Raw genomic sequence first — 52,881 nt, 5'->3', positions numbered from 1 at the left:
CTTCTTGAGCGTCTCGACGTTGTCGATGGACGGTGCGTAATTGGGCGCCGGGCCGGCGCAGCCGGCAAGGATGGCGGACACGGCAATACCCACGCACGCGGCTGCGCGCCTGAAATCTTGAAACATGAAAATCCCCTCTGTCTATTGGTTGTTGGAATACACGCCATCCCATTGCAAGCGGCGCTGTTACGAATATTAACGCCTCCTTGCGATTCGCAACAGTCCGTCCCCCAGGGGTGTCGTGTACCTGCAACCTAGCGGGGTGCCTTGGCCGGCCGCTTCCAGTTCGGCAGGCTGACCTGCTTGCCTCGCGCCACGCTGAGCGCCCCGGGCGGGGTGCTCTTGGTGATGGTGGAGCCGCCGCCCACCGTGCCGCCCGCGCCTATGGTGACGGGCGCTACCAGCACGCAGTTGCTGCCGATGTGCACGTCGGCCTCGATCACGGTGCGGTGCTTGTTGGCGCCGTCGTAATTCGCGGTGATGCTGCCGGCGCCGTAGTTGACGCGTTCGCCCACGGTGGCGTCGCCCAGGTAGGCCAGGTGGTTGGCCTTGGCGCCTTTGGCCAGGGTGGAGTTCTTGACCTCGACAAAATTGCCGATGTGCACCTCGGCGCCCAGCTGCGCGCCGGGGCGCAGGCGCGCGAAGGGGCCGATCAGCGCGCCCTCGCCCACCTTCACGCCGAGTTTTTCGCCGTCGATGTGGGTGAAGGGGTGGATGACGGCGCCGGCGGCGATGCTGCAGTTGGCGATCACGCAGTTGGCGCCTATGCGTACGCCCTGGCCCAGGGTGACCGCGCCTTCAAAGACGCAGTTCACGTCGATCTCGACATCCTGGCCGCAGGCCAGCGGGCCGCGCACGTCCAGGCGCGCCGGGTCGGCCAGGCGAACGCCCTGCTCCATCAGGGCGACGGCCAGCCGGCCTTGGTGGACGCGCTCGAGCTCGGCCAGCTGCACCGGGCTGTTGACGCCGGCCACCTGGGCCGCGTCCGTGATCTGGTGGGCCACCACGGCCACGCCGTCGGCCACGGCGAACTTCACGATGTCGGTGAGGTAAAACTCGCCCTGGGCGTTCTTGTTGTCGAGCCGGGCCAGCCAGGCGCGCAGGAGACGTGTGGGCACGGCCATGATGCCGCTGTAGATCTCGCGGATCTCGCGCTGGGCGGCGCTGGCGTCCTTGTGCTCGACGATGGCGCGCACCTGCGCGGAGGCTTCGGCACCGGCTCGCACGATGCGGCCGTAACCCGTCGGCTCGGCCATGCTGAGCGTGAGCAGCGCCAGGCGCTGGCCATCGCACTGGTCAATCAGTGCCTGCAAGGTGGCGGCCTGGGTCAGCGGCACGTCGCCCGAGAGCACCAGCGTGACGCCGTCGTCGGCCAGCAGGGGCAGGGCCTGCTGCACCGCGTGGCCGGTGCCGAGCTGTGGCTCCTGGCGCGCGAAGCGCAATGCCACCGGGGCAGTTGCGGCGCCCGCGGCCTCGGTAAAACGGGTGCAGGCGGCCTCGACTTCCGCCGCGCCATGGCCGGTGATGACCACTGCCTGGCGCGCCGACACCGAGGCGGCGCATTCGATGACATGCGCCAGCAAAGCTTTCCCGCCCAATCGGTGTAACACTTTAGGCAAACTGCTTTTCATCCGCGTGCCTTTGCCCGCGGCCATGATGACGACATCGATTGGGGTTGCCATGAAATTTCCTCTGGATCTTGGGGTGATGACGCACTCCCGGGCCGCCGGGGCGGGTACGGGACGCTGCACACGGATTATCGGCGGGCTGGCCATCCTGGCGCTGGCCGGGTTGCTGCAGAGCTGCAGCCTCATGAAACTCGCCTACAACCAGGCGCCCGAACTCGCCTACTGGCAGCTGGATCGCCACTTCGACTTCACCGACGCGCAAAGCCTGCAGGTCAAGGCGGACCTCGACAAACTGCAGGCCTGGCACCGCCAGACGCAGCTGCCCGGTTATATCGAGGCGCTGCAAAAACTGCAGCAGCAAATGCCTTCGGACATGGACGCCGCGGCGGCCTGCGCGATTTACACCGACGTGCGCGGCAAACTCGTGGCGCTGTCGCGGCAGGCGGAGCCGCCCATGGCGACCCTGGTGAGTTCGCTGCAGGCCGGCCAGCTGAAAACCCTGGAACGCCGCTTCGCCAAGGGCAATGACGAGTACCGCGAGGACTTCCTGGAGGCCTCGCCCAAGGCCCAGCGCGACAAGCGCTACAAGGAGGCGGTCAAGCGCGCTGAAATGCTCTACGGCGGGCTGGAGAAAAAGCAGCTGGCCGTGATCGCGCGGCGAATCGACAACTCACACTTCGATGCGACGCGCAGCTATGCCGAAAAAATCCGCCGCCAGCAGGACGCCTTGCACACGCTGCGCCCGCTGGTGGCAGGCCAGGGCACGCCCGAGAAAACCCAGGCCGCGATGCGCGGGCTGTTTGAGCGCACGCTCACCTCACCCGATGCGGCTTACCGCGACTACATGGAGAAGCTGACGCAGGACGCCTGCGCCACGCTGGCGGAGCTGCACAACAGCACGACGCCGGCGCAGCGCCACAAGGCGGTGGAGAACCTGCATCGCTACGAGCAGGATTTCAGGACTCTCAGCACGCAGAAATCCTGAGCGGGGTTTGGCGAACGGAGCTTATTGGCCAGGCGATTTGGTGTGCGAACGGCCTTCCTCTTCAGCCTTTTTCAACTCCTCCGCCTGCTGCGGCGATTCTGGCTTTGCGGCCTCGGCGTCGGACTTGACGTCGGCGTCCTTCAGGTAGGACTTGATCTTTTCCTGGTATTTGCGCGTACCTTCATAGCTGCCCTCGCCCATCTGGCCGGACGGGGCGTCGCCGGGCTTCGACTGGCGCGGCTGGAACTCGCGCGAGCCGCTGCTTTGCTGTTGCTGCCGGTCCGAGAAGCGGGGCGGTTGCTGCTGCAGCCGTGCGCCGGGGGCTTGTGCGTGGTCCATGAGCGTCTCCTGGGTGGTGTCGGGTCTCGCCAATTCACGGGCAAGGGAGCCACATTAAGACCGGGGACGGGGCGCGCCTGTCATCCGCCAAAGGGGCTTGCTGTCGGCGCCCGCCTACAGGGCTGAATCAGAGCAAGGGGACCTGCGGGGGCGGCGTATCGTAGTAATCGGCGATGCGCTCCAGCGCCCGGGTGTTCAGCAGGCGCAGCTTGCCGTCCTGGATCTCGTGCAGGCCCAGCTGGCGCAGGCGCCTGAGCGTCTTGTTGGTGTGCACCAGCGACAGCCCCAGCGCGTCGGCGATGTGCTGCTGGTTGATCGGGAATTCAATCATGCCGCCTGCGGCCATGCCCACGCGATCCAGCCGGCGGAACAAATGCATCAGCAGCATGGCCACGCGCTCGGTGGCGTTGCGCCGCCCGGCCGTCAGCAGGTGGTCGTCCACCATGCCCTCTTCGCGCGCCGCCAGCCAGGTGATGTCGTAGCCCAGGTTGGGGAAGTTGCGAAACAGCTCCCATAAACCCTCACGCGGGAACACGCAGAGGCTGGCATCGGTCACGGCCTCGATGCCGTGCATGGCGCCGTCGGCGAACTTCTGCTGCAGGCCGATGAAGTCGCCCGGCAGCAAAAAATTGAGAATCTGCCGGCGGCCGTCGCTCAAGGTCTTGTAACGAAAAGCCCAGCCCGAATACAGCGTGAAGAGTTTGCCGTTGGGTTGCTGCTCGGGAAGTATGGTGGCGCCGGCCTTCACCATCGTGGTGCCGGTGCGGAAGGTCTCGATGAACTTCAGTTCTTCGGCATTCACCGGCATGAAAGCCCGGGTCTCACGCAAACCGCAGGCATTGCAGCGCGGCGGGCAGATCGCTGAAGTTGGCGTGGGGATATTCATAAAAGACCTATCTTAGGTGCACTTGCCTGTGTCTTTTGACATTGTGCGCCCCGGCACGGGCCGCTACATTGGGCCGCAATGACAAAAATAAGCACCTCTCTGTATGAAATCCTTTACGTCAGCACCCTGGCGCCCGAAGCGCCGCTGAGCGTCGTCGGCGACATCGCCGCCAAGGCCCGCCTGGCCAATGCCGAGCGTGACATCACCGGGCTGCTGATTTTTGACGGCATGCGCTTTTGCCAGCAGTTTGAAGGCGGGCAAAAGCAGGTGCTGGCGCTGCTGGAGCGTATCCGCCAGGACAGCCGCCATATCAATATGCAGGTGCTGCACCACGGTGAACTGGCCGCGAGGCGCTTCCGGCGCTTCAGCCTGGGCTATTGCCTGGTCGAGGATGAGGATGTGCTGGAACGCATGGAGCAATTGGACGGCCAGGCCGCGCTCGACGCTTTTGTCGGGCTGCTGTCCAGCCTGGACCTGGATTCCTGACCGCGCCGGGCTTCAGCCCTGGAGCGCCTTCCACATCTCCTGGTCCCGCTCAGCCGTCCAGATGCGCGGGTTCTTGATGCCGCTGGCTTCGTCAAAGGCGCGGCTCACGTCAAACGGCAGGCAGTGCTCATAGATGAACACATGGCCGAAGACCGGGTCCATGCTTTTGCGCGTGTGGTCCATGGCGGCCTTGAGGTCCATGCCGGCGGCGGCGGCTTCCTTGCCGGCCTTGTAGAGCGTTTCGACCCAGCGTTTGGTGTAATCCAGCGCCTTGTTGACGTTGGCCGCGCCCTTCATGGCCTCGCCACGGCCCGGCACGATGGCCTCGGCCTTGAGCGCGCGCAGGGCTTCGAGTGTGGCGGGCCACTCCTCGAGTTGGGCGTCGCCGGTGTAGACGCCCGCCTCGTATTCGACCAGGTCGCCCGAGAACAGCACTTTTTCTTCTTCAATCCAGGCGATGGTGTCGCCGCGCGTATGGCCGGGGCCGGGGTGCCAGACCTGCACCTTCACGCCGCCCAGGTCCAGCACCAGCTTGCCGGGCTTTTCGCCTTTGACGGGGTTGCCGCCGTCTATCACCAGCGTCGGCCAGGTCAGGCCGGGCACGCTTTCGGCATTGCGGAACAGCCGCGGGAAGCGCTCCATCTCGCTTTGCATGTCCTGCGCACCGCGCTCGACGATGAGCTCGTAAGTGCCCCGGCTGGCGATGATCTCGGTCGCGCCCTCGGCCGCGTAGGCGCTGGCGCCGAGCACGCGCACCGCGTGGTAGTGCGTGAGCAGCACATACTTGATGGGCTTGTCGCTGACGCTGCGTATGCGCGCGATCAGGTCCTGCGCCATCGCCGGCGTGGCCGTGGCGTCGCTGACCATGATGAATTTGTCGCCGATGATGACGCCGGAATTCGGGTCGCCCTCGGCGGTATAGGCCCAGCAGTGCGCGCTGAGCTGCTCGAAGGTGATGGTCTTGTCGGTCAGGTCGGACTGGGAGGCGAAGGCTTTGGACATGGGGTTTCCTGGTGGGGCGCGGCGGAGGGCGGAACAGGGGCCGCCGCTTCTGCCGGGAATTTTACTTAAACGTAATGCATTACGAATAGTTGAATCCCAAAACCCTCACCCTTTCCCCAATGCCGGGCGCCGCTCACTCGGGTTCTATGCCCGCCGCCTTGATGATTTTTCCCCACTTGAGGGTTTCTTCCGCCTGAAACTTGCGCAGCTCTTCGGGATTGCTGGTGAAGATCTCGATGCCGCTGGACTGGTAAAAGGGCGCGGCCGAACTGCTGCGCGCGGCGCGGGCCAGCATGTCGGCGAGCTTGGCCGTCACGTCGGCCGGTGTGCCGGCGGGTGCGTAGGCGGCAAACCAGTAGGTCATCTCATAACCCTTCACGCCGGCTTCGGCGATGGTGGGCACCTCGGGCGCCAGCGGCGAGCGCTGCCGCGTGGACACACCCAGCGCCTTGAGCTTGCCGGCCTTGACCTGCGGCAGGCCGGTGGCCATGTCGGTGATCATCATGTCGATCTGGCCGCCCAGCAGGTCGGTCACGGCCGGCGGGTTGCTCTTGTAGGGAATGTTCAGGATGTAGGTGCCCGTCATCTGCTTGAACTGCTCGCCCGCGACACGGCTCGAGGAACTGCCGCTGCCGAAGGACAGCTTGCCCGGTTTGGACTTGGCGAGCTTGATGAAGTCGGCGACGCTGCTCACCGGCAGCGCCGGGTTGACCACCATGATCTGGCCGCCGCGCCCCAGGGCGGTGAGCGGCGCGAAGTCCTTGACCGGGTCATAAGGCAGCTTCTTGAACAGGTGCTCATTGGCCGACTGTGTGGTGTTGGTGGTGATGAAGACGGTATAGCCGTCGGGTTTGGCTTTCGCCGCCGCCTGGGCGCCGATAAAGCTGTTGGCGCCGGGCCGGTTGTCGACCACCACGCTGGCCTTGCTGTCGATGGTCACGGCCTGGCCCAGGGCGCGCGCCAGCTGGTCGGTGGCACTACCGGCGGCAAAAGGCACGATGAAGGTGATGGGTTTGTCGGGAAAGCCCTGGGCGAGTATCAGCCCCGGCGCGAGCGCGCTGAGCGCGGCGGCGGCGAGCACCATCGGGCGTATGCGGCTTGTGAAGTTCGGGTTTGGGGTTGAGTGGGTCATGTTGTCTCCTTTTTTAATTGAAAAACCAGTCGGTATGCGTCAGGGCCGGGCCCGCGAGCAAGGGTGCCAGGGCGGCGGGAATCGCTATCGGCAAGTCCAGCAGCCAGAAGGACAAAGCCTTGCCGTGGGTGTCCAGGTTCAGCGCATCGTTGACGCCGCCGTCGAGGACCTCGTCGAGCACAAAATTCAGCGCCGCCAGCCCCGGCAGCTCGAAGCGCTGCACGCGCGTGGGCTGTCTATGGGCAAAGCGCTGCGCCACCGCAGCCTCGGTCAGCTGCGCCAATAGCACGGGGTAAAGATCAGGGTGCCAGGCGATCACGCTGATGTTGGAGCGGTTGCCCTTGTCGCCGGTGCGGCCGTGGGCGGCGCGGTACAGCGGTACCGTGATGTGTGATTCACTCATGCGGTCACCTTCAAGGCATCCAGCATCTCAAAATGGAGCGGTACCGCCTCGCGCGGGACAAGACAGGACAGCGTATTGAGCCGCGGCGTCAGCGAGGTTCGCACGCCGCCGCCGCCGGCCGGGCCGCAGCAATACAGCGCGGTGACCTCGCGCGGCAGGCGCTCCGCCTGCGCACGGTCGGCGTGGGTGGCGGCGACACGCAGGCGCACGTCGCGCGCATCGCCGGCGGAAGATTCCGCTAGCAAATGGCCCGCGTCGTCGCCCATCACGCTGAGCGCGCCGATGAAGTCCACACGCAGCGCCAGTTCCGGCAGGCGCCGGCGCAGCACCTCGGCAGCCAGCCGGGCGCGTGCTTCAGCGCGGGGGCCGGCATAAGAAATTTCACCTTCGGCCAGCCAGCCGCCTTCATGGCAGACATTGACCTTGAGGCTGGCCGGCCGCGCATGGCCGCGCACGCCGCTCAGGGCCACGCGGTCGGGCCCGGCCAGGCTGACTTGCGCGGCGCTGATGTCGGCCACCACGTCGGGTGTCAGGTAGGCGGCCGGGTCGTGCACTTCATACAGCAGCTGCTCCTTGACGCCGGCCAGGTTGACCACGCCGCCGGTGCCCGCCGCCTTGCCGATGACACAGTGGCCCTCGCTGTCGATTTCGGCGATGGGGTAGCCCACGGCGTGAAGGTCCGGCACATTCTTGTAGCCCGGGTCGGCGAAATAGCCGCCGCAGACCTGCGCGCCGCATTCCAGCAGGTGGCCGGCCATGGTGGCGCGCGCCAGCCGGTCCCAGTCGTCGGCGCGCCAGCCGAAATGCGACATCGCCGGACCCACCGTGAGGGAAGGATCGGCCACGCGCCCGGCCACCACGATCTGCGCGCCGGCGTCCAGTGCCGCGGCGATAGCCTCGGCGCCTATGTAAGCGTTGGCGCTCACTTTGCGGATGCCGTCCATGGCGGTGCCCAGCTGCGTGCGCAGCAGCGGCTCATGCGGCGCGCCCGACAGGTCGTCGCCGGACACCACGGCGATGCGCGGCGCGGGCAAGCCCATGCCGGCGGCCATGGCCTGGATGTGGCGGGCGGCCGCCAACGGGTTGGCTGCGCCGAAGTTGCTCACGATGCGGATGTTGTGCGCCAGGCAGCGCGCCAGCACCGGCCGCAGCATGTCGTCCAGCAGCGGCTCGAAGCCGGCGTCCGGGTCGGCCCGGCGCCGCAGCTGCGCCAGCGCCAGCGTGCGTTCGGCCAGGGTTTCAAAAATCAGGAAAGCCGGCCCGCCGCGCGCGACCAGCGTGTCGACCACAGGCCCGGCGGCGTCCACACGGTCGCCGGAAAAGCCGGCGGCGCAGCCGATCAGGAGAGGAGCAGTTGTGGGTTCAGTCATGGAGCGGGCAACAGAAGCCCTGAATCTAGGCCCTGGGTATTTATTTGTAAAATCGAAACTTCTTATCCATTGATCTGGATCACAAATAAATGGCCCAGCCCAACCTTTCCCTGCGGCAGTTGCGCGCCTTCCTGGCCCTGGCCGACCAGCGCAGCTTCACGCAGGCCGCGGCCACCTGCCACCTGTCGCAGCCGGCCTTCAGCGCGCTGATCCGCACGCTGGAGGGCGAACTCAACACGCGCCTGTTCGACCGCGACACACGCAGCGTCGAATTGACGGCCGAGGGCCGCCTCTTCGCGGCCTCGGCACGCCGCCTGGTCGGCGATTTCGGCGCGGCCCTCAGCGACCTGAACGACCATGTGGAGCGCCGCAAGGGCCGCGTGCACATTGCGGCGCTGCCTTCGTTGGCGGCCGGCTGGCTGCCTGCGGTGTTCGCCGAATTCAGGAAGGCCTGGCCCGGCATAGAACTGAACCTCAGCGACCTGCTGTCGGACGCCTGCGTGGACCTGGTGCGCAGCGGCCGGGCCGACTTCGCGCTGGCCTCCACCGGCGTGAGCCACGCGGGCCTGAGCACGCGGCTGGTCTGCACCGACCGCTTCTACCTGGTGTGCCGCAAGGACCACCCGCTGGCGGCCGAGTCGGCGCCCACGCTCAAGAAATTGGCGCCCTACCCGTTCATTCATATGTCGCGCAACAGCAGCGTGCGGCAGGCGCTGGAGGCGGCGCTGCATCCGCAGCAGGCCAATACCGTGCTCGAGGTCGACCAGCTGGCGACCGCCGCGGGCATGGTCGAGGCCGGGCTGGGCATCAGCGTGGTGCCCGCGCTGACGCTGTTCCACTTTGAGCGCAAGACCCTGGTGACGCGGCCGCTGGCCGCGAGCGGCCTGACGCGCAAGATCTACCTGGTGCGCCGGCAGGAGGGCAGCCTCTCGGCGGCCGCGCAGGCTTTGCACGACCTGGTGATGGACACCATGAAGGCGCGCACGCCCTGATAACGCCAGAAGGTTGGGGCTCAGCCCGGGCGGCGCGCGCCGGACAGCCAGTCCACCGCGCTTTGCGCCAGTGATTCCAGCGGCGCATCGCCGGCCAGGGTCAGCACACCGGGCTCGGACGAGGGGTCCTGCAAGGCCTCGAACTGGCTGGCCACCAGGCTGGGCGGGTAAAAATGGTCGGCCCGCTGGCCCACACGGCGCAGTGATTCGGCCGGGCTGATGGCCAGGTGCACAAAACGCAGGCCGGCGGCGGCGGCGCGCAGGATGTCCCGGTAGCCGGCCTTGAGGGCCGAGCAGGTCAGCACCACACCCTCGGGGTGGCGCGCCAGTTCGGCGCCCAGCTGGCGCAGCCAGCCTTCGCGGTCTTCATCGGCGAGGGCGATGCCCTGCTGCATCTTGCGGATGTTGCCGGGCGGGTGGAAGTCGTCGCCCTCGACCAGCGGCAAGCCCAGCTGCGCGGCCACCAGGCGCCCGACCGCCGACTTGCCGCAGCCGGCCACCCCCATCACCACCACCCGCACGGGCGGCGCGCCGGGAAGCGTGCCGGAGGCGGGAAGCGAGCGGGTCTGGGATGCGGCGGTCATGCGCAAATTATCGCGGCGCACGGCCGCTTCGCGCGCCCATGCGTGACAGCGGACACAAAAGTGCGCTTGATCGGCCTGCCGCTGCTTTGTTATCGTCGCGGCATGGCCACACCCAAAAATGATTTTGCAAATTACTGCTGCGAGCTTTTGTCGGGCGTGGGCCCCTGCACCGCCAAACGCATGTTCGGCGGCTTCGGCATCAGCACCGGCGGCCTGACTTTCGCGCTGGTGGCCGACCTGGGTGGCGGCGAGATCCTGTGGCTCAAGGCCGATGAGGCCACGCGCGGCCTGTTCGAGGCCGAAGGCTGCGGGCGTTTCACTTACGACATGACCCGCAACGGCGTGCGTTCCGCGCACAGCCTGGGCTACTACAGCGCGCCCGAAGAGGCCATGGAGTCGGCAGGCTTGATGCTGCCCTGGGCGCGGCTGGCGCTGGACTGCGCGCTCAGGGCGCGCGCGGCCAAACCGGCCAAAAAAACCAAACCGAAAACCAAAGCCCCCGCCAAGGCCAAAACAAAACCGGCGACGAAAACCAAAGCCAAGGCGGCGCCGGCCAAAAAAAGCCGCGCATAAAAAAACCCGCAGCCTTGCGGCCGCGGGTTCAAAGCTCCCTTGCGGAAGGAGCCACTGACTAGAACGGTAAATCGAAACTAAACGAGGTTGGACATGGCCAGCACGTTGTAGTTATGCGGATGGCGGCGCTGATCGTCCTTGTAAGCGTCAAAGTCGTGGCCGGCCGCCATGGGGCGGGCGCGGGCGGTGAGAAAAACCATGGCCAGCGGCGTCAGCAGCGCTGCAACAGCGGCTGCCGCACCCAGAACCAGGCCGCGGGCCAGGCGCCCCAGGGCACCGGTGGCCAGGCCGAAGGCGGCGCGCAGGTCGCTCAGCGGTTGCAGCACGCCAACGCGCCAGCCGGCCGGCTCAGCGGCGGCTTGCGCCACGGGGGCGCAGGCTGCGCTGGGCTCCCAGCTGAAATAAGCCGATGCGGCATGGCCCGAACTGAAGGACTCCATCACCAGCGACTCACCGGCCTTGAGCGTCAGGCTCTCGCCCCGGCTCAGGAAATGGTCGCCGGCGCGCACCTGGGCGTCCTGGCTGGCGGAGTCGAAGGTGGCCCAGACCCGGCCATGCGCAATTCGCAACACACCGGCCTGGGTGGCGTGCAAGGTCAGGGCCCGTCCCGCACCCAGCTTCCAGAAGCCCGCCAACCCGTCAACCTGGCCGGTGGTGGCATCGGTAGCCTGTTGCAAAAAGCGGTCGCCTGCGTGAGAAGCTGAGTGTTCCATGATGTTCTCCAAAAAAGGCACAAAGTGAGTGATGAGGGTTGAATCATCTCGCGGCGGACTTGCGCGGTCCAATGAAATCGCGGTAAGCTATTCATTCCATAATCGCATCAATCAATCAGGCTCAAATTGCCCTGATTACCTGGAACTGTCATGCTGCATTCACAAACACACCTGCGTTCCCGGCCGATTTCCGCCGGCCAGCTGCGGGCTTTCGAGGCGGTGGCCCGCCACCTGAACTTCCGCGCCGCCTCCGAAGAACTGGCCCTGACCCAGTCGGCCGTGAGCCGCCAGATCCAGGGCCTGGAGGAGGACGTGGGCGTGAGCCTCTTTCACCGCCACACCCGGGCCGTGGAGCTGACCACCGCCGGCGGCATCCTGCTGCGGGCCGTCACGCCCTCGCTGGAGCGCATCGACAACGCTGTGCGGCAGATACGCCAGACGGCAGGGCGCAAGAGCGTGTCGCTGACCACCTTCGCCTCCTTCGCCTCGATGTGGCTGATCCCCCGGCTCGAGGGATTCCAGCGCGACAACCCCGACATCGACATCCGGATTGATGCGTCCGACGTCGCGGTGGACCTGGACATTTCGGACCTGGACCTGGCCCTGCGCTACGCCCCGGCCAGCCATATGCCGCCGAACGCGATACGGCTTTTCGGCGAGCAGATCACGCCCGTCATCAGCCCCTGGCTGCTTAAAAGCGGGCCGCGCCTGAAGAAACCCGACGACCTGGCGCAGTTCACCCTGATCGAGGCCGGCGACGCCCACCAGACCCACCTCGAATGGCTGACCTGGCGGCGCTGGCTGGACGAGCACGCCAGCCCCAAGCTGGAGGCCAAGCGCTGGCTGTACTTCAATTACGCCTACCAGATGGTGCAGGCGACGCTGACGGGCCAAGGCGTGGTGCTGGCGCGGCTGCCGCTGATCGCCGAGAGCCTGGCCTCGGGCGACCTGGTCGAGCCCCTGCCGCAGACGCGCATGGAGTCGCCCATGAGTTACTGGCTGATCGTCGGCCCGCGCAACGTGGCCAGGCCCGAGGTGGTGGCCTTCTGCGACTGGCTCAAAACCCAGGCCGCGCTGACGCGCGAAGCGATTGGGGATGTGCCGGATCCGGATACCGTCGACTCTTTGGATTGAACCCGAAATGCGCTTCCTCACCTTCCTCAAGACTGGCGTCGAGGTACTACACCTGGGCGGCCAGCATTGGCAAAGCAACGCCTGGCCAATCGATCATTGGAAGGCCAACCCTGGTCGCTGGCGCCTTTTCACCCCAGCGATCGATGCGTTCCTTAACGAAGACCTTATGCCCAGGGACTTCGGAACATCCATTGAGCAATTCCTCCTGATCCTGGAGGTTGCCGACTTCAAGGCGTGGGGCGAAGGGGTGGCCTTCACAGGGCCTGACGGATTCACTCGGTACAAGCACAAGACACGGGAAGTCTGGAGCGTAGGCCGAATAAACTGGCCTGAAGTCCAGCATCTGCCAGCCCGACTGCAACTACTTGCCTTCGGGCAAGCCTTGCAGGCCGCCATTGCGAACGTCGCGGTTGCTAAACGCAAGCCGAAGGATTTCGCTACGGAGGCATTCGGTTCGGCGGTAGCCGCCAGGCTTGCCTCGGCGAAGGTCTCACAACTTTCTCATCGAGTTCATGCGCAGCACAGCGAGACCTGACCCTTCCATCGAAAGGCCTCTCATGCCAAACCTTAAATCCTCTCGAAAGGAATCCGTGCGTGTTCAAGTCGTGTCCGCTGAAGACGAATACTGGACTGCAGTGCAGCGGCTGAAGGGAACGTTCGAGTTCTTCGAGGAGCAAGGTGATGCCCACGGGCATATTGACGGCGATTTGCAGGACGCGATCGAGGCAGTGTTGGTGCCTCTGGCCGGATCATGGGAACGCTCTGACGTGTGGTTTCACAATCAAGACTTCTACGGGAACGGCGTTCGCTCCCTCACCTTTCGTGCGGTCGACTTCCCTTGGCTCAGCGTAGTTTCATTGCAGAAGTTATTGGTGGGTGATGCAGCCCGATTCTGCATCTCCGTAGTGCTTTTCGATACGCTCGAGGTGGGCAGCAAATGGGTGAGTTCAGTGGCAATCCTGCAGGACCAACTGGTTGTCACTCCCAGCGCTCTTGAAATGCTGAGGAAGCATTTCGGAGTCGAAACTTGACTTTATCGGTAAACACGGACGCTTCGGTCTCAGTCAACAGGGAGCCGGCTTGCCAGCCCTCCGCCAAAATCTGGCACCTCAGCCTGAACGGAACCCAGCTCAGGCAGCGCCGCGTTTGAGCAAACGCCCGGCGCGCGCCTGCACCTTGGCGTTCGCCGCATCGACATCACCGGCCACATAGGCCAGCTCGCCGTTCACAAACACTTTCTCGATGCCTTCGGACACCGCAATCGGGTCCTGGTAGGTCGCCACGTCGCGCACGCGGGCCGGGTCCAGCACGACGACGTCGGCGTGCCAGCCGGGCTGCAGCTGGCCGCGCTGGTGCAGGCGGAAGTTACGCGCCGACAGGCCGGTCATCTTGTGGATCGCGGTTTCGAGTGAGAAGAGGTTTTGCTCGCGGCAGTAGCGTGCCAGCACACGCGGAAAAGCGCCCCAGAGGCGCGGGTGCGGATGCTTGTCGTGCGGCAAGCCGTCGGAGCCGATCATGGACAGGGGATGCGCCATGACGCGCTTGACGTCGTCCTCGTGCATCTGGAAATAACAGGCGCCCCCCGGCTGCAGGCGGCGGCAGGCGGCCTTCTGGTCGACGCCCCATTCCTCGGCAATCGAGGCCAGCGTACGGCCCATCATTTCGGGGTGGGGAGTGGACCAGCTCAGGAGGACATCGATCACGCCGTCCACCAGGTCTTCCCGCAGCACGGTCGAGCCGGCCACGTAGGGATAGACGTCCATCGCGATGTCCTGGCGCTGCGCAAAGGTGTCGATCAGCGGCAGCGTCTCGCGCGTGCGGCCCCAGTTGGCCGGTCCGGCGCATTTGTGGTGCGAGATCACCAGCGGCACGCCGGCCTCGAAGGCGCAATCGCCGGCCTCGTGCATGGCCTCCAGGATGTCGGCCATTTCCGAGCGCATATGCGTGGCATAGATGCCGCCGTAACGGGCCACCACCCGCGCCAGCGCGGTCACCTCGGCTGCCGGCGCCGGCATGGCTTCGGCATAGAACAGCCCTGACGAAAGACCGATCGCGCCCTGAACCATGCACGTCTCGAGCATGCCGCACATGGCCGCGACTTCATCAGCGCTGGCGGCTCGGCTGAGATCACCGACGCAGGCATAGCGCAGCGTGGTGTGGCCGATCAGCGGCGCCACGTTGACGGCCGGCTGCGCCTCGGCTACCGCCTGCGCATACGCGTCCACCGAAGGGTACTTGAACGAATTGCCCAGCAGGGTCAGGGCGCCCTGGGGCTGGTCGACGACGAAGGGCGCGACCGACAGGCCGCAGTTGCCGGTGACCACCGTGGTGATCCCCTGCGACAGCTTGGGGAACATCCCCGGTGCATTCAGCACGATGGCGTCGTCGTGCGTGTGCACGTCGATGAAGCCGGGGGCGATGGCCAGGCCGGTGCAGTCGTGCACCTGGACATCGGCGAGGGCCAGTCCGTCCGGCAGGCGGTGGCGAAGGCCCGGGCCGACGGCCGCGATGCGGTCGTCCACCAGCAGCAGGTCGCCGGCTTGGGCGGGCGCGCCGGTGCCGTTCACCAGCAGGCCGTTTTCCAGAAGGGTGGCGCGGGTCATCGCACTTTTCCGATCGCGGGCTTGGCGCTTTCGTCCCAGTCCAGCCGGGGATGGTGGTGCATGTCCACACCGCGCGTCTCCAGCGTGCGCTGGATGTTCGCCAGCCGGTCCACCGCCTTGTCGCCCAGCCGCTGCGCCACGAGCACGGTGAGGATTTCGATCACCGTCAGGTGCGCCAGGTAGGCCTCCGGGCCCACCGGCATCACCGGGTCGGGCGCGACCTCCACACCCAGCACGATGTCGGCCATCGCCGCCAGCTGGGAGCCGGGCTGCGTCAGCGCGATGATGGTGGCGCCCTGCGAGCGCGCCACGTCCACCGCCTCCAGCAAAGAGGGCATGCCGCCGACGTGGGTGACGGCCATGACCACGCCGCGCGGGCCTATGGTGGCGGCTGAGATCAGTTGCAGGTGCGGGTCCAGGTAGCTGCTGGCGGCCAGGCCCATGCGGAACAAGCGCGCCTGCAAGTCCGAGGCCATGAAGTTGGAGGTAACGCCAACACCGTAGCAGTCGACCCGGCTGCCGGCAACGATGGCGTCGGCCGCTGCCTGCGTGGCTTCCACGCTGAGCTGGGCCTGCACGCTGTTGATCACGATGGCGGCGCCGCGGGTGACCTTCGTGATCACCTGGCGGGTGTCGTCGTCGAGGCGCACGCGCCGGTTCAGCGGCGAGCCGCCCACGGCCATTTCCTGCGCCAGCGCGAGCTTGAATTCGCGCAGGCCGGGGTAGCCCAGGTCACGGCAGGTGCGCATGATGGTGGGCACCGAGCTGCCGGCGCGCTGCGCGAGCTGCTCAAAACTTTCATCCAGCACACGCTGGGGGTCCTGCAGGATCAACTCCAGCACGCTGCGCCTGGACGTAGGAGCGCTGGCGATGTTGTCGGCGATTTTGGCAAGAACTTGAGAGGTCATGAGGACTTTGGTTGCGGCGCGCGCAAAGCTGCGCGGCCCATTACAGCAAGGAGGTCGAACAGGTCAGAAACAGGTGACGAGTGCATCGCACACCGTGTAATTCTCATCGACAACCGGCATCCAGCGCCATTTGTCGAAGGTGGTACAGGGATGGGAAATGCCCAGCGCCACCAGGTCGCCGACCTTGAGCGCGGCCAGCTCCGGGCCGCTGCCGCGCAGGTAAGCATGCTGGTCGTTGAGGGCGCTGATCTTCCAGTCCGCGGGGGCAGCCACGGGCGCGGCGCCGGGTGCGCTGACCGAGGACAGCGGTATCGGCATCTCCAGGTCGTAGGACAGGTCGCGCCGGCCCACGGCCAGGATGGCCAGGCCGGGCTCCGGGCAGGACTGCACCGTGGCCCAGACTTCAATCGCCGGCTTCAGGCCGTCGCTGTCGTGCAGGCGCGCATTGACGGCGCCAACCAGGCGCTTGTAGTTGCCGTGGTCGTGCGTGATGTAGCAGCCCGACCGCAGCAGGCCGCGCACCGGGCGCGAGAGCTTGGGCGTGAGCCAGCCGCTGACCAGGTCGAAGATGGCCGAGCCGCCGGCCGTCATCAGGACTTCGTCGCCGTCGAACAGGCCCTGCTGGTCGCAGACCAGGGCGATATCGCAGGTGCGCCGCATCAGCGCATCGGCATAGGCCTTGTCCGCCGCCGAATCGCCGGTGGCGCCCTGCCCTTCATAGGTTTCGATGCCCACCAGGCGGCAGGCCAGGCTGGTGCGGATGGCGGCGGCCAGGGCCATGGCATCGGCCTCGGTGCGCACGCCGGTACGCGCGCCCATGACGCCGATCTCCAGCAGCACCTCGAAAGGTGCAACCATGGCGGCGTCGTTGGCGCGCGCCCAGGCTTCGATCAGCGCGAGCTGGGCTGTGGAATCCACCAGGAAGACGATGCGCAGGCCGGGGTATTCGCGCAGCATGCCCTGAATGCCGGCCAGGTCGATGGCGTTCACGACCTGGTTGGCGATGATGAGGCGCGTGGCGCCCGCGGTGATGCCGGCGCGCATCTGCGCGACGGTGGCGAAGGTCAGGCCCCAGGCACCTTCGTCGAGCTGGCGCTTGAGCAGTTGCGGCGACATGGTGGTCTTGCCGTGCGGCGCCATGTCCACGCCCTGACTTTTGGCAAAGCGCTGCATCCAGCCGAGGTTGTGTTTCATGGCCGACTGCTTGATGACGGCCAGCGGCAGCGGCAGGTCGCCCTTGAGCACGTTCCAGCCCTGCTTGCCCATGTCGGAGCGGCGCACCGGCCCGCTGTTGTGGGGGAAGCCCTTGAAGGAACGGTCGAGTTGCGGGTCGAGGAGGTCTTGCAATGTGCTCATGGAGTTTTTCGTGAAGGTCAGGCGGCGGCCAGTGCGGACACCATGGCCTCGGAGTTTGCCAGGTCGTCGCGTATGCAGGCCTTGAAGCGGCCGTGGCCCATGTCGCGCAGCTCGGGCCGCGTGACGGAGCAGGCGTCTATCGCATGCGGGCAGCGCGTGCGGAACACGCAGCCCGAAGGCGGGTTGACCGGGCTGGGGATGTCACCCTTGAGCGCGATGCGCTCGCTTTTGTGCTCGGGGTCGGGCTTGGGCGAGGCGGCCAGCAGGGCCTGGGTGTAAGGATGCAGCGGACGCTCGAACAGCTGGGCCGTGGGCGCGACTTCCATCACGCGGCCCAGGTAGAGCACGACCACGCGGTCGCACAGGTATTCGACCACGTCGAGGTCGTGCGAGATGAACAGCATGGTCAGCGACAACCGGTCGCGCAGGTCGCACAGCAGGTTGACCACCTGCGCCTGGATGGACACGTCGAGCGCCGACAGCGGCTCGTCGGCCACGATGAACTCGGGCTCCACCGCCAGGGCCCGCGCCACGCCTATGCGCTGGCGCTGGCCGCCGGAGAACTCATGCGGGTAGCGGCTGGCATGCTCGGCGCGCAGGCCGACCAGTTCGAGCAGCTCGGCAATGCGTTTGGCCTGAGCTTCTTTACCCTTGGCCAGCCCGTGCACTTGCAGCGCTTCACCCAAAATGTCTTTGACGCGCATCTTGGGGTTCAGGCTGGCATACGGATCCTGGAAAATCATCTGCAGCTTGCTGCGCAATGCGCGCATGCGGCTGCCGGATGCTGTGCCCAGGTCTTCGCCGCGGTACAGCACCTGGCCCGAGGTGGCCTCGATCAGGCGCAGCAAGGTGCGGCCAATCGTGCTTTTGCCTGAACCGGATTCGCCGACCAGGCCCAGGGTTTCGCCGGGCTGGATGCTGAAAGAGACGTCGTCAACCGCGCGCACCGGCTTGGCGGTCGCGCCGAAATAACGCTGGAGGTTTTTCACCTCAATTAATGGGGTGCTCATGCAGCCTCCACCGTGGCCGTGGCGGTTTCTTCCACGCGTATGCAGCGTGCGCTGCGGGTTGGGCCTGCGGCGAGCAGCGCGGGCATGGCGTCGCGGCAGGGCGGTATCGCCAGGTCGCAGCGCGGCTCGAAAGCACAGCCCGGCGGCGGCGCCAACGGGCTGGAGACCTGGCCGCGAATCGCGTAGAGCCGGCGCTTGGTGCCGGTCTGGCCGCTGGCGAGTTCACGCTTGCGCTGCTGCGCCGGCAGGCAGGCCAACAGGCCTTGGGTATACGGATGGCGCGGCTGGGCAAACAGTTCGCGCACCGGGGCGGCCTCGACGATGCGGCCGGCGTACATGACGGCCACGTCGTCGGCATGGTGCGCCACCACACCGAGGTTGTGCGTGATGAAGAGGATGCTCATGCCGGTCTCGGCCTGCAGCCGGCGCATGAGTTCGAGAATCTGCGCCTGGATGGTCACGTCGAGCGCGGTGGTGGGTTCGTCGGCGATCAGCAGCGTCGGGTTGCAGGCCATGGCCAGCGCGATCATCACGCGCTGGCGCATGCCGCCCGAAAGCTGGTGCGGGTATTCGTGCAGGCGCTGGGCGGCGGCCGGTATCTCGACCAGCTCCAGCATGCGCAGCGCGTGGGCCAGTGCGGCCTTGCCGTCCAGGCCCATGTGCAGGCGCACCGATTCGGCGATCTGCTCACCCACGGTGAAGACCGGGTTCAGGCTGGTCATGGGTTCCTGGAAGATCATCGCGATCTCATTGCCGCGTATGCGCCGCATGTCGGCTTCGGGCAAGGACAGCAGATCCAGCACCTGGCCGGCGCGGTTGGTGAACATGGCCTCGCCGCTGACTTGCGTGGAGGCGGTGCGCGACAGCAGGCGCATCAGCGTGAGGCTGGTCACCGACTTGCCGGAGCCGGACTCGCCGACCAGCGCGGTGGTCTTGCCGGGGCGGATGCTGAAGCTCACGTCGGCGACCGAGCGGATCAGGCCTTCGTCGGTGTCGAAGAAGGTGCTGAGGTGGCGCACGTCAAGGCGCGTGCCGGTTGCGCGCGTGCCGATTGGAAGAGGGGTGGGGGAATTCATGGGGTGGTTTTTATGATCGACGGGTTCACATCGATTTCCTCAGGCGCGGATCCAGCAAGTCGCGAATGCCGTCGCCCAGCAGTTGCAGCGAGAGCGCGGTGAGGATGATGGCCAGCCCCGGGAACAGCACGATCCACAGCGCCTGGTGGGCGTACTGCTGGCTGCCGGCCACCATGGTGCCCCAGGTCGGGATTTCGGGCGGCACGCCCACACCCAGGAAGGACAGCGCGGCCTCGGCCAGGATGGCGTAGGCAAAGATGAAGGAGGCCTGCACCAGAATGGGCGACATCAGGTTGGGCAGGATGTGGCGCAGCAGGATGCGCACGGTGGAGACACCGACGGCGCGCGCGGCCTCCACGAACAGCAGCTCGCGCACCACCAGGGTGGAAGCGCGCACCACGCGGGCCACGCGCGGCGTGTAGACCAGCACCAGGGCCAGCACCACATTCAGCATCGAGGGCCCAAGGATGCCGACCAGGGCGATCGCCAGCAGGATGTCGGGAAAGGACATCATGGCGTCAATCACCCGCATCACCGGTGCGTCGAGCCTGCGAAAAAACCCCGCGACCAGGCCGAACAGCGTGCCGATGACGACCGAACCCAGCGCGGTCAGCAATGCGATGGTCAGCGAGTAGCGGCCGCCGAAGGCGATACGGGCAAAGAGGTCGCGCCCCAGCTCGTCGGTGCCGAACAAATGGGAGGGCGAAGGCTGGGACAGCCGCTGGCTCACGGCGGTTTCATTCGGGTCCAGGCCGCTCAGGGGGCCGGCGAAGAGCGACACCAGGACGACCAGCGCCAGGACGATAGCCGCGGCCAACACGATGCGGCGGCGGAACAGCTTGCGGAGAATCAACGGCATCTGCATGTCAGTATTTCACCCGCGGGTCGACCACGGTGTAGAGCAGGTCAATGGCGAAGTTGATGACGACATAGATCGCGGCCACCACCAGCAGCGCACCCTGGATCACCGGGTAGTCGCGCCGTATCACCGCGCTCACCACCAGGTTGCCCACGCCCGGCAAGCCGAACACGGTCTCCGTCACCACCGCGCCGCCTATCATCAGCGCGACCGTCAAGCCGAGAACGGTGACGATGGGCACCAGCGCGTTGCGCAGCGCATGCTTGAGCACCACCACGTTTTCAGACAAACCCTTGGCCCGCGCGGTGCGCACGTAGTCCTCGCCCAGCACGTCCAGCATGGAGGCGCGCGTAAAACGAATGATGAGCGCGGAGTTCAGCACGCCCAGCACCGCGGCAGGCAGCACCAGGCAATGGATGCGGGCGGCCAGCGAGGCGCCCGGTTCGCCATAGCCCGAGACCGGGAACCAGCCCAGCGAGACCGCGAAGATCTGCATCAGCACCAGGCCGAACCAGAAACTGGGCACACTGGCGCCCAGCATCGCGAAGCCGGTAAAGGCCTGGTCGATGGCCTTGCCGCGAAATACCGCCGAGACGATGCCGCAGGGCACGCCGATCAGCGCGGCGATTGCGATCGCCATCAGCGAAAGCAAAGCGGTGGGCTCGGCCCGCTCCCAGAGCGCCTGGGTCACGGGTCGCTGCAAAAAGATCGATTCGCCCAGGTTGCCGTGGGCCAGTTCGCGGATCCACAACACGAACTGCACCGGCAGGGGCTTGTCCAGCCCGTAAACCTTCTGCACCCGGGCGATGTCCTCGGCCGTGGCCTGATCGCCCAGCAACACCGCAATCGGGTCGCCCGGGGCGGCTCGCGTGAGGATGAACACCAGCACCGCCACGATGGCCATGACAACCACCATGCCCATGAGACGCGACAACAAATAGCGGGTCATGACCTTGTTCTGTCCATAAAAGGTGAAATCTCTTTATTCATCCGAAAAGCTCCAGATCAAGCTCACACATCCGGCCAAAACCAGCGGAGTCGCGGAACCGGCTTTGCCGGGCCGCAGGCGGACGGCCCCCATACGTGAGGAAAGGGGCAGCGCGCCGCAGGCTCGAAGCGACAAGCGTGGGGGCTAGCTTTTCAGGCTGGTATTCCAGAAGAACGGATAGGTATAAGGCGTATAGCCCTGCAGCGCCGGTGCGCGCGCCGACAGGCTGGCAAATTTTCCGACCTGGATGTAGGGCACTTCGTCGTAAACCACTTGCTGTACCTTGCCCCACAGCGCGCCGCGCTTGGCCGGGTTGGATTCCTGGTTCAGCGCGGTCAGCGCCTCCTGCTTGGCCGGCGAACTCCACCAGCCCGGCGCGCCGTCGCCCAGCTGCGGCGGCGAGAGCATGGGCTCGGGGAACAGGCCGGAGTGGGTGATGTAGATGTCCCACAGCTTGGGGTCGGCGCGGCGCTGCAGCAGCGTCGCCCATTCCACCACGTTCAGCTCCGCCTTGAAGCCGGCACGCTTGAGCTGCTCGGCCATGATGAGCGCCATGTTGTAGTGGAAGTCGTACTGGCGGCTGGTCAGGATGCGCACCGGCTCGCCCTTGTAACCGGCCTGTTCAGCCTGGCTCTTGGCCTTCTTCGCATCGCGCTCGTTGTAGGCGGCGGTGCCGGCGGTCGAATAAAAAGGCGTGCCCTTGGGGAAATGGTTGCCCTCGGCGATGAAAAAGCGCGTGTCGCCAAAACCCGCCGCCAGCATCTCGCCTTCGCCGAGCGCGGTCTGCACCGCCTTGCGCACCTGCTGGTGCGCCAGCGAGCCTTCCTTGGTGTTGAACACCAAGTAGGGAAAGCCGAAAGACGGCGTCATGATGGGCACCACCTTGCCGCCGGATTTTTCCAGCCGCGGCAGGGCCTCGATCGGCAGCAGGTCGGCGTAGTGAAACTGGCCGGCCAGCGCGCCTTCCACCCGCGTGTTGGCATTGGGAACCGGCACGAAGCGCAGCTCTTCCACCACGGCCACCCGCTTGCCGCCGTAGCCGCTGGCAGCTTCCTTGCGCGCAACGTAGCCGTCAAAACGGGTGAGCAGCACGTACTGGTCGGGCTTGCGCTCCTTGAACTTGTAGGGCCCGGTGCCCACGTACTCGCGCAGCGGCTGGGCCAGCGACTCCTTGGCCATGATGGCCGCCATGCCCGAGGCCATGGCCAGCTGCGAGAGCAGCGGCGCGTAGGCGTTCTTCAGCGTGATGTCCACCGTGAGCGGTCCCTTGGCCGTCAGGTCGGCCACTTGCACGGCCACCGACTTGCCGCGTGGCGAGACGTCCATCCAGCGCTTGAGGCTGGCCACCACGTCGTCGGCGTTGAGCTCGCGGCCGCTGTGCAGCATGACGCCTTTTCGCAGCGCGATGGTGTAAAGCTTGCCGTCGGCCGAGATTTTGGGCATGGCCTCGGCCAGCATCGGCACCAACGCCGCTTTGGCATCGAAGGTGAACAGCGGCTCGTAAACGTGCTGCATGATGATGCAGACCAGGTCGGCCGGCGTGGACTGGATGTCCAGCGTCGGCGGCTCGGCCACCATGGCCAGGTTCAGGGCCGACTTGCTGCCCTGCGCGGCGGCGGGGCCGAAGCCGGCGCCAGCCGCCCCCAAGGCCAGCAGGGAAGACAAGGCGGTGCGGCGGTGCATGCGAATTCCACGGGTCATAAACAACTCCTGATTGAAGTTAAATTTCACAAACGAAGATTAATTGGTCTATAAATGGTATTTTTCAGGATAAACCCGAATAAAGGGTGATTTTCTGAAAATATTTTTCAAAATTACCGTCCATCAAGACTTTGAAAGGAGTTTTTTATGCCTCTGGAGTATTTAGGAAATCCCCCGCTGGCCTCCGACCACCAGCCCCGCCCGTTTTCACCCGCCGTGCTCGCCGGCGACTTCGTCTATGTCTCCGGCCAGGTGCCGGGCGACGAAAAAGGCGAAATCGTGCAGGGCGGCATCGAGGTGCAGACCCGCCAGGTCATGAAAAACATCCAGGCCGCGCTGGCCCTGGCCGGCTGCACGCTGGACGACGTCTGCAAGACGACGGTGTGGCTGCAGGACGCGCGCGACTTCGGCAGCTTCAACCGCGTCTATATGAGCTACTTCACGGGTGGGAAGCCGGCTCGGTCTACTACCGAGGCTCGCTTGATGGTCGATGCGAAGGTTGAGATTGATGTGGTGGCTTACAAGCCCAAGGGCTAAGCCGGTCTTGCTCCGGCGGGCGCTCCCTCTTCTGAGTTCTGCTGGCCGGGGGTAGCCCGGCGGCTACTCACTTTTCTTTTGCTTCGCCAAAAGAAAAGTAAGCAAAAGAAAAGGCGACCCTGGTTGCTGCGTCCCTTCGCTTCGCTGCGGGCAACCTGCGGTGCTCGGTTCAGGCGGGGTCTCGCTAAACTCGCTACGCTGCGCTTCGCTCAGACAACGCGATCCCTGATCCGCCTGAACCTCCGCTCCTCGGCGCATCCACAAGGGGTGGGAGCGGGGAGAAGAAATCCAGATACTGAATACCTGAAGAAACAAGGACTCGCCTTGGCGAGTCCTTGTTTGCCTTGGTTTGGTTCTTTGTCTTTTGTCCCCGATCCCGATTGCCCCGTCCTGGCTGGGCCGAGGAGCGCAGACGTAGGCGGATCAGGGATCGCGCTTGTTTGAGCGAAGCGAGTTTGCGCGAGACCCCGCCGTAGTCGAGCACCGCAGGTTGCCCGCAGCGAAGCGTAGGGACCCAGACTGCGGGTCGCCTTTTCTTTGGTGACTTTCTTTTGGCGAAGCAAAAGAAAGTTACTGGCCGCCGGGCCACTCCCGGCCAGCCGCCCTCAGCAAAGAGAACGGAGGAAACACAAGCGCAAAGGCCGGAGCAAGACCCGGCCAATCAAACCGGCCAGACCACACCCTTGTCATTCAGGATCGCATCGAGCGGAATGTCATGAGGCTCGGGCTCCATGTCGGGAAGCCACCCCTGCGCATACCCAAGCCCAACCGTAAACGGCCGCGGCTGCAAAGTCGCCAGCGTCCGGTCATAAAACCCCCCGCCATACCCCAGCCGGTACCCCCCCGGCCCATACCCCACGCAGGGCACGAACAGCAGGGTCGGAACAATCACCTCGGTGTCCTTGGGTTTGGGGATACCGTAGGCGTCTTCCTCCATCGGGCAGCCGGGGTACCAGGCATGGAAGGTCAGGGTTTTGTGCAGCTTGTTGACCACCGGCAGGCCGATCTTGCGCGGCGACCGGGCCGCGATGCTTTCGGTGGCCAGTTGGGCAGTCTCCACCTCGGCCAGCGCCGGGTTTGACGAGGAATCCTGACTCAGGATCGCGTCTTCCTGCCAGCGGTACAGCGCGGGCAGCGGGTCGAACTCCCCCTTGATGGGCCAGTAGGCGCCTATCACCTCATGGGTGGAACCGACCAGCCAGATGCGCATCACACGCTGTAGCAGGTCGGCGCGCTCCAGGCGGTCTGGCATGTTCAGTCGCGCTTCGACCAGCGCCTTGCGAGTACTTAATTTGTCCATAATGTCCCAGATGCTATACAAATTTCTTATCAGCCCCTTGCGGGCGACGGCCCTGGCGCCTGTTTTCGGCGTGCTGGCCTCTCTCTCGCTGCTGGCCCCAGCCGCGGCGCAGGCACCTGCCACCGCGGGCGACACTGTGATCGTCGAGATGAACAAGGCCTTCAAACGCGGCGACAGGAGCCGGCTGGCGCAGTTGCTGCCGCAGGCCCGCGGCCATGCGCTGGAGCCCTGGGCCGCCTACTGGGAGCTCAAGCTGCGCCTGGGCGAGGCCGGCGCTCAGGAGGTGCAGGACTTTTTCAGCCGCTACGCCGGCACCTACCAGGAAGACCGCCTGCGCAACGACTGGCTGCTGCTGCTGGGCCAGCGCCGCGACTGGGCCGGTTTTGCCGCTGAATATCCCAACTACCGGATGAACGACGACAAGGAGGTTCGTTGCTACGCACTGCTGATCGAGCACCTCAAAAACCCGGTCGCCGACGCGCGCCTGGCCGATGAAGTCAAAAAGAACTGGTATGCGCAGCGCGAGGCCGACGACGGCTGCAATTCGGCCGCCGAGCGGCTGGTAGCCACCAAAAACCTCAAGCCGCAAGACGCCTGGGTCAAGGCCAGGCTGGCCACCGAAGCCAACCGCCCGCGCGCGGCGGCGGCCGCCGTGCAGATCGTCGCGCCCGACGCCGCGGGCATGGTCAACGACCTGAACGCCAGCCCCATCAAGTTCCTGGCCGGCAAGCACCTCGCGCTAAGCAAGTCGCGGCGCGAAATCATCACCCTGGCACTGATCAAGATGGCGATCAGCGACATCGAGGGCGCGGCCTTCCAGCTGGAAAACAAATGGGGCATGCAGCTGAACACAGAGGAGCGCAACTGGGTCTGGGGCGTGATAGGCCGGCAGGCCGCCACGCGACTGGGCGCGACCCCGGCCGGCGACGCACTGCAATACTTTGCGAACGTCACCAAGGACACCGACCTCAGCGACGACATGCTGGGCTGGAAAGTCCGGGCGGCATTGCGCGCGGGCACACAGCCCAACTGGACGCTGGTGCTGGCAGCCGTCAACGCCATGAGCGAGGACGCGCGCAAGGACCCGACCTGGAGCTACTGGAAAGCGCGCGCACTGCTGGCCACCGCACCGCCCGATGCCGCGCCCAAGCCGGTCGTCGTGGCCACCACGCCCGGCGTGGCGCAGACCATCCCCACCGGCATCACGATTTCGCCGCAGCGCGCCGAGGCCCTGGCCCTGCTGCAGTCCTTCGCCTCGGCGCGCGGCTTCTATGAGCAGCTGGCGCTCGAGGAAACCGGCCAGAAGATCACCGTGCCGGCCAAACCCGCAGCACTGACGCCGGAAGAAAAAGAGGCCGCGCGGCTCAATCCGGGCCTGAACCGCGCCGCCTACGCCATCGCCATAGGCCTGCGCCCCGAAGGCACGCGCGAGTGGAACTACAGCACCAACCTGCACCAGCGCGGCGGCATGGGCGACCGCGACCTGCTGGCGGCCGCCCAGTTCGCCTGCGACCGCCAGATCTGGGACCGCTGCATCAACACCAGCGAGCGCACCAAGGGCGAGATCGATTTCGACCAGCGCTTCCCCATGCCCTTCCGTGAAACCGTGACCAAACGCGCCCAGTCCATCAGCCTGGACCCGGCTTACGTCTACGGCCTGATCCGCCAGGAAAGCCGTTTCATCATGGACGCGCGCTCCGGCGTCGGCGCCTCGGGCCTGATGCAGGTCATGCCCGCGACGGCGCGCTGGACCGCCAAAAAAATCGGCCTGGAAAGCTTCACGCAAGACCAGCTCAACGACCGCGACACCAACATCGCGATCGGCACGGCCTACCTCAAGTTCGCACTGGACGACTTCAACGGTTCCATGCCCATGGCCGCCGCCGCCTACAACGCCGGGCCCGGCCGGCCGCGCACCTGGCGCAACGGCCCGGTGCTGGACGCGGCCATCTGGGCCGAGAGCATTCCCTTCAGCGAGACGCGCGACTATGTGAAAAAAGTGCTCTCCAACACCACCAACTACGCGGCCATCCTGACGGGGCGGCCGCAATCGCTGAAAGCCAGGCTGAGCACAGTGGGGCCGCGCGATGCGGCGCAGCCCGAGCCTTACAAGGATCTTCCTTAAGCCCTAGGCGGGATAGAGCGCGCCCAGCACCCTGAGGCCGCGCGCGCCGGTCACGCTGGGCAGGTTGCCGGGCCGGCCCAGCACCAGTTGCCGCGCCAGCCATGCAAATGCCGCCGCCTCCACCTGCAAGGGCGGCAGGCCGTGCTGGTCGGAGGTGCTGACGCGCAGCGAGGGCAAACCGGCCTGCAGGCGCGCCAGCAGGTGGCTGTTGAAGGCGCCGCCGCCGCAGACGATCAGCGACCCGCTGCCTTTGCCGTAAGCCTCGACGCCCAGGATGCAGGCTCTGGCGGTGAACTCGGCCAAGGTGTTCTGGATGTCCTCGGGCCGCTCGCCGGCAAAGAGCTGGAGCTTGCTTGCCAGCCAGTCCAGGCTGAACAGGTCGCGGCCCGTGCTCTTGGGAATCGGCTGCGAAAAATAGGGCTCGGCCAACAGGCTGTCCAGCAGCGCGGGCAGCAGCTTGCCGCTGGCCGCCCAGGCGCCACCGGCGTCGTAGGGCTGGCCGGTGTGCTGCCGGCACCAGGCGTCCATCAGCGCATTGCCGGGCCCGCAGTCAAAGCCCAGCACCGGCGAAGCCGCCGCTTTCGGCAACACGCTGAGGTTGGAAATGCCGCCCAGGTTGAGCACGCACACGGTGGCGTCTTCACGGCCGAAAACGCCCTGGTGGAATGCCGGCACCAGCGGCGCGCCCTGGCCGCCCGCAGCTACGTCGCGGCTGCGGAAATCGGCGGCCACGGTAATGCCCGTGAGCTCGGCCAGCAGGGCCGGGTTGTTGAGCTGCAGCGTGTAGCCGGCGCCTGCCGGCTCGTTTGAGCTTCTTTGCGGCTGGTGCCGCACGGTCTGGCCGTGTGCGCCTATGGCCTTGATGTCCAGCGGCGAGATGTCCTGCTTCGCGGCCTGGGCCAGCAGCGCGGCGACGACCTTGGCATACACCGCGGCAATCTGGTTGCCGGCAAGGGCGGCGCGGTGCAGTTCGTTGTCGGTGGGCGTGTTCAGCGCCAGCAGCTCGGCGTGAAAGGCGTCGCTGAAAGCTTCGGTCGCGGCGGCGAGGACACGCAGCTTGTCGCCCTCAAACACCACCAGAACGCCGTCAGCGCCGTCAAGCGAGGTGCCTGACATCAGGCCAATGTAGTAATCCATCATGCGGCTATTTTGCCGCAGTGAGTTCCCCTACCAGCAGGGGCCGCGGAACCGGCTTTGCCGGGCCGCAGGCGCAGCGGCCCTTTCGTGATGAAAGGGGCAGAGAGAAGCCGCAGGTTACACGCAGTGAGCGAACGTGGGGGCCCAGTTATTCAGCGCGGGTTTGCGTGATCGTTGCTGCTGCGAGCAACTGGGTCTTCACGCCGGCTGCACGCTCCCTGAACAGCGGCATGGAGGCCGCGGCGACGGGAATGGTCTCGCTTTGCTTGGCGATCATCATCGGGTCCTGGTGCACGCCGTTGACGCGGAACTCGAAATGCAGGTGCGGGCCGGTGGCCCAGCCGGTGCTGCCGACGAGACCAATGGTCTGGCCCTGGCTCACGCTCTGGCCTTTTTGCACCATGAGCTTGCTCAGGTGGGCGTAGACGGTTTCATGGCCGTTGCGGTGCCTGACGAAGACCACGTTGCCGTAGCCGTTCTGCACACCGGAAAATTCGACCACGCCGTCGCCCACGGTGCGCGCGGGCGTGCCGGTGGGGGATGCGAAGTCGGTGCCCAGGTGGGCGCGCCACTTTTGCAGGATGGGGTGAAAGCGCATCGAAAAACCGCTGCTGATGCGCGAGAACTCGACCGGCGAGCTCAGGTAGGCGCGGCGCAGGCTCTGGCCGTCGAGGGTGTAGTAGCCGCCCTTGTTGGCGGCGCCGGCGGCGTCCACGCCCGGGGGCTGGAACCACATGGCCTGGTAGGCCTTGCCGGCATTGACGAATTCGGCCGACAGCACGCGGCCGGTGCGCAGCGGCTCGCCGTCGGCTTCCAGGGATTCATAGACCACGTTGAAGCGGTCGCCCTTGCGCAGCGCGCGGCGGAAATCGATGTCGCTGGAGAAGATTTCGGCGATCTGCACGGCCACGCCGTCGGGGATGCGGGCATCGTCGGTGGCGGCGAACAGCGAGGTCTGGATGCTGCCGCTTGAAAGGCGCGCGGTGGCGACGTAAGGCGCGGTCTCAATGCGCGACGTGAAGCCGGCGGCGCCGCGTTCGACGACCAAGCGCTTGAACAGGGTTTCGTCGTCGGTGGGCCAGCGCATGCTGAGCTTGAGCAACTGCTGGCTGTCGCTGGCTTCGACGGTCACGTTCTTGCCGGCGCGGCCGGCGAGCAGGGTGCGCGCATTGGCGTCGCTGCGCAAAAAGGCGGCGGCCGCGCTGTCGTCGATGTTCAGGCGCTTGAGCAGGGAGTCGGCGGTGTCGCTGCTGCGCGTGCTTTCGGTGCGGAACAGCTTGAAGCGGAAATCGATCAGCGAATCGGTCTGGGCCTGGGTGGGCAGGGATTCCACCGCTTCAAGCACCTGGCGTACCGGCAGGTCGGCGGCGTCGGGTGCCATGGGCGCGACGCCGAAGGCGGTGACACCGGTGCCCAGCAGCAGGACTGCAAGGGTGGCGGCAACCCGCTTGGGGTGGCGGCGCAGGCTGTGGGCGACGGGAAGCAAAATCTGGGTGGGGGCTGGCAGTCTCAAAGCGAAATTCCCAACAAAAATGCATCGGGCGCTGCGGAGCGCCGGACTGCTGTATAAAACATGGAGAGCTTTGATGGCCAGCCCTGGTTGAGGGGTGGGGCCTGAGCCATCCAGACGATGTGGTTCCTGATCAGCAATTTGCAGGCCAACTAAAATGGCCCGCTGGATGCAGGAGAGCCGCCAGTATATCTGTCGGACAATCCCCCGACATGTGAAAAACCCTTATGAATCAAGCGCTTGTTACAAAATACCCCGTCACCGACCGTGTAAAGATGGCCCTCGCGACCACCCTGCGCGGCTGCGAAGAACTCATCCCGGAAAACGATTGGATACAAAAACTGGCCAAATCCGAGGCCACCGGCGTCCCGCTGCGCATCAAGCTGGGCCTGGACCCGACCGCGCCTGACATTCATGTCGGCCACACCGTGGTGCTGAACAAAATGCGTCAGCTCCAGGATCTGGGCCATACAGTCATTTTTCTTATAGGCGATTTCACCAGCCTGATCGGCGACCCCTCGGGCCGCAACAGCACACGCCCGCCGCTCACGCCCGAGCAGATCAAGGTCAACGCCGAGACCTACCGCGCGCAGGCCGACAAAATCCTCGACCCCTCTAAAACCGAGTTGCGCTACAACAGCGAGTGGAGCGAACCGCTGGGCGCCACCGGCATGATCCAGTTGGCCTCGCGCTACACCGTGGCGCGCATGATGGAGCGCAACGACTTCAACGACCGCTTCAAGGCCGGCACGCCCATCAGCGTGCACGAGTTTCTGTACCCGCTGATGCAGGGCTACGACTCGGTGGCCCTCAAGAGCGACCTTGAACTCGGCGGCACCGACCAGAAGTTCAACCTGCTGATGGGCCGCCACCTGCAGCAGGAGTATGGACAGGAGCCGCAATGCATCCTGACCATGCCGCTGCTCGAGGGCCTGGACGGCATCGACAAGATGTCCAAGAGCAAGAACAACTACATCGGCATCAGCGAGGACGCCAACACCATGTTCGCCAAGGTGCTGTCGATTTCCGACGTGCTGATGTGGAAGTGGTACACCCTGCTGTCCTTCAAGAGCGAAGCCGACATCGCGGCCCTGAAAGCCGAGGTGGAAGGCGGGCGCAATCCCAAGGACGCCAAGGTGGCGCTGGCCAAGGAAATCACCGCGCGCTTTCACTCGGCCGCCGCGGCCGAGGCCGCCGAGCAGGATTTCATCAACCGCAGCAAGGGCGGCGTGCCGGACGAGATTCCCGAGGTGTCGCTGACCGGTGCGCCCATGGGCATAGGCGCGCTGCTCAAAGCTGCGGGCCTGGCGCCTTCGGGCAGCGAAGCCACGCGCCTGATCGACGGCGGCGGTGTGCGGGTGGACTCCAGCGTGGTGAGCGACAAGGCGCTCAAGCTGGCGGCCGGCACCTATGTGCTGCAGGTCGGCAAGCGCAAGTTCGCGCGCGTGACGCTGGGCTGATCCCCGCGCGCCCCAGCGCCTGACTTAATTAACGAACCTCGATGGTGACGCGCCGGTTGCGCGGCTCGTCGACCTCGTCGGCCGTCGGCACGGCGAGATCACGCTCACCCCGGCCGGCCGCCTCGATGCGCTCAGCCGGGAACTGGCGCCCGGCCAGCATCTGCCGCACCTGCTGCGCGCGCTCAGCCGACAAGGCGTCGTTGCTGGCGCCCGAGCCCACGGTGTCGGTATGGCCGGTGATCACCATGTCGCCGCCGCTGCGGGCCAGCGCCGCGGCCAGCACTTCCTCAAGTATCTTCTGCGACTCGGCCGTGAGCACCGTTCCGCCCGCGTCGAAATACAGCGTGTAGCGCTGCGGCCGGGGCGGCGCCATCTCGAACAGCGCGCGATGCTCGGCCTGCACCTGGGCCGGATCGGCCTGGTCCAGCTTGGGTGCGCCGGCGGCGCCCGACGCCGCGGTGGCGCGGTGGTAGGGCTGGGTCAAGGTGGTTTCGACGCCTGGGCCGGCTTTGGCGCGCACCACCACGGCGGACGGCGCGCCGCCTTCCTGCGGCAGCAGCACCACGCGCGTGCCGGGCGTGGAACAGGCCGCCAGCAGCAGGACCAGCGCGACGGGCATGAAAAGGGAAAGGCGGCTCATGGCTGCTGGTCCGCCTGCACGATGAAGTCGGTTCCGCGCACACCGACAAAGGCGAACTGCGTTTCGATGCGCACCGCTTCCGGGTGCGACTTGCCGAGCAGGCCGGTGATCATGCGCAGCGAGCCCTTGAGCAGCGAGGCCAGCAGGCTGCCGTCATGGGTGGTCGCGTCAAAGCTGAAGGCCTTGAGTTCCATGTGCGAGGACGGCCCGACCACCAGCGTGGTGCCGTCGCGCAACACCACGCTGGCGGCGGAATCAGGGCCTGTCGTGATGCGCCCGCCGGGCAGCAGCGCATCGCCGGCCTGCGCCGGGCGTACCGCGGTGCCGGCGGCTTCCTGCAGCTGAACGCTGCCCTTCAGGGTCTTGAGGAAGCCGGCCTGCCGGGTGAGGACTTCAACAGGGGTGGGGACCAAAGCCGCCGCGGCGATATTCGGGGCTTCGGGGACGGAGGGTGGCGGCGTTGTTGCCGACGGGGCCTGCGCGTGCGCGCCGACCACAGCCAGCGCCAGCACGGTGGCTGCGATCAGATGCGGATAGGTCATTGTTGTACTCCGGCGGCCATTGTCGCATTGGCGACCGGAGTTTCCCGCTGCGCGCAAAGCCCGCGTGCGGCGGGCAAGGACTCAAGGTGCGGGCGAGGCCAGCGGCTTGCCTTTTTCCACCACGTAGACGCCCACCAGCTTGATGGGCACGGCCGCGTTGTTGTGGGCGTCATGCACCACGCCGGCCGGAATGACAAAGGACTCGCCGGCCTTGACCTGGCGCGGCGGCTGGCCGTCGATCAGCAAGGTGGCCTCGCCTTCGAGCACATAGCTGATCTCATCGCCGGGATGCGTGTGGCGGCCGGCCTTGGCGCCGGGCGCCACGTCGACACGCGCCACCACGGCCTCACGCCCGGGCACGGAGACGTCGGCTTTGCCGACCAGGGTGCGCGTGAGGCCCGAGGCCTGCGCGAACAAGGCGCCGGCCGAGACGGCCAGCACGGTGCCCAGCAACAGGGCCACGCTGCGTTTCTGGATTTTCATGGGTGTTTCCTCAGGAGTTGTTCAAGCTTGGGTTGGATCGCGCGCAGGGCTGCGGCGCGCACCCATCCTAGCGGCCGTGCCCAGCGCCGGCCCTGGGAACAACCCTTGGCGCACGCGCCGCAGCGGCCCGTCGTTCACAATAGCGCCATGAGTTCGACCGCCCTCCAGGCCCTGACGCCGCAGCGCATGCTGCTTGCCTCCGTGGCCGTCGCGGTGCTCACCATCCTCCTCAAGACGGCGGCCTGGCACATCACCGGCTCGGTGGGCCTTTTGTCGGATGCCATGGAGTCTTTCGTCAACCTGGCCAGCGCGCTCTTCGGCCTGGCCATGGTCACCATCGCGCAGCGGCCCGCCGACACTGAACATCCCTACGGCCACCACAAGGCCGAGTATTTTTCCTCCGGCTTTGAAGGCGCGCTGATCATAGGCGCGGCCATGGCCATCATCTGGGCCGCGACCCATCGCCTCCTGAACCCGCAGCCGCTGGAGAAAATGGGCTGGGGCCTGGCGCTGGCGGTGGGCAGCTCGGCCCTCAACGGCCTGCTGGCCTGGGTCATGTTTGGCGTGGCCAAAGCGCACCGATCCATCGCACTCGAGGCCGACGCCAGGCACCTGGTGACCGACGTCTGGACCTCGGCGGGCGTGGTCGTTGGCATAGGCGCCGTGATCGCCACCGGCTGGCTGTGGCTGGACGCGGTAGTGGCCATCGGCGTGGCCCTCAACATCCTGTGGGAAGGCTGCCGGCTGGTGTGGCGCTCGTCGCAGGGCCTGATGGACGAGGCCGTGGAGCCCGAGGTGATGGCCGAAATCCAGAAGGCACTGGACGGCTTTGCCCATCCCACCATCCGCTTTGACCACCTCAGCACGCGCCGCGCCGGCCAGCGGCGCTTTGTCGACCTGCACATGCACATGCCGGCCAACTGGTCGCTGGGGCGAGCCGCCGCCGTGCGGGCCAGCGTCGAGCAGGCGCTGATGAGCGCCGTGCCCGGCCTGCGCGCGACCATCCAGTTGTTGCCCAGCGACGTCGAAGCGCATTCCGGCGACGAAGCCGACCTGATCTGAATACGCCCTCTCTCTCCGATAATTTCCCCGTTCCTTTATTGCCCAGGAGTCCTTCATGAAACCCATCTCGATACTTGCCCAAGCGCTAGCCGGCGCACTGCTCAGCTTGGGCGCGCAAGCCGCCGAGCTTGCCGTGCTCAGCGCCGGCGCCATCGAGCCGGGCCTGAAGGCCGCGGCAGCCGCGTTTGAAAAACAGACCGGCCACAGCGTGAAGATCAACTTCAACACCGCGCCCGAGCTGAAAAAACGCATGGGGTCCAACCCGGCGTTTGACGTGGTGATCGCGCCGCCCGCCGTGATCGGCGAATTCGCGGCGGCCAGCAAGCTCTCTGAAACACGCGCCAACGTCGGCCGCGTCGGCATGGGCGTGGCCGTGCGCGACGGCGCGGCGGCGCCCGATATTTCCAGCGCCGAGGCGCTCAAGCGCTCGGTACTCGCCGCCGACTCGCTGGTCTTCAACCGCGCGTCCACCGGCCTGTACCTCGAAGGCCTGCTCAAGAAGATGGACGTCTATGCGCAGGTCGAAGGCAAGACGACCCGCTACCCTGACGGCGCCGCCGTGATGGAACACGTCATCAAGGGCAAAGGCAACGAGATCGGCTTCGGCGCGATCACTGAAATCCTGCTCTACCAGGGCAAGGGCCTGAAGTTCGCCGGACCGGTGCCGGCCGAGGTGCAGAACTACACCTCTTACACCGCCGCGCCGCTGGCCTCGGGAAAACAGCAGGAGCTGTCCCAGCAGTTCGTGAGCTTCCTCTCGGGGCCGGTGGGCAAACCGCTGTTCGTCGCCGCCGGCGTGACCGACTGATGAAGGCGCTGCTTCAGCGCGTGGCCGAGGCCCGCGTGGTGATTGCCGGCGAGACCGCCGGCCAGATCGGCCCGGGGCTGCTGGTGCTGGTCTGCGCCGAACGCGGCGATGCCGAGGCGCAGGCCGACAAATTGCTCGCCAAGATCCTCAAGCTGCGCATCTTCTCCGACGAGGCCGGCAAGATGAACCTGTCGGTGCAGGACGTCAAAGGCGGCCTGCTCATCGTGAGCCAGTTCACGCTGGCCGCCGACGCCTCGGGCGGCAACCGGCCCAGCTTCACCGGCGCGGCGGCGCCCGAGGACGGCCGCCGGCTCTACGACCACTTTGTGGCGCAGGCGCGGGCCGCGCACCCGCAGGTGGAAACCGGCCGGTTTGCCGCCGACATGCAGGTGCACCTGGTCAACGATGGGCCGGTGACGATTCCGCTGCGGATTGACCCGGCAGCCTGAGCAAGAGAGCTGAGGTATAAACCGGCAGGTGAATGGGCGGCAAGCGGGTTCCCGCAGCCGGCCCAACACTGCCAATTTTTTAGGGTGCCCATGATCCGTTTTGTCGTCGCCACGCGCTCCAGTTTTGACAACTTCTTCACCGGTACCGCGCTGGGCCGCTCGCTGGCCCTCTACTACCCGCTGGGCGGCATACAGGTGCGGGTGTTCGAAAGCAATACCGCCGGCCTGCCCTCCGTCTACAACCAGGCCATCGAGGAGGCGCGGGAGCAGCCGGCACTGCTGGTTTTCTGCCATGACGACCTGCACCTTTGCGATTTTTTCTGGGCCGACCATTTACGCGAGGGGCTCGCGAAATACGACATCATCGGCCTGGCGGGCAACCGGCGCCGTGTGCCGCGCCAGCCGGGCTGGGCGTTTATCGATGAAAAGCTCACCTGGGACGCGCGCGAAAACCTCAGCGGCGTGGTGGGCCACGGCGACGGCTTTCCCTCCTCCAATCTCAGCGTCTTTGGCCCGTCGGGCGTGCCGGTCAAGCTGCTGGACGGCCTGCTGATGGCCTGCGAAAGCGAATTGCTGATCAAAAAAGGCCTGCGCTTTGACGAGCGTTTCAACTTCCATTTTTACGACCTCGACTTTTGCCGTGAAGCCGAACAGCTGGGACTCAGCATGGGCACCTGGCCTATTTCCGTGGTGCATCAAAGCAGCGGCGTCTTCGGCACCCCGTCCTGGCGCGCCGGTTATGCGGCCTATATGGACAAGTGGAAATCCTGAAGGCGAACCGGGCCCGGAAACTCAGCGATAAGGGTTTTTAAACCCCAGCCCCGCCAGGATGCGGATTTCCTCCGCCTCCATGGCCTCGGCATCTTCCTCGCCGGTTTCATGGTCCCAGCCCTGGGCGTGCAGCGTGCCGTGCACCAGCAAATGCGCGTAGTGGGCCTGCAACGTCTTTTTGTTGTCTTTCGCCTCTTTGGCAACCACCGGCGCGCACAGCACCAGGTCGGCGGTCACCACCGGCTCCTGCGTGTAGTCGAAGGTCAGCACGTTGGTGGCGTAATCGCGCTGGCGGTAGTCGCGGTTCAACGCCTGGCCTTCCTCGGCATCCACGATGCGCACGGTGATCTCGCCGTCCTGCGCGAGCGCGTGGCGTATCCAGCGGGCCACGCCGTGGCGCGGCAGGGCCGCGCGGTGGCGCGCGGCGTTTTTCAGGTCGCCGAACTGCAGCGACAGACTCAATTGTTTAAGAGCCATTGCGGCTCCGGGCGCTGGCGCGGCGGGCGGGCGCAGCCACGAGTTCGGCACCCTCCTCCGCGGGGGCCGGCCGGCCCGGCGATTTGTCGTAGGCATCGACGATGCGCGCCACCAGCGGGTGGCGCACCACGTCGGCGCTGGTCAGGCGGGTGATGGCGATGCCCTTGACACGCTTGAGCACGCGCTCGGCATCGACCAGGCCGCTGAGCTGCGTGCGCGGCAGGTCCACCTGGCTCACGTCGCCCGTGACCACCGCCTTGCTGCCGAAGCCGATACGCGTCAGGAACATCTTCATCTGCTCGGGCGTGGTGTTTTGCGCCTCGTCAAGGATGACAAACGCATGGTTCAGCGTGCGGCCGCGCATGAAGGCCAGCGGCGCAATCTCGATCTGCTGGCGCTCGAAGGCTTTCTGCACGCGCTCAAAGCCCATCAGCTCGTGCAGCGCGTCGTACAGCGGGCGCAGGTAAGGGTCCACCTTCTGGCTCAGGTCGCCCGGCAGGAATCCCAGGCGTTCGCCGGCTTCGACCGCCGGGCGTGTCAGCACGATGCGCTGCACCGTGCTGCGCTCCAGCGCATCAACCGCGCAGGCCACGGCCAGGTAGGTCTTGCCGGTGCCGGCCGGGCCGATGCCGAAAGTGATGTCGTGCGTGGCGATGTTTTCCAGGTAGGTACCCTGGTTGGTGGTGCGGGCGCGCAGGTCGGCGCGCCGGGTTGAGAGCGCCGCGGTGCCGTCGGGCGCGATGCTGAGAGCCGTGTCGCCGGCCAGCATCAGCTGCACGGTTTCGGGTTCTATGGGCCGCTGGGCGATTTCGTATAGGGCTTGCAGCACCTCCAGCGCCAGGGTCGCCTTCACCTTGGTGCCGTCGATCTTGAACTGCTCGAAGCGGTGCGCGATCGTGACGTCCAGCGCCGCCTCTATGGTGCGGATGTGGCTGTCCATGGGCCCGCACAGGTGGCCCATGCGGGTGTTGTTGGGCGGCGTGAAGGTGTGGCGAAGAATCAAGGCGCGGGTTTTCCTGAAAAAGGGCGAACGATGGGGCCAATGCCGGCGGCAGCGCCGGCCGGAACGCAATTGTCCGCCCAAACAGGCGCCAGCGCCTGACTGATAAGATTTGCCCATGATTGGAAGACTCTCAGGCCAGCTGGCCGAAAAAAATCCCCCGGAAATCCTGGTGGACTGCAACGGCGTCGGCTATGAAGTGCTGGTGCCCATGAGCACCTTCTACAACCTGCCCGGCCTGGGCGAAAAAGTCAGCCTGCTGACGCACTTCGTGGTGCGCGAAGACGCGCAAATCCTTTACGGCTTCGGCAGCGCCACCGAGCGCGCCGCCTTCCGCCAGCTGATCAAGATTTCCGGCGTGGGCCCGCGCACCGCGCTCAGCGTGCTCAGCGGCATGAGCGTCGAGGAACTCTCGCAGGCGGTGACCCAGCAGGAAGCCGGCCGCATCATCAAGGTGCCCGGCATCGGCAAAAAGACCGCCGAGCGCCTGCTGCTCGAATTGAAGGGCAAGCTGGGCGCCGACATCGGCGTGCAGGTCAGCGTGGCCAACGACGCCCAGTCCGACATCCTGCAGGCCCTGGTGGCGCTGGGCTACAGCGACCGCGATGCCGCGCTGGCGTTGAAAGCCCTGCCGAAAGATATTGGTGTGAGTGACGGTATCAAGCTGGCGCTGAAGGCGCTGGCGAAATGACAACCAGATGTTGACCTGGATTGTTGGCGCCCTGGGCGTTGCAGTTCTGATGTTGATGGGGGTCGAAGTGCGCCGAATCCGGCAGTTGGCGCATGTTTTGAGGAAAAAAGAATCAGCTGCGCTTGCCGAGCGGTTTGGGGCTCGCCGGCAAGGATCGACAAACGACATGCTTGCGGCAGAAGAAGCGCTCAAATGGTATCGGCCCCTTAGAGAAAAACCATCCACAGGACATCTGGGGGATGAACAAGGTGGATTGTTCTTTGTCTACAACGATATGCTGCTGGCAGACAGCGAAGGACATTACTGGCATTGCCTTGCGACTACTACGATGGATCAACACGAAAAACCGAAACTGGTCCTCACGAACCTTTCGGAACTACGAGCAAGAAGAGCGCTTTTTAATGACCCGGCCGCCTATCTGGCTGCGTTTGGCAACAGACCTGAAAAATCTGACTTGTCGACACTGAGCGATACCAGCGTAATGAACGGCATTTCTGCAGAGAATTGACATGAGCATCCAGACCGACGATTTCTCTTCCGGCGACTTCCCACCCGCCAAGCGCGTGATGTCGGCCGCGCCGGCCTCGCCTGGCGAGGAGGCCATCGAGCGCGCCTTGCGCCCCAAGCTGTTTGACGAATACGTGGGCCAGACCAAGGTGCGCGACCAGCTCGAAATTTTCATAGGCGCGGCCAAAAAGCGCAACGAGGCACTGGACCACGTACTGCTGTTCGGCCCGCCCGGCCTTGGCAAGACCACGCTGTCCCACATCATCGCGCACGAACTGGGCGTGAACCTGCGGCAGACCTCGGGCCCGGTGCTCGAAAAACCCAAGGACCTGGCGGCGCTGCTGACCAACCTCGAAAAGAACGACGTCCTGTTCATCGACGAAATCCACCGCCTGAGCCCGGTGGTGGAGGAAATCCTCTATCCCGCGCTGGAGGATTACCAGATCGACATCATGATCGGCGAAGGCCCGGCGGCGCGCAGCATCAAGCTGGACCTGCAGCCCTTCACCCTGGTGGGCGCCACCACGCGCGCCGGCATGCTGACCAACCCGCTGCGCGACCGCTTCGGCATTGTCGCGCGGCTGGAGTTCTACACGCCCGACGAACTCGCGCGCATCGTCAGGCGCAGCGCCAAGCTGCTCAACGCGCCCATGGACGAGGAAGGCGGCTTTGAGATCGCCCGCCGCTCGCGCGGCACGCCGCGCATCGCCAACCGCCTGCTGCGCCGCGTGCGCGACTACGCCGACGTCAAGGGCAGCGGCCATATCTCGCTGGACATCGCCAACAAGGCGCTGGCCATGCTGGACGTGGACCCGCAGGGCTTTGACGTGATGGACCGCAAGCTGCTCGAAGCCGTCATCCACCGCTTCGACGGCGGCCCGGTGGGCCTGGACAACATCGCCGCCAGCATCGGCGAGGAACGCGACACGATCGAAGACGTGATCGAGCCCTATTTGATCCAGCAAGGCTATCTGCAGCGCACGCCGCGCGGGCGCATCGCCACGCTGGCCGCTTACCGGCACCTGGGCGTGGCGCCGCCGGCCAGCGGAAACGACATGTTCAACGCCTGAAAATGGGACAGTGGTCAGCCTTGTCGGCGGCGGCAAACCCGGCAGCCAGCGCCGAACAGCAATTCTTCCATTCAACGGGCCTGGGCGTGGCGGTGGCCATCCTGCTGGCCTATGCCCTGAGCGGCGTGCTGTTCGGCTACCTGCCGGTGTTTGTGCTTGATGACTTCGCCATGCTGCGGGGTACGGCCGCATGGCTGGGCTCCGCCGGGACCACCCTCCTGGCGTTGGGATGGGCCACGCACCTGGTGCAGCGCCACTGGTCAAGCGCCTCGGCGGCCGCCTGCACGACGTTTCGCCAGGTCTGCTATGTCGCCGTGGCCACCTGCGTGTGTGTCATCGTCCTGACGGAGGTGTCCGGCGGCGCCCTCTCCAGGCTGCGATGGAGCGGGCTGGCGCCCGCGTCCGAGTGGCTGTTTGCGCCCCTGCCCTGGGTCTGGCAACAACTGCTGCGCTGGGATCGCCCAAAGTGACGGGAAAGCTTTTTTTCGCGGGCGGCACAGCCCTTGCGCTGTCCCTGTTCTTCGTCAAAGGTATCGAATGGCCCAAGGGTGCCATCTTTTTCCTTGGCGTTGCGGCCTGCATCGCGGGGTTTTATTTTCTCGGCGACGCCGCGCTTGACTACAGCGCGGCACGTGGCCTGCCCGGCGCGTCACCGGACTATGCCAAAGAACTGAAAACCAATCCGGGCCACTACAACGCCTGGAACTTTCTATCCTGGCTTGGCGCCCTTGCCTGTCTGGCCTATGGAACGATCATGACGTCCATGGTCTTTGTCATCCACGCCCGTGACGCCGAAGCCATGGCCGCGAAATCATGACCCTGCGGTTTTACTTCAGGCTTTTTTCCGGGCTGTTGGGCCGGATGCCTGCCGCCCTCCTGGGCCTGGCTTGCATGCTGGCGGGTTGCGCGGCCACCGGCAACCCGCCCACACCGCGCACACCCAACCCGGCCGTGCCGCTGGCGGCCGCTTCCAGCCTGCCGGAATTTCCCGAACTGTTCAAGCAGATGAGCAAGCTCTACGCCGACCACCCGCAGGCGCCGAAGATGCAGGATGGCGACGGCATGGGGCAGAAGATTTCAATCGCGCGCGTGCGCAAGCCGGGTGCGCTGGACGCGCTGCAGGCCTGGCGCGCGCAAGGCCTGCACGGCCGTGTCGTGGTGATTGCGCTGCTGGACGCCGAGGGTAAGCTGCTGGACGCGCGGGTGCTGTCGTCCACGCATGCCGAGCTCAACGAGGCGGTGCTGCGATCGGTGCGCGAGGCCGAGTACCGCGGCGGGCGCGTCAACGGCGCGGCATCACCGATGTATGCCGTCTACGGCGTGAATTTCTAGAACGAAACCGGCAACTCAGGTCAGCGCGCCGCGCGCATCGACCCGGAAGAGGCGCTGCACGGTGCCGCTGCGCAGGCCGCCCGTCACGCCTATCATCACGTCGTGCAGATTCACGGTGGGGTCGCAGTGCCCCGGGATCAGCCACAGCATGCGGCCCAGGCCGGGCAGGCGCGTGCTGTCGCCGGCGGGCCGCAGGATGCCGTGCTCGTCGCCGCCGTTGAAATACTCGAGCTCGCTTTCAGCGTCGAAGGCATGCACCAGCGGCAGGCCGGAGTCGATCGCATGGCTCTTGTGGCCGGCATCGCAGACCGCGTGGCCGCCATGCGTGCTGATGACCTGGGTCTTGATGAAAAGCGCGTGCTCGAACTGCGGCTGGGCCGCGTCGCGCTCGTTTTTCGCGTAGTCGGCGTCCATGAACATGAAGGAGCCGGCCTGCAGCTCGCCGTAGACGCCGCTGGCCGCCTCCAGCATCAGGCTGCCGGTACCGGCGCCGGTGACCAGGTCCACCGTGATGCCCTGGGCCTCGACCAGCTTGCGCGTGAGCACCACGGCCTCGACGGCCTTGGCGATGGCCTCGCGCCTTTCCTGCCCGCTGCGCATGTGCTGGGCCTTGCCGTGGTAGGCCTGCAGGCCGGCAAAGCGCAGGGCCGGGTGTTTGCGGATTTCCAGTACCAGCGTGACGGCGGCGGCGCCGGGCTCGACACCGCAGCGGCCCTGGCCGACGTCGATTTCGACGAACACGTCGATCACGGTGGCCACGCCGGTGGCGCTGCGCGCCTCGGTCATGGCCTGCGCCAGGCGGATCACGCCTTCGGTGCTGTCGACCGCGATGGCGAGTCGGCCGCCCTGGGCGGCGAGCTTCTGGGCCAGAGCAGCCACGCGCGCCAGCTTGGCGGGGGCGATGACCTCATTGCTGATGTAGATGTCCGTGACGCCGCCGGCCACCATGATTTCGGCTTCGGAGGTCTTTTGCACGCAGACGCCGACCGCGCCGGCGCGTACCTGCATCTTGGCCAGCGTGGCGCTTTTGTGCAGTTTGGCATGCGGACGCCAGCGGATGTTGTGCTTTTTGGCGAACTCGGCCATGCGCGCGAGGTTGCGCTTCATCGCGTCCATGTCGATGACCAGGGCGGGGGTGTCGATGTCGTTGACCGGCTTGCCGATCAGATCGGCCAGGCGGGTGGGCAAGGTACTCATGAGGTGCTGCGTCGTATCTCTTCGGGTCTTTATTGTGCGCTCAGCGGGTCGCGGGAGCCGCCGCCGGGAAGGGCGCCGGGGAAGGCGCTGTCGTCCAGTGTGCCATCGTCCAGGTGTTGGGTGTCGGCCCAGCCGACGAGCGTAAAGCCTTCGGGTGTCCAAAGGAGGCGGTTGATGGCCGCGTTACCGAGCTCCCAGGTGCGCGGTGCCTGGATGTCCAGCCGCGTCGCGGCGCGGTAAAGCACGTCCATCACGCCGCCGTGGCCGACCAGTGCGATCAGCTCACCCGGGTGGGCGGCCGCCAGGCGCTCGGCCGTGGCGACCACGCGGCTGCGCAGGGCAATCAGGGATTCGCCGCCGGCGGGCGCGAATTCGGGGTCGCGCTTGCGCCAGCGCATGGACTGGTCGGGCAGCAAGGCCTCGATCTCGGCAAAGGTTTTGCCCTCGAAGTCGCCGAAACCGCGCTCGCGCAGTCCTTCCTCGCGTGTCACTTCCATGCCCTGGATGCGGGCCAGGTACTGTGCGGTTTCCCAGGCGCGGGTCAGGTCGCTCGCATAGATCGCGCTGATGGGCTCATCGGCCAGCGCCAGCGCCATGCGCTCGGCCTGCCTGCGGCCGGTTTCGTTGAGCGGAATATCCAGGTGGCCCTGGATTCGGGTATCCACGTTCCACATGGTCTCGCCATGCCGTATTGCAATGATGCGCGTAGGTTCTGTCATGAGCAGATCAATTCGTTAAAGACGGGGGTTGATTCGATACCGCTGGCAAGAGAATCACCGCCGCACCATACCAGCCAGGGCCGCGGAACCGGCTTTGCCGGGCCGCAGGCGCAGCGCCCCCTCGGGGGGCAGCGCATTACACGAAGTGAAAAGCGTGGGGGCCACATTTACCGAGGAATCTCTACATTGATTCGGCGCGTGCCTGGCGGCGGTTGCGGGAAGCCGCGCAGGGCCGAATCCAGCATGGCGGGCAGTACGGCCAGGGTGTCACCCCAGACGCCGTCGTGCAGGGCGCGTGTTTCAAAAGCGACCTGGTTGGTCCGCAAATCACGCATCACGATGCTCAGGTCGCGCTTGAAATAAGGCGGCTCGGCAATCCCACCGCCAATCGGGAAGGACAGGCCAACCGAGGCGCCGCGGTTGCCGCCGCCCACAAACACACCGCTTCCAAAGCCAAAGCCGCCGTAGGGGCTGTAGCCATAAGGCCCGCGGTCGACGATCTGGGTGTTGGCCACGATTTGCACGCTGTAGCGCGCGACGGGCGGGTTGAGCTCCATCCCCACTTTGGCCAGCGCGTTGCGCGCGATGCTTTCGATGGCGTCCTGGGGCGAGCCCACCAGCTGCTGGGAAGGCAGGCGCTCAAAGCGATAAGGCGTACCTGGCGCCGGGGGCGGGCCGTTCCAGTTGTAAAAGGCGGTGACGTCGCTGTCGACCACACGAACCGTGGAACAGCCGCTCATGAAAAGCGCAAGGGCGGCGATGGAAAAAATGGTGGTAAATGTGCGCTTCATAAAACCTCCATGGTGAAAGGTATTGAGAATGATCAGCGGGATTGGATGCCGATGACGGAGGCGCCGGGCAGGCGTGGCTCCTGGAATTCCTCGGCGTCGAAGGCCTTGTCGCCGTCGGCGTCGGCCACGCCGGTGGCCTTGATGCCCTTGAAGTCGTGGCGTTTGTTGTCCATCAGGTGCGAGGGCACGATGTTCTGCAGCGAGGCGAACATGTTCTCGAGCCGGCCGGGGAATTTTTTCTCCCACTCGCGCAGCATGTTGCCGACCTGCTTGCGCTGCAGGTTTTCCTGGCTGCCGCACAGCGTGCACGGGATGATGGGGAACTCGCGCACTTGCGCCCAGCGCGTCAGGTCTTTTTCGGTGACGTAGGCCATGGGGCGTATCACCACGTTCTTGCCGTCGTCGCTGACCAGCTTGGGCGGCATGCCCTTGAGCTTGGCCGCGAAGAACATGTTCAGGAAAAAGGTCTGCAGCATGTCGTCGCGGTGGTGGCCCAGCGCGACCTTGGTGCAGCCGAGTTCGCCGGCCACGCGGTACAGGATGCCGCGGCGCAGGCGCGAACACAGCGAGCACAGCGTCTTGCCTTCGGGGATCACGCGCTTGACGATGCTGTAGGTATCCTGGTTTTCGATGTGGAAGGGCACGCCCAGCTTGCCGAGGTACTCCGGCAGGATGTGCTCGGGGAAACCGGGCTGCTTCTGGTCGAGGTTGACGGCCACCAGCTCGAAGTTGATGGGCGCGCGTTTTTGCAGCTTGAGCAGGATGTCGAGCATGGCGTAGCTGTCTTTCCCGCCCGAGACGCAGACCATGACCTTGTCGCCCTCTTCAATCATGTTGAAGTCGACGATGGCGCGGCCAACCTCGCGGCACAGGCGTTTTTCGAGCTTGTGGTCCTCGCGCTCTATCTTCATGCTGTTCTGCACGCGCGCGGAGCTTTCCTGCTGCTCGTACTCCGCCACGGCTTCTTCCCAGACTGCACTCATATCACTTGCTCCCATATCGTTCACCACTGCCCCGTCTCGACGCGAATGGCTACTTCGCAGTCGTCAAAAATTTCAAGCTTCGCGATCTTCACGCGCACGCCCAGCACGCCGGGCAGCCGCATCAGGCGGTGCGCCAGCTTGCCGATCAGGCTCTCCAGCAGGTTGCTGTGCTCCGCCGTGCATTCGCTGATGATGATCTGGCGCACCTTGCGGTAGTCCAGCACATGGTGGATGTCGTCGTCATGGGGCAGCAGCGGCTGCGTGCCCAGGTTCAGCTCGGCGTCGACCTGTATGGGCTGCGGCGCGGTTTTTTCGTGGTCCAGAATGCCCAGGTTGGCGTCGAAGCGCAAGCCGCTGAGGTTCAGGATCTGGGTGCCCCGGGTGTTGTACATGGCGACAGTCTTGGTGGATGAGGGGAGGTGGTGTGTCAGCCGGTTCCGCCGGTTCACATCAGCGAAAAATCACGTTCGAACTTCATCAGGTGCTGGCCGCCGTCCACCAGCAGCGTGGTGCCGGTGATGGAGCGGTTCTCCAGCGCGAATTTGACCGCGGCCGCAACGTCGGCGGGCGTGGACGACCGGCCCAGCGGCGACAGCTTGTGCCTGGCCTCGAACTGCGCGTCGCTCAGCAAATGGCTGGTCAGCGTGAGGCCGGGCGCGACGCCGACCACCCGTACCAGGGGCGCGAGCGCCAGCGCCAGCATGGTGCCGGCCGCTTCCAGCGCGGCTTTGGAGAGGGTGTAGCTGAAAAAATCGGGATTCTGGTTCCAGAGCTTCTGGTCCAGCAGGTTGACCACGGCGCCCTGGGCGCCTTCCGCGCTTTGCGCGCCCTCTCCGCCGCGCGCCGCGATGTGGGCATGCAGCGCCTGCGCCAGCAGCACGGCGGCACCGGTGTTGCTGTGCAGGTGCTTGTCCAGGGCCGCAAAGCCGAAGCTGGCGGCGCTGTCCTGCTCAAAGGTGGAGGCGTTGTTGACCACCGCATCGACCCGCCCCATGCGCGCGGCCACGGCCGGCAGCAGGGCGCGCACCGCGGCTTCGTCGCCCAGGTCCGCCTGGAAAGCCGCCGAGGCGCCGGCCAGCCTGGCGCAGTCGGCGACGGTGGCCATGGCTTCGGCCTCGGAGTCGCGGTAGTGCACCGCCACTTGCCAGCCGCCGGCCGCCAGCGCCAAGGCGATCTCGCGCCCCAGCCGCCGCGAGGCGCCGGTCACCAGGACCACGGGAGGAGAGGACGGAACAGGGTTCATGGGCGGGCGTCGAGGCTCAAAAAGAGGGCAAAAAAGGTGGTGGGGCGCGGGATGAGGAGGCCGTGGGGATCGCCGACAATGGCGGGTGGTGACCCATGACCCCGACGACCGATACCCCTATTTTAACGACCGGCCTCGCCGCCCATATCGCCAAGGCCATTGAGGCCGCCGGCGGCTGGCTGGGTTTTGACCAGTTCATGGCGCTGGCCCTCTATACCCCGGGTCTGGGCTACTACGCCAACGATTCGCGCAAATTCGGCCTGATGCCGGGCACCGGCAGCGATTTTGTCACTGCACCCGAGCTGTCGCCGCGTTTCGGCCAGGCCCTGGCGCGCCAGGCGGCCCAGGCCCTGGAGGCCACCGGCACGGCCGAAATCTGGGAGTTCGGCGCGGGCTCGGGCGCACTGGCGCAGCAGGTGCTGGAGGCGCTGGGCGATCGGCTGGAGCGCTACACCATCGTGGATCTATCGGGCAGCCTGCAGGCACGCCAGCGCGAACGGCTGGCCGCCTACGGCGGCAAGGTCCAATGGGCGACGGAACTGCCGGCGAAGATGCGCGGCGTGGTGCTGGGCAACGAGGTGCTGGACGCCATGCCGGTCAAGCTGCTGGCGCGCCTCAAGGGCGTCTGGCACGAACGCGGCGTGGTGGTGCATGAGGGCGGCTTTCTGTATGCCGACCAGCGCACCGCGCTGCGGCCGCCTTTCGACGTGGAAGGGGCGCATGACTACCTCACCGAAATCCATCCCCAGGCCGAAGGTTTTGTCGCCACCCTGGCCGACCGGCTGGAGGCCGGCGCCATCTTCCTGCTTGACTACGGCTTCCCGGAGCACGAGTACTACCACCCGCAGCGCAGCATGGGCACCGTGATGTGCCACCGCGGCCACCTGGCGGACGCCGATGCCTTGGCCGACGTAGGCAGCAAGGACATCACCGCACATGTCAACTTCACCGGCATCGCCCTGGCCGGCCAGGAGGCCGGGCTGGAGGTGCTGGGCTATACCAGCCAGGGGCGGTTTTTACTGAACTGCGGCCTGGTCGACGGTATGGAGGATGCACCGCTGGAGCAGCGCATCATGGTGCAAAAACTGATCGCCGAGCACGAAATGGGCGAGCTGTTCAAGGTCATCGCCTTCGGCGCCAAAGACCAGTCGGTGTGGGAGCCCATGGGCTTTGCCACGGGTGACCGCAGCCATAAGCTCTAGGCCCTAAACTGGCCATCATGATCCGCTGGTTTATTGTTATCTTCCTGGCCCTGGTGCTGATCAGTTGGTTCAGCCCGCTGCTGCAGAAGCTGGGTTTCGGCAAGCTGCCCGGCGACCTGCGTTTTCGACTGTTCGGGCGCGAATGGTTTATTCCGCTCACCACCACCATCCTGCTGAGCTTTATCGCCAGCCTGGTCGCCAAAATTCTTTAAGGAAGCACAGCCCACCATGAAAGCCTGCGTCGACCTGGGAGGCACCAAGATCGCGGTCAGCCTGATTGAAGGCGGGCAAGAACTCAGCCTGGCCCAGGCCTCGCTGGCTTTGCAATCCCGCCGCGTGGAACCCACCGAAAAAGCCGGCCCGCCCGACACCGTCGCGCGCCAGGTGCTGCGCATGCTGGACCAGGCTTGCGAGGCCGCCGGCGTCCGCGAGCAGGACATCACGGCCGTCGGCGTGTCGTCCTGCGGACCCTTTATCGCCGTAAACGGCATGCTGGAAATTTCCAATCCCAATATCTGCGGCGGCATGGCCGGCCCGGCGCGCGGCCTGCCCAACGACTGGGTCAGCGTACCGCTGGAAGCGCCGCTGCGCGGTCGTTTTGCCGAAAAACTCCGCCTCGAAAACGACGGGATCGGCGCCCTGCAGGCTGAGCGCCGCTGGGGCGCGCTGCAGGGATACAGCCACTGCGCCTACGTGACCTGGAGCACCGGCATAGGCTTCGGCCTCTGCGTGGACGGCCGCATCCTGCGCGGCAAACACGGCAACGCCGGCCACGCGGGCCACACCTTTGTCAGCGACCAGAGCGACGCGCTGTGCGGCTGCGGCAACATGGGCGACCTTGAAGGCGTGGTCGCCGGCAACGCGATCGCACGGCGCTTTGCCGGCTCGGGCTATCCCGGCGCCTCCGCACTGTTCGCCGCCGCGCAGGCCGGCGACGCGGCCGCACAAACCATCGTCGACGAACTGTGCCGCGTGCTGGGACGCGGCCTCTACAACATGGTCGCCACCCTGGACCTGGAACGCATCAGCCTGGGCGGCGGCGTGTTCTGGAATCACCGGGAGTATTTGCTGCCTCGCCTGAGTGCGCAGATCCATGGCAAGCTGCCTGCGTTGACGGATGAGTTTGAGTTGGTGGCTGCCGGCCTGGGGGAGAGGGTTGGGGATTTTGGGGCTTTGGCGTTAGTAAGCTGAGCTTGCCGGGTCTTGCGCCGGCTTGCGCGCTTCCCCTGTCCTTTGCTTGGTCCTGCTGGCCGGGGGTTGCCCGGCAGCAACTTACTTTTCTTTTGCTTCGCCAAAAGAAAAGTAAGCAAAAGAAAAGGCGACCCTGGTTGCTGCGTCCCTTCGCTTCGCTACGGGCAACCTGCGGTGCTCGGTTCAGGCGGGGTCTCGCTAAACTCGCCTTCGGCTCAAACAACGCGATCCCTGATCCGCCTGAACCTGCGCTCCTCGGCGCATCCACAAGGGGTGGGGAAGGAATACCAAATTCAAATACCGAATACCTGAAGAAACAAGGACTCGCCGTGGCGAGTCCTTGTTTGTCTTGGTTTGTTTCTTTGTCTTTTGTCCCCGCTCCCGATTGCCCCGTCCTGGCTGGGCCGAGGAGCGCAGAGACAAGCGGATCAGGGCCGGCGTTGTCTGAGCGAAGCGAGTTTAGCCGGACCCCGCTTGGCTCGAGCACCGCAGGTTGCCCCGGAGCGAAGCGCAGGGGACCCAGACTGCGGGTCGCCTTTTCTTTGGTGACTTTCTTTTGGCGAAGCAAAAGAAAGTTACTTGCTGCCGGGCAATCCCCGGCCAGCAGGTCTAAGCAAAGGACCCGCCGCCGAAACAAGCAAAACCTACCCCTGTCCCGAAGCTTCAGAAGCTTCAGCCTTCTTCACCAGCCTCACCTCCGGCGAAAGCTGCCAGAAGATCCCCGCCGAGGCCAGCGTGATCAGCCCCATCGCGGCAAACGTCGCCTGGAAGGAATGCAGCGTCTGCACCGCCTCACCGGTGCCGAAGAAACCCGTGAAGGCGGCCAGCACCGCGCCGGCGGCGGCGACGCCCATGCTCATGGCCAGCATCTGCACCATGGACAGCAGGCTGTTGCCGCTGCTGGCCATGCTGCTGTCCAGGTCGCGCAGGGTGACGGTGTTCATCGCGGTGAACTGCATGGAATTGACCGCGCCGAAACAGGCCAGTTGCACGATGTGCAGCCACAGCGGCTGTGCCGGCGTGATGAGCGCGAAGCTGGCCATGGTGAGGCCTACCAGCGCGGTGTTGGTGACCAGCACCCGGCGGTAGCCGTAGCGCGTGATCAGCGGCGTGGTGACGCGCTTGACCAGCATGCTGGCCACGGCGACGGGCACCATCATCATGCCGGCCTGCAGCGGCGAATAGTCCAGGCTGACCTGCAGCAGCAAGGGCACCAGGAAAGGCATGCATGAGCTGCCCAGGCGCGAGAACAGGTTGCCAAGCAGGCCGATGCTGAGCGTGGGAATCGAAAACAGCTTGGGTGAAAACAGCGGATCGGGCTGCTTGGCCGCGTGCAGCCAGTAGGCGGTCAGGCTGGCCATGCCGAACACCAGCAGCACCAGCACGCTGGCCTGCTTCAGGCCCAGGCCCGACAGCCCGTCGACCGCGAGCGAGACGGCCACCATGCCGAAGGCCAGGAACAGATAACCCGGCAGGTCAAAGCGCGGCACCTGCAACCGCGGGTTGTCCTGCATATAGAACACCGTCGCCACCCCGCCCAGCAGCCCCACCGGAATATTGATGAGGAAGACCCAGTGCCAGGTGGCCACCTCGACCAGCCAGCCGCCCAGGGTGGGGCCTATCAGCGGGCCGATCAGGCCCGGAATGGCGATGAAACTCATGGCCTGCAAAAAGCGTTCGCGCGGGAAGGCGCGCAGCACGGCAAGCCGGCCCACCGGCAGCAGCAGCGCCCCGCCCATGCCCTGCACCACGCGCGCGGCCACCAGCTGCATCAAATTGCCGGACAGCGCGCAGGCAATCGAGCCGATGACGAACAGGGAGATCGCGCCCACATACACGCGCCGCGTGCCGAAACGGTCGGCGATCCAGCCGGAGGCGGGGATCAGCATGGCCATGGTGAGGGAATAGGCCACCACCACCGACTGCATGCGCAAGGGGCTTTCGCCGAAACTGCGGGCCATGGCCGGGAGGGTGGTGTTGACGATGGTGGCGTCCAGGGTCTGCATGAAGAAGCCGATGGCCACCAGCCAGAGCAGCACACGCAATGATTTTTCTTCTGCCTGCATGGATGAAAGATGAGAAAAGGCGGACTTGGTTCAGCGCATTGAACAGATCGAGTGATACGGCCGGACAGCAAAAAGCCGCCTCGAGGGCGGCTTTTTTAGCAGGGGTGCGGGTTCGCCTCAGGCCGAGAAGCTGGAACCGCAGCCGCAGGTGCTGGTGGCGTTGGGGTTCTTGATGACGAACTGGGCGCCTTCAAGATCGTCCTTGTAGTCGATCTCGGCGCCCACCAGGTACTGGTAGCTCATGGCGTCGATCAGCAAGGACACGCCGTTCTTGGTCATGGTGGTGTCGTCTTCGTTGGTGATTTCATCAAAGGTGAAACCATACTGGAAGCCGGAGCAGCCGCCGCCCTGCACGAACACACGCAGCTTCAGGTCGGGATTGCCTTCTTCGGCGATCAGTTCAGCCACCTTGGACGCGGCGCTGTCGGTGAAGACAAAAGGCGCGGGCATTTCGGTCTGGATATTTTCGGCAACGGCACTCATGGGGACTCCAATACATCATCAAGCGAACATCGTCCGCGATTCGGGGCTGCAGGCTCTGGCGGCACTGATGGGCAAATAGTACAGCAATTCAATCAACCATAACGCCCATGCGTGTTAGGCCGCGCCACCTATTTGTGAGCGCTTACTCGCTCAATTCAGCCCACAGGCTCAGATATTGTTGGCCGCCAGCTTGAGCGTGGGTTTTTCTTCCAGCTCCGGGTGCGTGGTGGGGCGCAACTGTCCAAAGATGACGGCGCCCTGGTGCATTTCAAGCGCCTTGTAGGACACGTCGCCCTCGATCTTGGCCTTGGGTTGCAGCTCGAGCAGTTCGGAAGCGTGCACGGGCCCCATGACGCGGCCGTTGATGATGACGTGGTCTGCGTGGATATAGCCGGTCACGGTGGCGGATTCGCTGATCACCAGGATGCTGGAGCTGCCTTCGGCGGCGCGGATGTCGCCGATGACCTCGCCGTCTATGCGCAGGCCGTCGGTGAACTTCAGGTTGCCTTCAATACAGCTGCCCTGGGCAATCAGGCTTTTGATGGGCGGCTGTTTCTTTTTTCCAAACATACAAAGATTCCTGTGCTGGGTCGGTGTGCAATGGGCGGGATGGCTGGAGGGAAATTCAAATTCATTTCTTCAAAGCTTGAAGGTCTGGGCAGATCTGACCGCTGTTCCCTCAATGACTTTAGCTGTAACACTTTGTACCACGGCTTGGGGGGGCAAGTCGAGGACACCCTCCACACGCCGGTACTGTTTGAACTGTAAAGTTTGCGGCCCCCCGGGCAAAGTCATGCTCCAGGGCTTGCCGGCCTGGGTTCCGTGGACGGTCAGGTCGAGTTTTCCGTTGAAATTCGGGGCGGCCTTTTCGGCCTGGATGACCAGCACCTGCCATTTGAGCTGGGTGTCGGACAGTCTTTCAGCCTGCAGGCTGCGGATGGTGGCGACTTCGGCGCTGCCGGCCGGCAGCAGCTTTTCGAAAAAGCCGAGGTCGTCGCGCAGGCTGCGGTTGTCCGACTCCAGTTGCCGGATCTGGCTCATCATTTTTTCCTGGGCGGCTTTTTCGGCGGTCAGCAGGCTGCCCGATGTGTTGGCGATGGACTGGGCCTTGTCGCGGTCCGCGCGCAGGCTGGCCAACTCCTGCCGCAGCAGCACCAGTTCTTCCTTGCTGCCCGTGTCCGTGCCGGTGATGCCTTTGCCGAACTCGAAGGCCCACAAGGCGATGGCGCCGGAAAAGCCGAGCATCAGGGCGCCGGCGATCCAGCGCAAGGGCCAAGGGAGCGAGCTGCGCACCGACATGCGCGGGGAACTGATGGTCAGGCGACGGCGAAACAGGCGAAATTTCAAAAAAGGGCCCTGCTGTTTTCGGTTCGGGGAGCGTGCATTGTGCACGCAGACAAGGCCCTGACGGGGTATTAATACCCGCAAAAGGCGGTAAAGCCACAGTAAGGGTTTGCATCCGGGTTCGCCGGATGGACAGCCCATGAAAAAAGCCGCCAGGCTTGCACCAGGCGGCTTTTTTGGAGAGCGAAGCGGATTTAGCGCTTGCTGAACTGCTTGCGACGGCGAGCAGAACGGAAACCGACTTTTTTACGTTCGACTTCACGTGCATCGCGGGTCACAAAGCCGGCCTGGCTCAGGGCCGGCTTCAGCGTTGCGTCGTAATCGATCAGCGCACGGGTGATACCGTGGCGCACTGCGCCGGCCTGGCCGGACTCGCCGCCGCCGTGGACGTTGACCATGATGTCAAACGTCTCGACGTGGTTCGTCAGAAACAGGGGTTGGCGGCAGATCATGATCGAGGTTTCACGACCGAAGAACACCTGGATGTCACGATCATTGATCGTGATCTTGCCGGTGCCTTTTTTGATAAACACACGGGCGACGCTGGATTTGCGACGGCCGGTGCCATTGTTCCATTCACCAATCATCAATGGCTCCTTAGATGTCCAGCACTTTGGGCTGTTGGGCGGTATGCGGGTGCTCTGCACCACCGTACACCTTGAGTTTCTTGATCATGGCGTAGCCGAGCGGGCCCTTGGGCAGCATGCCCTTGACGGCTTTTTCCAAAGCGCGGCCGGGGTGCTTGGCTTGCATGTCGCGGAAGTTGGTGGCAGTGATGCCGCCTGGATATCCGGAATGGCGATAGTAGATCTTGTCGGTCGACTTGGCGCCGGTGACGCGCAGCTGGGCTGCGTTGATGATGACGATGAAGTCACCGGTATCGACGTGAGGCGTATAAATGGCCTTGTGTTTGCCGCGCAAACGGAGAGCAACTTCGCTGGCTACTCGTCCGAGGACCTTGTCGGTCGCGTCAATCACAAACCACTCGTGCGTCACGTCAGCGGGTTTTGCGCTGAACGTTTTCATGAGTTTT

At 65.4% G+C, this 52,881-nt stretch carries 61 protein-coding genes (1 of these 61 running past the window's edge); 23 read left to right on the top strand and 38 right to left on the bottom strand.

Annotated elements, in window-relative coordinates:
* Positions 1–126, bottom strand: the 5' end (the start) of a protein-coding gene (locus ACSQ27_RS14185; protein WP_436156125.1) for a hypothetical protein. It extends 453 nt beyond the left edge of the window; only the first 126 of its 579 coding nucleotides appear in the window; its start codon is at positions 124–126; the stop codon falls past the left edge of the window.
* 128 nt (positions 127–254) lie between these two features.
* Positions 255–1,682 (bottom strand): bifunctional UDP-N-acetylglucosamine diphosphorylase/glucosamine-1-phosphate N-acetyltransferase GlmU, encoded by a 1,428-nt coding sequence (gene glmU / locus ACSQ27_RS14180; RefSeq protein ID WP_436156124.1) that lies wholly within the window; start codon positions 1,680–1,682, stop codon positions 255–257.
* Here glmU and ACSQ27_RS14175 point away from each other — a divergent pair.
* The gene (locus ACSQ27_RS14175) at positions 1,681–2,613 is read left to right on the top strand and encodes a DUF6279 family lipoprotein (RefSeq protein ID WP_436156123.1); all 933 of its coding nucleotides are present in this window, start codon (positions 1,681–1,683) and stop codon (positions 2,611–2,613) included. The genes glmU and ACSQ27_RS14175 overlap by 2 nt on opposite strands.
* A gap of 21 nt (positions 2,614–2,634) precedes the next feature.
* Here the strand turns inward: ACSQ27_RS14175 and ACSQ27_RS14170 are convergent, their stop codons facing one another.
* Together ACSQ27_RS14170 and ACSQ27_RS14165 are read right to left on the bottom strand one after the other, a co-directional pair.
* Positions 2,635–2,952, bottom strand: coding sequence for a hypothetical protein (locus ACSQ27_RS14170; RefSeq protein WP_436156122.1), 318 nt, complete (start codon positions 2,950–2,952; stop codon positions 2,635–2,637).
* A gap of 127 nt (positions 2,953–3,079) precedes the next feature.
* A complete protein-coding gene (locus tag ACSQ27_RS14165) occupies positions 3,080–3,838 on the bottom strand; it encodes a Crp/Fnr family transcriptional regulator (protein ID WP_436156121.1) in 759 nt (252 codons plus the stop codon).
* A 78-nt stretch (positions 3,839–3,916) separates the two neighbouring features.
* Here ACSQ27_RS14165 and ACSQ27_RS14160 point away from each other — a divergent pair, with 78 nt between their 5' ends.
* Positions 3,917–4,324, top strand: coding sequence for a BLUF domain-containing protein (locus tag ACSQ27_RS14160; RefSeq protein WP_436156120.1), 408 nt, complete (start codon positions 3,917–3,919; stop codon positions 4,322–4,324).
* Positions 4,325–4,336: 12 nt separating this feature from the next.
* Here ACSQ27_RS14160 and ACSQ27_RS14155 read toward each other — a convergent pair whose 3' ends face one another.
* The 4 genes from ACSQ27_RS14155 to ACSQ27_RS14140 form a co-directional block, all read right to left on the bottom strand.
* On the bottom strand, positions 4,337–5,326 hold the full coding sequence (locus ACSQ27_RS14155; RefSeq protein WP_436156119.1) for an MBL fold metallo-hydrolase: 990 nt from the start codon (positions 5,324–5,326) through the stop codon (positions 4,337–4,339).
* A 133-nt stretch (positions 5,327–5,459) separates the two neighbouring features.
* Positions 5,460–6,458 (bottom strand): Bug family tripartite tricarboxylate transporter substrate binding protein, encoded by a 999-nt coding sequence (locus ACSQ27_RS14150; protein ID WP_436156118.1) that lies wholly within the window; start codon positions 6,456–6,458, stop codon positions 5,460–5,462.
* A 13-nt stretch (positions 6,459–6,471) separates the two neighbouring features.
* Positions 6,472–6,861 carry an AtuA-related protein gene (locus ACSQ27_RS14145; RefSeq protein ID WP_436156117.1) on the bottom strand — a complete coding sequence of 130 codons (390 nt, stop codon included), beginning with the start codon at positions 6,859–6,861 and terminating at the stop codon, positions 6,472–6,474.
* Positions 6,858–8,231, bottom strand: a complete 1,374-nt coding sequence (locus ACSQ27_RS14140; RefSeq protein WP_436156116.1) for an acyclic terpene utilization AtuA family protein — start codon at positions 8,229–8,231, stop codon at positions 6,858–6,860. Before ACSQ27_RS14140 ends, ACSQ27_RS14145 begins: the two co-directional genes overlap by 4 nt.
* An 89-nt stretch (positions 8,232–8,320) precedes the next feature.
* Here ACSQ27_RS14140 and ACSQ27_RS14135 point away from each other — a divergent pair, with 89 nt between their 5' ends.
* Positions 8,321–9,223: a LysR family transcriptional regulator gene (locus tag ACSQ27_RS14135; RefSeq protein ID WP_436156115.1), complete on the top strand. Its 903-nt coding sequence runs from the start codon at positions 8,321–8,323 to the stop codon at positions 9,221–9,223.
* Positions 9,224–9,243: 20 nt separating this feature from the next.
* Here the strand turns inward: ACSQ27_RS14135 and ACSQ27_RS14130 are convergent, their stop codons facing one another.
* Entirely contained in the window at positions 9,244–9,807 is a 564-nt protein-coding gene (locus ACSQ27_RS14130) for a gluconokinase (RefSeq protein ID WP_436156114.1), read from the bottom strand.
* A gap of 102 nt (positions 9,808–9,909) precedes the next feature.
* Between ACSQ27_RS14130 and ACSQ27_RS14125 the strand changes: the two genes are divergently transcribed.
* The gene (locus ACSQ27_RS14125) at positions 9,910–10,380 is read left to right on the top strand and encodes a TfoX/Sxy family protein (RefSeq protein WP_436156113.1); all 471 of its coding nucleotides are present in this window, start codon (positions 9,910–9,912) and stop codon (positions 10,378–10,380) included.
* A gap of 77 nt (positions 10,381–10,457) precedes the next feature.
* On the opposite strand, the gene ACSQ27_RS14120 is transcribed toward ACSQ27_RS14125, so the two are convergent.
* Positions 10,458–11,093 carry a DUF2917 domain-containing protein gene (locus tag ACSQ27_RS14120; protein ID WP_436156112.1) on the bottom strand — a complete coding sequence of 212 codons (636 nt, stop codon included), beginning with the start codon at positions 11,091–11,093 and terminating at the stop codon, positions 10,458–10,460.
* Between the two features lie 150 nt (positions 11,094–11,243).
* Between ACSQ27_RS14120 and ACSQ27_RS14115 the strand changes: the two genes are divergently transcribed.
* From ACSQ27_RS14115 to ACSQ27_RS14105, 3 genes are read left to right on the top strand one after another with little or no spacing between them, the layout of a single operon-like run.
* Complete coding sequence (locus ACSQ27_RS14115; RefSeq protein ID WP_436156111.1) at positions 11,244–12,227, top strand: LysR substrate-binding domain-containing protein; 984 nt, start codon at positions 11,244–11,246, stop codon at positions 12,225–12,227.
* Positions 12,228–12,234: 7 nt separating this feature from the next.
* Positions 12,235–12,762: a hypothetical protein gene (locus ACSQ27_RS14110; protein WP_436156110.1), complete on the top strand. Its 528-nt coding sequence runs from the start codon at positions 12,235–12,237 to the stop codon at positions 12,760–12,762.
* Positions 12,763–12,784: 22 nt separating this feature from the next.
* Positions 12,785–13,258, top strand: coding sequence for a hypothetical protein (locus tag ACSQ27_RS14105; protein WP_436156109.1), 474 nt, complete (start codon positions 12,785–12,787; stop codon positions 13,256–13,258).
* A 99-nt stretch (positions 13,259–13,357) separates the two neighbouring features.
* On the opposite strand, the gene ACSQ27_RS14100 is transcribed toward ACSQ27_RS14105, so the two are convergent.
* The 8 genes from ACSQ27_RS14100 to ACSQ27_RS14065 form a co-directional block, all read right to left on the bottom strand.
* Positions 13,358–14,830, bottom strand: a complete 1,473-nt coding sequence (locus ACSQ27_RS14100; protein ID WP_436156108.1) for an N-acyl-D-amino-acid deacylase family protein — start codon at positions 14,828–14,830, stop codon at positions 13,358–13,360.
* A complete protein-coding gene (locus ACSQ27_RS14095; RefSeq protein WP_436156107.1) occupies positions 14,827–15,738 on the bottom strand; it encodes a MurR/RpiR family transcriptional regulator in 912 nt (303 codons plus the stop codon). The genes ACSQ27_RS14100 and ACSQ27_RS14095 overlap by 4 nt, the downstream gene beginning before the upstream one ends.
* A gap of 63 nt (positions 15,739–15,801) precedes the next feature.
* Complete coding sequence (locus ACSQ27_RS14090; RefSeq protein WP_436156106.1) at positions 15,802–17,094, bottom strand: alanine racemase; 1,293 nt, start codon at positions 17,092–17,094, stop codon at positions 15,802–15,804.
* Between the two features lie 17 nt (positions 17,095–17,111).
* Positions 17,112–18,104: an ABC transporter ATP-binding protein gene (locus tag ACSQ27_RS14085; protein ID WP_436156105.1), complete on the bottom strand. Its 993-nt coding sequence runs from the start codon at positions 18,102–18,104 to the stop codon at positions 17,112–17,114.
* Complete coding sequence (locus ACSQ27_RS14080) at positions 18,101–19,180, bottom strand: ABC transporter ATP-binding protein (RefSeq protein ID WP_436156104.1); 1,080 nt, start codon at positions 19,178–19,180, stop codon at positions 18,101–18,103. Before ACSQ27_RS14080 ends, ACSQ27_RS14085 begins: the two co-directional genes overlap by 4 nt.
* A 25-nt stretch (positions 19,181–19,205) precedes the next feature.
* Entirely contained in the window at positions 19,206–20,045 is an 840-nt protein-coding gene (locus ACSQ27_RS14075) for an ABC transporter permease (RefSeq protein ID WP_436156103.1), read from the bottom strand.
* A gap of 1 nt (position 20,046) precedes the next feature.
* Complete coding sequence (locus tag ACSQ27_RS14070; RefSeq protein ID WP_436156102.1) at positions 20,047–20,988, bottom strand: ABC transporter permease; 942 nt, start codon at positions 20,986–20,988, stop codon at positions 20,047–20,049.
* A 183-nt stretch (positions 20,989–21,171) separates the two neighbouring features.
* Positions 21,172–22,728 carry an ABC transporter substrate-binding protein gene (locus ACSQ27_RS14065; RefSeq protein ID WP_436156101.1) on the bottom strand — a complete coding sequence of 519 codons (1,557 nt, stop codon included), beginning with the start codon at positions 22,726–22,728 and terminating at the stop codon, positions 21,172–21,174.
* 147 nt (positions 22,729–22,875) lie between these two features.
* Between ACSQ27_RS14065 and ACSQ27_RS14060 the strand changes: the two genes are divergently transcribed.
* A complete protein-coding gene (locus tag ACSQ27_RS14060) occupies positions 22,876–23,265 on the top strand; it encodes a RidA family protein (RefSeq protein ID WP_436156100.1) in 390 nt (129 codons plus the stop codon).
* Positions 23,266–23,926: 661 nt separating this feature from the next.
* Here ACSQ27_RS14060 and ACSQ27_RS14055 read toward each other — a convergent pair.
* Positions 23,927–24,565, bottom strand: coding sequence for a 5-formyltetrahydrofolate cyclo-ligase (locus ACSQ27_RS14055; protein ID WP_436156099.1), 639 nt, complete (start codon positions 24,563–24,565; stop codon positions 23,927–23,929).
* 10 nt (positions 24,566–24,575) lie between these two features.
* On the opposite strand from ACSQ27_RS14055, the gene ACSQ27_RS14050 reads away from it, so the two are divergent.
* A complete protein-coding gene (locus ACSQ27_RS14050; protein WP_436156098.1) occupies positions 24,576–26,690 on the top strand; it encodes a transglycosylase SLT domain-containing protein in 2,115 nt (704 codons plus the stop codon).
* A gap of 3 nt (positions 26,691–26,693) precedes the next feature.
* Here the strand turns inward: ACSQ27_RS14050 and ACSQ27_RS14045 are convergent, their stop codons facing one another.
* Positions 26,694–27,830, bottom strand: coding sequence for an anhydro-N-acetylmuramic acid kinase (locus ACSQ27_RS14045; RefSeq protein ID WP_436156097.1), 1,137 nt, complete (start codon positions 27,828–27,830; stop codon positions 26,694–26,696).
* Positions 27,831–27,975: 145 nt separating this feature from the next.
* Positions 27,976–29,340 carry a M23 family metallopeptidase gene (locus tag ACSQ27_RS14040; RefSeq protein ID WP_436156096.1) on the bottom strand — a complete coding sequence of 455 codons (1,365 nt, stop codon included), beginning with the start codon at positions 29,338–29,340 and terminating at the stop codon, positions 27,976–27,978.
* A 224-nt stretch (positions 29,341–29,564) separates the two neighbouring features.
* Between ACSQ27_RS14040 and tyrS the strand changes: the two genes are divergently transcribed.
* Positions 29,565–30,797, top strand: a complete 1,233-nt coding sequence (tyrS, locus tag ACSQ27_RS14035) for a tyrosine--tRNA ligase (RefSeq protein ID WP_436156095.1) — start codon at positions 29,565–29,567, stop codon at positions 30,795–30,797.
* Positions 30,798–30,825: 28 nt separating this feature from the next.
* Here the strand turns inward: tyrS and ACSQ27_RS14030 are convergent, their stop codons facing one another.
* From ACSQ27_RS14030 to ACSQ27_RS14020, 3 genes are all read right to left on the bottom strand, one after another.
* Entirely contained in the window at positions 30,826–31,437 is a 612-nt protein-coding gene (locus ACSQ27_RS14030; RefSeq protein ID WP_436156094.1) for an OmpA family protein, read from the bottom strand.
* Entirely contained in the window at positions 31,434–31,979 is a 546-nt protein-coding gene (locus ACSQ27_RS14025) for a FecR family protein (protein WP_436156093.1), read from the bottom strand. Before ACSQ27_RS14025 ends, ACSQ27_RS14030 begins: the two co-directional genes overlap by 4 nt.
* A gap of 81 nt (positions 31,980–32,060) precedes the next feature.
* Positions 32,061–32,462: a cupin domain-containing protein gene (locus ACSQ27_RS14020; protein ID WP_436156092.1), complete on the bottom strand. Its 402-nt coding sequence runs from the start codon at positions 32,460–32,462 to the stop codon at positions 32,061–32,063.
* A 147-nt stretch (positions 32,463–32,609) separates the two neighbouring features.
* Here ACSQ27_RS14020 and ACSQ27_RS14015 point away from each other — a divergent pair, with 147 nt between their 5' ends.
* The 4 genes from ACSQ27_RS14015 (at position 32,610) to ACSQ27_RS14000 (ending at position 35,552) form a co-directional block, all read left to right on the top strand.
* Positions 32,610–33,524, top strand: coding sequence for a cation diffusion facilitator family transporter (locus tag ACSQ27_RS14015; RefSeq protein WP_436156091.1), 915 nt, complete (start codon positions 32,610–32,612; stop codon positions 33,522–33,524).
* A 55-nt stretch (positions 33,525–33,579) separates the two neighbouring features.
* Positions 33,580–34,332 (top strand): substrate-binding domain-containing protein, encoded by a 753-nt coding sequence (locus tag ACSQ27_RS14010; protein ID WP_436156090.1) that lies wholly within the window; start codon positions 33,580–33,582, stop codon positions 34,330–34,332.
* Complete coding sequence (gene dtd, locus ACSQ27_RS14005; protein ID WP_436156089.1) at positions 34,332–34,781, top strand: D-aminoacyl-tRNA deacylase; 450 nt, start codon at positions 34,332–34,334, stop codon at positions 34,779–34,781. The genes ACSQ27_RS14010 and dtd overlap by 1 nt, the downstream gene beginning before the upstream one ends.
* A 90-nt stretch (positions 34,782–34,871) precedes the next feature.
* Positions 34,872–35,552: a glycosyltransferase gene (locus ACSQ27_RS14000; RefSeq protein WP_436156088.1), complete on the top strand. Its 681-nt coding sequence runs from the start codon at positions 34,872–34,874 to the stop codon at positions 35,550–35,552.
* A 21-nt stretch (positions 35,553–35,573) separates the two neighbouring features.
* Here the strand turns inward: ACSQ27_RS14000 and ybeY are convergent, their stop codons facing one another.
* Positions 35,574–36,029 (bottom strand): rRNA maturation RNase YbeY, encoded by a 456-nt coding sequence (ybeY, locus tag ACSQ27_RS13995; protein ID WP_436156087.1) that lies wholly within the window; start codon positions 36,027–36,029, stop codon positions 35,574–35,576.
* On the bottom strand, positions 36,019–37,032 hold the full coding sequence (locus ACSQ27_RS13990) for a PhoH family protein (RefSeq protein ID WP_436156086.1): 1,014 nt from the start codon (positions 37,030–37,032) through the stop codon (positions 36,019–36,021). Before ACSQ27_RS13990 ends, ybeY begins: the two co-directional genes overlap by 11 nt.
* Before the next feature lie 115 nt (positions 37,033–37,147).
* Here ACSQ27_RS13990 and ruvA point away from each other — a divergent pair, with 115 nt between their 5' ends.
* From ruvA to ACSQ27_RS13960, 6 genes are read left to right on the top strand one after another with little or no spacing between them, the layout of a single operon-like run.
* Entirely contained in the window at positions 37,148–37,720 is a 573-nt protein-coding gene (ruvA, locus tag ACSQ27_RS13985) for a Holliday junction branch migration protein RuvA (RefSeq protein ID WP_007867616.1), read from the top strand.
* Positions 37,721–37,727: 7 nt separating this feature from the next.
* Positions 37,728–38,228, top strand: coding sequence for a hypothetical protein (locus ACSQ27_RS13980; RefSeq protein WP_436156085.1), 501 nt, complete (start codon positions 37,728–37,730; stop codon positions 38,226–38,228).
* A 1-nt stretch (position 38,229) separates the two neighbouring features.
* The gene (gene ruvB, locus ACSQ27_RS13975; RefSeq protein ID WP_436156084.1) at positions 38,230–39,297 is read left to right on the top strand and encodes a Holliday junction branch migration DNA helicase RuvB; all 1,068 of its coding nucleotides are present in this window, start codon (positions 38,230–38,232) and stop codon (positions 39,295–39,297) included.
* A gap of 2 nt (positions 39,298–39,299) precedes the next feature.
* The gene (locus ACSQ27_RS13970) at positions 39,300–39,767 is read left to right on the top strand and encodes a hypothetical protein (RefSeq protein WP_436156083.1); all 468 of its coding nucleotides are present in this window, start codon (positions 39,300–39,302) and stop codon (positions 39,765–39,767) included.
* On the top strand, positions 39,764–40,114 hold the full coding sequence (locus tag ACSQ27_RS13965; RefSeq protein WP_436156082.1) for a hypothetical protein: 351 nt from the start codon (positions 39,764–39,766) through the stop codon (positions 40,112–40,114). The genes ACSQ27_RS13970 and ACSQ27_RS13965 overlap by 4 nt, the downstream gene beginning before the upstream one ends.
* Before the next feature lie 44 nt (positions 40,115–40,158).
* Positions 40,159–40,629: an energy transducer TonB gene (locus ACSQ27_RS13960; protein ID WP_436156081.1), complete on the top strand. Its 471-nt coding sequence runs from the start codon at positions 40,159–40,161 to the stop codon at positions 40,627–40,629.
* 15 nt (positions 40,630–40,644) lie between these two features.
* Here ACSQ27_RS13960 and ACSQ27_RS13955 read toward each other — a convergent pair whose 3' ends face one another.
* The 6 genes from ACSQ27_RS13955 to ACSQ27_RS13930 all read right to left on the bottom strand — a co-directional run bounded on the left by ACSQ27_RS13955 (position 40,645) and on the right by ACSQ27_RS13930 (position 45,562).
* On the bottom strand, positions 40,645–41,826 hold the full coding sequence (locus tag ACSQ27_RS13955) for a DSD1 family PLP-dependent enzyme (protein ID WP_436156080.1): 1,182 nt from the start codon (positions 41,824–41,826) through the stop codon (positions 40,645–40,647).
* A gap of 29 nt (positions 41,827–41,855) precedes the next feature.
* Positions 41,856–42,545, bottom strand: coding sequence for a histidine phosphatase family protein (locus tag ACSQ27_RS13950; protein WP_436156079.1), 690 nt, complete (start codon positions 42,543–42,545; stop codon positions 41,856–41,858).
* Positions 42,546–42,712: 167 nt separating this feature from the next.
* Positions 42,713–43,336 (bottom strand): DUF4136 domain-containing protein, encoded by a 624-nt coding sequence (locus ACSQ27_RS13945; protein ID WP_436156078.1) that lies wholly within the window; start codon positions 43,334–43,336, stop codon positions 42,713–42,715.
* A gap of 32 nt (positions 43,337–43,368) precedes the next feature.
* Positions 43,369–44,319, bottom strand: coding sequence for a tRNA 2-thiocytidine(32) synthetase TtcA (gene ttcA, locus ACSQ27_RS13940; protein WP_436156077.1), 951 nt, complete (start codon positions 44,317–44,319; stop codon positions 43,369–43,371).
* A gap of 20 nt (positions 44,320–44,339) precedes the next feature.
* Entirely contained in the window at positions 44,340–44,711 is a 372-nt protein-coding gene (locus ACSQ27_RS13935) for a dihydroneopterin aldolase (RefSeq protein ID WP_436156076.1), read from the bottom strand.
* A gap of 53 nt (positions 44,712–44,764) precedes the next feature.
* Entirely contained in the window at positions 44,765–45,562 is a 798-nt protein-coding gene (locus ACSQ27_RS13930; RefSeq protein ID WP_436156075.1) for an SDR family oxidoreductase, read from the bottom strand.
* Positions 45,563–45,657: 95 nt separating this feature from the next.
* On the opposite strand from ACSQ27_RS13930, the gene ACSQ27_RS13925 reads away from it, so the two are divergent.
* The 3 genes from ACSQ27_RS13925 to ACSQ27_RS13915 are packed head-to-tail and all read left to right on the top strand — an operon-like array spanning position 45,658 to position 47,955.
* Positions 45,658–46,764, top strand: a complete 1,107-nt coding sequence (locus ACSQ27_RS13925) for a class I SAM-dependent methyltransferase (RefSeq protein WP_436156074.1) — start codon at positions 45,658–45,660, stop codon at positions 46,762–46,764.
* A 17-nt stretch (positions 46,765–46,781) separates the two neighbouring features.
* On the top strand, positions 46,782–46,976 hold the full coding sequence (locus ACSQ27_RS13920) for a DUF2905 domain-containing protein (RefSeq protein ID WP_436156073.1): 195 nt from the start codon (positions 46,782–46,784) through the stop codon (positions 46,974–46,976).
* Between the two features lie 16 nt (positions 46,977–46,992).
* Complete coding sequence (locus ACSQ27_RS13915; protein ID WP_436156072.1) at positions 46,993–47,955, top strand: ROK family protein; 963 nt, start codon at positions 46,993–46,995, stop codon at positions 47,953–47,955.
* Positions 47,956–48,599: 644 nt separating this feature from the next.
* Here ACSQ27_RS13915 and mdtD read toward each other — a convergent pair.
* The 6 genes from mdtD to rplM all read right to left on the bottom strand — a co-directional run bounded on the left by mdtD (position 48,600) and on the right by rplM (position 52,874).
* Entirely contained in the window at positions 48,600–50,021 is a 1,422-nt protein-coding gene (gene mdtD, locus ACSQ27_RS13910) for a multidrug transporter subunit MdtD (protein ID WP_436156071.1), read from the bottom strand.
* 117 nt (positions 50,022–50,138) lie between these two features.
* Entirely contained in the window at positions 50,139–50,504 is a 366-nt protein-coding gene (erpA, locus tag ACSQ27_RS13905; protein ID WP_122955163.1) for an iron-sulfur cluster insertion protein ErpA, read from the bottom strand.
* A gap of 168 nt (positions 50,505–50,672) precedes the next feature.
* Positions 50,673–51,074, bottom strand: coding sequence for a bactofilin family protein (locus ACSQ27_RS13900; protein ID WP_436156070.1), 402 nt, complete (start codon positions 51,072–51,074; stop codon positions 50,673–50,675).
* 69 nt (positions 51,075–51,143) lie between these two features.
* Positions 51,144–51,851: a DUF6776 family protein gene (locus tag ACSQ27_RS13895; RefSeq protein ID WP_436156069.1), complete on the bottom strand. Its 708-nt coding sequence runs from the start codon at positions 51,849–51,851 to the stop codon at positions 51,144–51,146.
* Between the two features lie 191 nt (positions 51,852–52,042).
* On the bottom strand, positions 52,043–52,435 hold the full coding sequence (rpsI, locus tag ACSQ27_RS13890) for a 30S ribosomal protein S9 (protein ID WP_007867568.1): 393 nt from the start codon (positions 52,433–52,435) through the stop codon (positions 52,043–52,045).
* 10 nt (positions 52,436–52,445) lie between these two features.
* Entirely contained in the window at positions 52,446–52,874 is a 429-nt protein-coding gene (rplM, locus tag ACSQ27_RS13885; protein ID WP_007867557.1) for a 50S ribosomal protein L13, read from the bottom strand.
* Positions 52,875–52,881 lie beyond the last annotated feature (7 nt).

Origin of the sequence: Polaromonas sp. LjRoot131, from assembly GCF_964252805.1 — a bacterium.
Taxonomy (GTDB): Bacteria; Pseudomonadota; Gammaproteobacteria; order Burkholderiales; family Burkholderiaceae_C; genus Polaromonas.
The sequence above is the reverse complement of the archived record's forward strand: the minus strand, read 5'-3'. Positions and strand labels throughout refer to the sequence as shown.

Bases quoted from the DNA above. Each gene is read 5' to 3' on its own strand.
- ACSQ27_RS14175 (WP_436156123.1), top strand. From the start codon at position 1,681: ATGAAATTTCCTCTGGATCTTGGGGTGATGACGCACTCCCGGGCCGCC.
- glmU (WP_436156124.1), bottom strand. From the start codon at position 1,682: ATGGCAACCCCAATCGATGTCGTCATCATGGCCGCGGGCAAAGGCACG.
- ACSQ27_RS14170 (WP_436156122.1), bottom strand. From the start codon at position 2,952: ATGGACCACGCACAAGCCCCCGGCGCACGGCTGCAGCAGCAACCGCCC.
- ACSQ27_RS14165 (WP_436156121.1), bottom strand. From the start codon at position 3,838: ATGAATATCCCCACGCCAACTTCAGCGATCTGCCCGCCGCGCTGCAAT.
- ACSQ27_RS14160 (WP_436156120.1), top strand. From the start codon at position 3,917: ATGACAAAAATAAGCACCTCTCTGTATGAAATCCTTTACGTCAGCACC.
- ACSQ27_RS14155 (WP_436156119.1), bottom strand. From the start codon at position 5,326: ATGTCCAAAGCCTTCGCCTCCCAGTCCGACCTGACCGACAAGACCATC.
- ACSQ27_RS14150 (WP_436156118.1), bottom strand. From the start codon at position 6,458: ATGACCCACTCAACCCCAAACCCGAACTTCACAAGCCGCATACGCCCG.
- ACSQ27_RS14145 (WP_436156117.1), bottom strand. From the start codon at position 6,861: ATGAGTGAATCACACATCACGGTACCGCTGTACCGCGCCGCCCACGGC.
- ACSQ27_RS14140 (WP_436156116.1), bottom strand. From the start codon at position 8,231: ATGACTGAACCCACAACTGCTCCTCTCCTGATCGGCTGCGCCGCCGGC.
- ACSQ27_RS14135 (WP_436156115.1), top strand. From the start codon at position 8,321: ATGGCCCAGCCCAACCTTTCCCTGCGGCAGTTGCGCGCCTTCCTGGCC.
- ACSQ27_RS14130 (WP_436156114.1), bottom strand. From the start codon at position 9,807: ATGACCGCCGCATCCCAGACCCGCTCGCTTCCCGCCTCCGGCACGCTT.
- ACSQ27_RS14125 (WP_436156113.1), top strand. From the start codon at position 9,910: ATGGCCACACCCAAAAATGATTTTGCAAATTACTGCTGCGAGCTTTTG.
- ACSQ27_RS14120 (WP_436156112.1), bottom strand. From the start codon at position 11,093: ATGGAACACTCAGCTTCTCACGCAGGCGACCGCTTTTTGCAACAGGCT.
- ACSQ27_RS14115 (WP_436156111.1), top strand. From the start codon at position 11,244: ATGCTGCATTCACAAACACACCTGCGTTCCCGGCCGATTTCCGCCGGC.
- ACSQ27_RS14110 (WP_436156110.1), top strand. From the start codon at position 12,235: ATGCGCTTCCTCACCTTCCTCAAGACTGGCGTCGAGGTACTACACCTG.
- ACSQ27_RS14105 (WP_436156109.1), top strand. From the start codon at position 12,785: ATGCCAAACCTTAAATCCTCTCGAAAGGAATCCGTGCGTGTTCAAGTC.
- ACSQ27_RS14100 (WP_436156108.1), bottom strand. From the start codon at position 14,830: ATGACCCGCGCCACCCTTCTGGAAAACGGCCTGCTGGTGAACGGCACC.
- ACSQ27_RS14095 (WP_436156107.1), bottom strand. From the start codon at position 15,738: ATGACCTCTCAAGTTCTTGCCAAAATCGCCGACAACATCGCCAGCGCT.
- ACSQ27_RS14090 (WP_436156106.1), bottom strand. From the start codon at position 17,094: ATGAGCACATTGCAAGACCTCCTCGACCCGCAACTCGACCGTTCCTTC.
- ACSQ27_RS14085 (WP_436156105.1), bottom strand. From the start codon at position 18,104: ATGAGCACCCCATTAATTGAGGTGAAAAACCTCCAGCGTTATTTCGGC.
- ACSQ27_RS14080 (WP_436156104.1), bottom strand. From the start codon at position 19,180: ATGAATTCCCCCACCCCTCTTCCAATCGGCACGCGCGCAACCGGCACG.
- ACSQ27_RS14075 (WP_436156103.1), bottom strand. From the start codon at position 20,045: ATGCAGATGCCGTTGATTCTCCGCAAGCTGTTCCGCCGCCGCATCGTG.
- ACSQ27_RS14070 (WP_436156102.1), bottom strand. From the start codon at position 20,988: ATGACCCGCTATTTGTTGTCGCGTCTCATGGGCATGGTGGTTGTCATG.
- ACSQ27_RS14065 (WP_436156101.1), bottom strand. From the start codon at position 22,728: ATGACCCGTGGAATTCGCATGCACCGCCGCACCGCCTTGTCTTCCCTG.
- ACSQ27_RS14060 (WP_436156100.1), top strand. From the start codon at position 22,876: ATGCCTCTGGAGTATTTAGGAAATCCCCCGCTGGCCTCCGACCACCAG.
- ACSQ27_RS14055 (WP_436156099.1), bottom strand. From the start codon at position 24,565: ATGGACAAATTAAGTACTCGCAAGGCGCTGGTCGAAGCGCGACTGAAC.
- ACSQ27_RS14050 (WP_436156098.1), top strand. From the start codon at position 24,576: ATGCTATACAAATTTCTTATCAGCCCCTTGCGGGCGACGGCCCTGGCG.
- ACSQ27_RS14045 (WP_436156097.1), bottom strand. From the start codon at position 27,830: ATGATGGATTACTACATTGGCCTGATGTCAGGCACCTCGCTTGACGGC.
- tyrS (WP_436156095.1), top strand. From the start codon at position 29,565: ATGAATCAAGCGCTTGTTACAAAATACCCCGTCACCGACCGTGTAAAG.
- ACSQ27_RS14030 (WP_436156094.1), bottom strand. From the start codon at position 31,437: ATGAGCCGCCTTTCCCTTTTCATGCCCGTCGCGCTGGTCCTGCTGCTG.
- ACSQ27_RS14025 (WP_436156093.1), bottom strand. From the start codon at position 31,979: ATGACCTATCCGCATCTGATCGCAGCCACCGTGCTGGCGCTGGCTGTG.
- ACSQ27_RS14020 (WP_436156092.1), bottom strand. From the start codon at position 32,462: ATGAAAATCCAGAAACGCAGCGTGGCCCTGTTGCTGGGCACCGTGCTG.
- ACSQ27_RS14015 (WP_436156091.1), top strand. From the start codon at position 32,610: ATGAGTTCGACCGCCCTCCAGGCCCTGACGCCGCAGCGCATGCTGCTT.
- ACSQ27_RS14010 (WP_436156090.1), top strand. From the start codon at position 33,580: ATGAAACCCATCTCGATACTTGCCCAAGCGCTAGCCGGCGCACTGCTC.
- dtd (WP_436156089.1), top strand. From the start codon at position 34,332: ATGAAGGCGCTGCTTCAGCGCGTGGCCGAGGCCCGCGTGGTGATTGCC.
- ACSQ27_RS14000 (WP_436156088.1), top strand. From the start codon at position 34,872: ATGATCCGTTTTGTCGTCGCCACGCGCTCCAGTTTTGACAACTTCTTC.
- ybeY (WP_436156087.1), bottom strand. From the start codon at position 36,029: ATGGCTCTTAAACAATTGAGTCTGTCGCTGCAGTTCGGCGACCTGAAA.
- ruvA (WP_007867616.1), top strand. From the start codon at position 37,148: ATGATTGGAAGACTCTCAGGCCAGCTGGCCGAAAAAAATCCCCCGGAA.
- ACSQ27_RS13980 (WP_436156085.1), top strand. From the start codon at position 37,728: ATGTTGACCTGGATTGTTGGCGCCCTGGGCGTTGCAGTTCTGATGTTG.
- ruvB (WP_436156084.1), top strand. From the start codon at position 38,230: ATGAGCATCCAGACCGACGATTTCTCTTCCGGCGACTTCCCACCCGCC.
- ACSQ27_RS13970 (WP_436156083.1), top strand. From the start codon at position 39,300: ATGGGACAGTGGTCAGCCTTGTCGGCGGCGGCAAACCCGGCAGCCAGC.
- ACSQ27_RS13960 (WP_436156081.1), top strand. From the start codon at position 40,159: ATGCCTGCCGCCCTCCTGGGCCTGGCTTGCATGCTGGCGGGTTGCGCG.
- ACSQ27_RS13955 (WP_436156080.1), bottom strand. From the start codon at position 41,826: ATGAGTACCTTGCCCACCCGCCTGGCCGATCTGATCGGCAAGCCGGTC.
- ACSQ27_RS13950 (WP_436156079.1), bottom strand. From the start codon at position 42,545: ATGACAGAACCTACGCGCATCATTGCAATACGGCATGGCGAGACCATG.
- ACSQ27_RS13945 (WP_436156078.1), bottom strand. From the start codon at position 43,336: ATGAAGCGCACATTTACCACCATTTTTTCCATCGCCGCCCTTGCGCTT.
- ttcA (WP_436156077.1), bottom strand. From the start codon at position 44,319: ATGAGTGCAGTCTGGGAAGAAGCCGTGGCGGAGTACGAGCAGCAGGAA.
- ACSQ27_RS13935 (WP_436156076.1), bottom strand. From the start codon at position 44,711: ATGTACAACACCCGGGGCACCCAGATCCTGAACCTCAGCGGCTTGCGC.
- ACSQ27_RS13930 (WP_436156075.1), bottom strand. From the start codon at position 45,562: ATGAACCCTGTTCCGTCCTCTCCTCCCGTGGTCCTGGTGACCGGCGCC.
- ACSQ27_RS13925 (WP_436156074.1), top strand. From the start codon at position 45,658: ATGACCCCGACGACCGATACCCCTATTTTAACGACCGGCCTCGCCGCC.
- ACSQ27_RS13920 (WP_436156073.1), top strand. From the start codon at position 46,782: ATGATCCGCTGGTTTATTGTTATCTTCCTGGCCCTGGTGCTGATCAGT.
- ACSQ27_RS13915 (WP_436156072.1), top strand. From the start codon at position 46,993: ATGAAAGCCTGCGTCGACCTGGGAGGCACCAAGATCGCGGTCAGCCTG.
- mdtD (WP_436156071.1), bottom strand. From the start codon at position 50,021: ATGCAGGCAGAAGAAAAATCATTGCGTGTGCTGCTCTGGCTGGTGGCC.
- erpA (WP_122955163.1), bottom strand. From the start codon at position 50,504: ATGAGTGCCGTTGCCGAAAATATCCAGACCGAAATGCCCGCGCCTTTT.
- ACSQ27_RS13900 (WP_436156070.1), bottom strand. From the start codon at position 51,074: ATGTTTGGAAAAAAGAAACAGCCGCCCATCAAAAGCCTGATTGCCCAG.
- rpsI (WP_007867568.1), bottom strand. From the start codon at position 52,435: ATGATTGGTGAATGGAACAATGGCACCGGCCGTCGCAAATCCAGCGTC.
- rplM (WP_007867557.1), bottom strand. From the start codon at position 52,874: ATGAAAACGTTCAGCGCAAAACCCGCTGACGTGACGCACGAGTGGTTT.